The 57,671-nt window shown below is 37.5% G+C and carries 44 protein-coding genes and 2 pseudogenes (1 of these 46 only partly in view); 26 read left to right on the top strand and 20 right to left on the bottom strand.

Going from position 1 to position 57,671, the window contains the following annotated elements:
* The 10 genes from panC to rpoZ all read right to left on the bottom strand — a co-directional run.
* Positions 1–165: the 5' portion of a pantoate--beta-alanine ligase gene (panC, locus tag ACFIK1_RS00495; protein ID WP_375661819.1), read on the bottom strand. The gene continues 696 nt to the left of window position 1, outside the view; only the first 165 of its 861 coding nucleotides appear in the window; it begins with the start codon at positions 163–165; the stop codon falls past the left edge of the window.
* Between the two features lie 23 nt (positions 166–188).
* Complete coding sequence (gene recO, locus ACFIK1_RS00490; protein ID WP_375617640.1) at positions 189–935, bottom strand: DNA repair protein RecO; 747 nt, start codon at positions 933–935, stop codon at positions 189–191.
* Positions 936–960: 25 nt separating this feature from the next.
* On the bottom strand, positions 961–1,866 hold the full coding sequence (gene era / locus ACFIK1_RS00485) for a GTPase Era (protein ID WP_012754937.1): 906 nt from the start codon (positions 1,864–1,866) through the stop codon (positions 961–963).
* Positions 1,859–2,566 carry a ribonuclease III gene (gene rnc, locus ACFIK1_RS00480; RefSeq protein ID WP_375634160.1) on the bottom strand — a complete coding sequence of 236 codons (708 nt, stop codon included), beginning with the start codon at positions 2,564–2,566 and terminating at the stop codon, positions 1,859–1,861. Before rnc ends, era begins: the two co-directional genes overlap by 8 nt.
* Positions 2,547–3,359 (bottom strand): signal peptidase I, encoded by an 813-nt coding sequence (lepB, locus tag ACFIK1_RS00475; RefSeq protein WP_375611213.1) that lies wholly within the window; start codon positions 3,357–3,359, stop codon positions 2,547–2,549. The genes rnc and lepB overlap by 20 nt, the downstream gene beginning before the upstream one ends.
* Positions 3,360–3,438: 79 nt before the next feature.
* Positions 3,439–3,840, bottom strand: a complete 402-nt coding sequence (acpS, locus tag ACFIK1_RS00470; protein ID WP_375634162.1) for a holo-ACP synthase — start codon at positions 3,838–3,840, stop codon at positions 3,439–3,441.
* A 20-nt stretch (positions 3,841–3,860) separates the two neighbouring features.
* Complete coding sequence (locus ACFIK1_RS00465) at positions 3,861–4,451, bottom strand: DUF2062 domain-containing protein (RefSeq protein ID WP_375661818.1); 591 nt, start codon at positions 4,449–4,451, stop codon at positions 3,861–3,863.
* Between the two features lie 93 nt (positions 4,452–4,544).
* The gene (gene pyrE / locus ACFIK1_RS00460; protein WP_375661840.1) at positions 4,545–5,123 is read right to left on the bottom strand and encodes an orotate phosphoribosyltransferase; all 579 of its coding nucleotides are present in this window, start codon (positions 5,121–5,123) and stop codon (positions 4,545–4,547) included.
* Between the two features lie 16 nt (positions 5,124–5,139).
* Positions 5,140–7,365: a RelA/SpoT family protein gene (locus ACFIK1_RS00455; RefSeq protein ID WP_375661817.1), complete on the bottom strand. Its 2,226-nt coding sequence runs from the start codon at positions 7,363–7,365 to the stop codon at positions 5,140–5,142.
* A gap of 128 nt (positions 7,366–7,493) precedes the next feature.
* Positions 7,494–7,892, bottom strand: coding sequence for a DNA-directed RNA polymerase subunit omega (gene rpoZ / locus ACFIK1_RS00450; RefSeq protein ID WP_375617635.1), 399 nt, complete (start codon positions 7,890–7,892; stop codon positions 7,494–7,496).
* Positions 7,893–8,457: 565 nt separating this feature from the next.
* Between rpoZ and ACFIK1_RS00445 the strand changes: the two genes are divergently transcribed.
* Positions 8,458–9,126, top strand: coding sequence for a uracil-DNA glycosylase (locus ACFIK1_RS00445; RefSeq protein ID WP_375654983.1), 669 nt, complete (start codon positions 8,458–8,460; stop codon positions 9,124–9,126).
* Between the two features lie 48 nt (positions 9,127–9,174).
* Here ACFIK1_RS00445 and smpB read toward each other — a convergent pair whose 3' ends face one another.
* Positions 9,175–9,651, bottom strand: a complete 477-nt coding sequence (smpB, locus tag ACFIK1_RS00440; protein WP_012231306.1) for an SsrA-binding protein SmpB — start codon at positions 9,649–9,651, stop codon at positions 9,175–9,177.
* An 18-nt stretch (positions 9,652–9,669) separates the two neighbouring features.
* Positions 9,670–10,554: a 4-hydroxy-tetrahydrodipicolinate synthase gene (gene dapA / locus ACFIK1_RS00435; protein ID WP_375612952.1), complete on the bottom strand. Its 885-nt coding sequence runs from the start codon at positions 10,552–10,554 to the stop codon at positions 9,670–9,672.
* A gap of 251 nt (positions 10,555–10,805) precedes the next feature.
* Between dapA and ACFIK1_RS00430 the strand changes: the two genes are divergently transcribed.
* Positions 10,806–12,896 (top strand): lytic transglycosylase domain-containing protein, encoded by a 2,091-nt coding sequence (locus tag ACFIK1_RS00430; RefSeq protein ID WP_375661816.1) that lies wholly within the window; start codon positions 10,806–10,808, stop codon positions 12,894–12,896.
* Between the two features lie 1,014 nt (positions 12,897–13,910).
* Here ACFIK1_RS00430 and ACFIK1_RS00425 read toward each other — a convergent pair.
* Positions 13,911–14,681 (bottom strand): energy transducer TonB, encoded by a 771-nt coding sequence (locus tag ACFIK1_RS00425; protein WP_375661839.1) that lies wholly within the window; start codon positions 14,679–14,681, stop codon positions 13,911–13,913.
* A gap of 243 nt (positions 14,682–14,924) precedes the next feature.
* Here ACFIK1_RS00425 and ACFIK1_RS00420 point away from each other — a divergent pair, with 243 nt between their 5' ends.
* The 5 genes from ACFIK1_RS00420 (at position 14,925) to ACFIK1_RS00400 (ending at position 21,258) form a co-directional block, all read left to right on the top strand.
* Positions 14,925–17,102, top strand: coding sequence for a TonB-dependent hemoglobin/transferrin/lactoferrin family receptor (locus ACFIK1_RS00420; RefSeq protein WP_375661815.1), 2,178 nt, complete (start codon positions 14,925–14,927; stop codon positions 17,100–17,102).
* A gap of 263 nt (positions 17,103–17,365) precedes the next feature.
* Positions 17,366–18,409: a hemin-degrading factor gene (locus ACFIK1_RS00415; RefSeq protein ID WP_375661814.1), complete on the top strand. Its 1,044-nt coding sequence runs from the start codon at positions 17,366–17,368 to the stop codon at positions 18,407–18,409.
* Positions 18,410–18,422: 13 nt separating this feature from the next.
* Complete coding sequence (locus tag ACFIK1_RS00410) at positions 18,423–19,325, top strand: hemin ABC transporter substrate-binding protein (RefSeq protein WP_375634174.1); 903 nt, start codon at positions 18,423–18,425, stop codon at positions 19,323–19,325.
* A 5-nt stretch (positions 19,326–19,330) separates the two neighbouring features.
* Positions 19,331–20,428: a FecCD family ABC transporter permease gene (locus tag ACFIK1_RS00405; RefSeq protein WP_375661813.1), complete on the top strand. Its 1,098-nt coding sequence runs from the start codon at positions 19,331–19,333 to the stop codon at positions 20,426–20,428.
* Entirely contained in the window at positions 20,425–21,258 is an 834-nt protein-coding gene (locus ACFIK1_RS00400; RefSeq protein ID WP_375661812.1) for a heme ABC transporter ATP-binding protein, read from the top strand. Before ACFIK1_RS00405 ends, ACFIK1_RS00400 begins: the two co-directional genes overlap by 4 nt.
* Positions 21,259–22,382: 1,124 nt before the next feature.
* On the opposite strand, the gene ACFIK1_RS00395 is transcribed toward ACFIK1_RS00400, so the two are convergent.
* A complete protein-coding gene (locus tag ACFIK1_RS00395; protein WP_375612960.1) occupies positions 22,383–23,357 on the bottom strand; it encodes a tail fiber protein in 975 nt (324 codons plus the stop codon).
* A gap of 1,846 nt (positions 23,358–25,203) precedes the next feature.
* Between ACFIK1_RS00395 and thiC the strand changes: the two genes are divergently transcribed.
* The 9 genes from thiC to ACFIK1_RS00350 all read left to right on the top strand — a co-directional run bounded on the left by thiC (position 25,204) and on the right by ACFIK1_RS00350 (position 36,919).
* Positions 25,204–27,039 carry a phosphomethylpyrimidine synthase ThiC gene (gene thiC / locus ACFIK1_RS00390; RefSeq protein ID WP_375661811.1) on the top strand — a complete coding sequence of 612 codons (1,836 nt, stop codon included), beginning with the start codon at positions 25,204–25,206 and terminating at the stop codon, positions 27,037–27,039.
* On the top strand, positions 27,036–27,986 hold the full coding sequence (locus tag ACFIK1_RS00385) for an FAD-dependent oxidoreductase (RefSeq protein WP_375642831.1): 951 nt from the start codon (positions 27,036–27,038) through the stop codon (positions 27,984–27,986). Before thiC ends, ACFIK1_RS00385 begins: the two co-directional genes overlap by 4 nt.
* 3 nt (positions 27,987–27,989) lie before the next feature.
* On the top strand, positions 27,990–28,187 hold the full coding sequence (thiS, locus tag ACFIK1_RS00380) for a sulfur carrier protein ThiS (RefSeq protein ID WP_273791115.1): 198 nt from the start codon (positions 27,990–27,992) through the stop codon (positions 28,185–28,187).
* Positions 28,188–28,191: 4 nt separating this feature from the next.
* On the top strand, positions 28,192–28,965 hold the full coding sequence (locus ACFIK1_RS00375; protein ID WP_375617625.1) for a thiazole synthase: 774 nt from the start codon (positions 28,192–28,194) through the stop codon (positions 28,963–28,965).
* Positions 28,962–29,567, top strand: a complete 606-nt coding sequence (locus tag ACFIK1_RS00370; protein ID WP_375634178.1) for a thiamine phosphate synthase — start codon at positions 28,962–28,964, stop codon at positions 29,565–29,567. The genes ACFIK1_RS00375 and ACFIK1_RS00370 overlap by 4 nt, the downstream gene beginning before the upstream one ends.
* Entirely contained in the window at positions 29,558–30,316 is a 759-nt protein-coding gene (locus tag ACFIK1_RS00365) for a hydroxymethylpyrimidine/phosphomethylpyrimidine kinase (protein ID WP_375661810.1), read from the top strand. The genes ACFIK1_RS00370 and ACFIK1_RS00365 overlap by 10 nt, the downstream gene beginning before the upstream one ends.
* 454 nt (positions 30,317–30,770) lie before the next feature.
* Positions 30,771–31,610, top strand: a complete 840-nt coding sequence (locus tag ACFIK1_RS00360) for a uracil-DNA glycosylase family protein (RefSeq protein WP_375661809.1) — start codon at positions 30,771–30,773, stop codon at positions 31,608–31,610.
* Between the two features lie 73 nt (positions 31,611–31,683).
* Positions 31,684–34,311, top strand: coding sequence for an aminopeptidase N (gene pepN, locus ACFIK1_RS00355; RefSeq protein ID WP_375661808.1), 2,628 nt, complete (start codon positions 31,684–31,686; stop codon positions 34,309–34,311).
* Positions 34,312–34,597: 286 nt separating this feature from the next.
* Positions 34,598–36,919: an ATP-binding protein gene (locus ACFIK1_RS00350; protein WP_375661807.1), complete on the top strand. Its 2,322-nt coding sequence runs from the start codon at positions 34,598–34,600 to the stop codon at positions 36,917–36,919.
* On the opposite strand, the gene ACFIK1_RS00345 is transcribed toward ACFIK1_RS00350, so the two are convergent.
* Positions 36,916–37,437 (bottom strand): methylated-DNA--[protein]-cysteine S-methyltransferase, encoded by a 522-nt coding sequence (locus tag ACFIK1_RS00345; protein ID WP_375661806.1) that lies wholly within the window; start codon positions 37,435–37,437, stop codon positions 36,916–36,918. The two genes, ACFIK1_RS00350 and ACFIK1_RS00345, sit on opposite strands and share 4 nt — an antisense overlap.
* A 447-nt stretch (positions 37,438–37,884) precedes the next feature.
* On the opposite strand from ACFIK1_RS00345, the gene ACFIK1_RS00340 reads away from it, so the two are divergent.
* The 4 genes from ACFIK1_RS00340 to ACFIK1_RS00325 all read left to right on the top strand — a co-directional run bounded on the left by ACFIK1_RS00340 (position 37,885) and on the right by ACFIK1_RS00325 (position 43,719).
* Positions 37,885–38,085 carry a hypothetical protein gene (locus tag ACFIK1_RS00340; protein ID WP_375654985.1) on the top strand — a complete coding sequence of 67 codons (201 nt, stop codon included), beginning with the start codon at positions 37,885–37,887 and terminating at the stop codon, positions 38,083–38,085.
* A gap of 167 nt (positions 38,086–38,252) precedes the next feature.
* Complete coding sequence (gene carB, locus ACFIK1_RS00335) at positions 38,253–41,738, top strand: carbamoyl-phosphate synthase large subunit (RefSeq protein WP_375636246.1); 3,486 nt, start codon at positions 38,253–38,255, stop codon at positions 41,736–41,738.
* Between the two features lie 247 nt (positions 41,739–41,985).
* Positions 41,986–42,195 carry a cold-shock protein gene (locus ACFIK1_RS00330; protein ID WP_012754908.1) on the top strand — a complete coding sequence of 70 codons (210 nt, stop codon included), beginning with the start codon at positions 41,986–41,988 and terminating at the stop codon, positions 42,193–42,195.
* A gap of 321 nt (positions 42,196–42,516) precedes the next feature.
* Positions 42,517–43,719 (top strand): pyridoxal phosphate-dependent aminotransferase, encoded by a 1,203-nt coding sequence (locus ACFIK1_RS00325; RefSeq protein ID WP_375661805.1) that lies wholly within the window; start codon positions 42,517–42,519, stop codon positions 43,717–43,719.
* A gap of 1,060 nt (positions 43,720–44,779) precedes the next feature.
* On the opposite strand, the gene ACFIK1_RS00320 is transcribed toward ACFIK1_RS00325, so the two are convergent.
* A complete protein-coding gene (locus ACFIK1_RS00320) occupies positions 44,780–45,685 on the bottom strand; it encodes a LysR family transcriptional regulator (protein WP_273791217.1) in 906 nt (301 codons plus the stop codon).
* Between the two features lie 42 nt (positions 45,686–45,727).
* On the bottom strand, positions 45,728–46,684 hold the full coding sequence (gene trxB / locus ACFIK1_RS00315; RefSeq protein ID WP_375636244.1) for a thioredoxin-disulfide reductase: 957 nt from the start codon (positions 46,682–46,684) through the stop codon (positions 45,728–45,730).
* Between the two features lie 310 nt (positions 46,685–46,994).
* Between trxB and ACFIK1_RS00310 the strand changes: the two genes are divergently transcribed.
* Entirely contained in the window at positions 46,995–48,389 is a 1,395-nt protein-coding gene (locus tag ACFIK1_RS00310; RefSeq protein ID WP_375634194.1) for a TrkH family potassium uptake protein, read from the top strand.
* Between the two features lie 1,208 nt (positions 48,390–49,597).
* Here ACFIK1_RS00310 and ACFIK1_RS00305 read toward each other — a convergent pair.
* Together ACFIK1_RS00305 and greA are read right to left on the bottom strand one after the other, a co-directional pair.
* Positions 49,598–50,656, bottom strand: a complete 1,059-nt coding sequence (locus ACFIK1_RS00305; protein WP_375661804.1) for a glycosyltransferase family 4 protein — start codon at positions 50,654–50,656, stop codon at positions 49,598–49,600.
* 17 nt (positions 50,657–50,673) lie between these two features.
* Positions 50,674–51,147: a transcription elongation factor GreA gene (greA, locus tag ACFIK1_RS00300; protein ID WP_375661803.1), complete on the bottom strand. Its 474-nt coding sequence runs from the start codon at positions 51,145–51,147 to the stop codon at positions 50,674–50,676.
* Positions 51,148–51,485: 338 nt separating this feature from the next.
* Here greA and ACFIK1_RS00295 point away from each other — a divergent pair, with 338 nt between their 5' ends.
* The 3 genes from ACFIK1_RS00295 (at position 51,486) to ACFIK1_RS00285 (ending at position 55,785) form a co-directional block, all read left to right on the top strand.
* Positions 51,486–51,800, top strand: coding sequence for an SH3 domain-containing protein (locus tag ACFIK1_RS00295; protein ID WP_375612971.1), 315 nt, complete (start codon positions 51,486–51,488; stop codon positions 51,798–51,800).
* A gap of 260 nt (positions 51,801–52,060) precedes the next feature.
* Positions 52,061–54,370 carry an excinuclease ABC subunit UvrB gene (gene uvrB, locus ACFIK1_RS00290; protein ID WP_375661802.1) on the top strand — a complete coding sequence of 770 codons (2,310 nt, stop codon included), beginning with the start codon at positions 52,061–52,063 and terminating at the stop codon, positions 54,368–54,370.
* Positions 54,371–54,999: 629 nt separating this feature from the next.
* Positions 55,000–55,785 (top strand): BA14K family protein, encoded by a 786-nt coding sequence (locus ACFIK1_RS00285; protein ID WP_375640187.1) that lies wholly within the window; start codon positions 55,000–55,002, stop codon positions 55,783–55,785.
* Positions 55,786–55,854: 69 nt separating this feature from the next.
* Here the strand turns inward: ACFIK1_RS00285 and ACFIK1_RS00280 are convergent.
* A pseudogene (locus ACFIK1_RS00280) lies at positions 55,855–56,166 on the bottom strand (MBL fold metallo-hydrolase); the annotation flags it as partial.
* 4 nt (positions 56,167–56,170) lie between these two features.
* Here ACFIK1_RS00280 and ACFIK1_RS00275 point away from each other — a divergent pair.
* Positions 56,171–56,569: pseudogene (locus tag ACFIK1_RS00275) on the top strand (sensor histidine kinase); the annotation flags it as partial.
* Between the two features lie 472 nt (positions 56,570–57,041).
* Positions 57,042–57,665 (top strand): BA14K family protein, encoded by a 624-nt coding sequence (locus ACFIK1_RS00270; RefSeq protein ID WP_375634202.1) that lies wholly within the window; start codon positions 57,042–57,044, stop codon positions 57,663–57,665.
* The last annotated feature ends 6 nt before the right edge of the window (positions 57,666–57,671 follow it).

Below are 57,671 nucleotides of genomic sequence, written 5' to 3'. Positions count from 1 at the left end.
AATAGAAACCACTACGCGATCACACATTGCTCTTGCATACTGTACTAATGCAAGATGACCATCATGCAATGCCCCCATTGTTGGAACAAAACCAATCGAAAAACCTAAACGTCGTTCCTCTGAAGTATATTGGCGAACTTCAGCAATTGTCTTTAAAATTCTCATTTTCCCATTCAATTATCATCAGATCAACAAATTAATGCCTGTACACCAAATTGGCGCTCAAACAATTGTATCAAATTCATGCGCACTGACGGCTGCTTTATATCTCGTGGCTCCCAGACATGACGCATAAGAAAAAAACCCGTCAGTATAAAACCATTTATTATATCACTAAAATCAGCAGGACGAGTCATTCTTTGTACAAGAAACTGTGGTAGAATAAGAAGCTTTTTTTTCCAAGGTTCTCCTGCTTCTTCACAGACAGCCCGACCAGATTTTGGTGATACGTAATGAAGCCTTTCCTGACGACCTGTTGCAGCACAACAAGATAAATCAAGACCAAAACCAAGTTCTTCAAGAAGCCGCATTTCAAAACGTACAAGCAATTCTGCATTTACAAATGGTTCATCAAAATTCTGCATAAAAAGGTGTAAAATATCATATAAAATGGGGTGCGGATCACGTTCGGGAAGAAGCCGCAAATGAAAAGCTATCAATTGCAAAGCATAAAGTGCTTCTGGTAGACAGATTAATCGTGCCGCATGTAAATCAAGAGCTTCAAGCCGAAAAAGTCCCAAATGTTCGTCTAAACGAGCCCACCATTCAGCCTCCACAAAATTTCCAGGTTGAAGAAGAGCTGCCATGCGACGCGAGCGCCCCCCTTTTACCACTCCCATATAACGACCATGTTCACGTGTCATAATCTCAAGAATAACACTTGTTTCACCATATTGGCGCGTACCAAGTATAACGGCTTGTTCTTTCCACTTCATTTTACTTTAATTATTTTTAAAAATCTTATTTTAAAAAATCCAATCCCATTTCACGATAACGTTCTGGATCGGTATCCCAATTATCGCGCACTTTCACAAAGAGAAAAAGATGAACCTTTTGATCCATAATTTCCATGAGTTCTTTACGTGCTGCTTGACCAATCGCTTTAATTGTATCGCCTTTTGCTCCTAAGACAATTTTTTTCTGACTCTCACGCTCGACATAAATAACTTGATTAATTTTAACGGAACCATCTGAACGCTCTTCCCAGTTTTCTGTTTCAACCGTTGAGGAATAAGGAAGTTCATCATGAAGACGAAGAAAAAGTTTTTCACGCGTAATTTCAGCAGCAAGATGACGCATAGGCATATCAGAAATTTGATCTTCCGGATAATACCATGGCCCTTCCTGCATCATGTTACTCAACGCATGAAGTAAATCCTTGCAACCAGAACCGTTTAGAGCAGAAATCATAAATGTTTGCGCAAACTTTACACGTTCATTTATTTTAGTGGTTAACGCTAGAAGAGATGATTTAACAACTGTATCAACCTTATTAAGAACAAGAACTTTTTCTTGTTTCATATTGTTTACAATATCTAACATCATATCAACTTCATCCGAAAGACCACTTTGAGCGTCAATTAAAACAAGCAGAACATCAGCGCTCTTAGCCCCTCCCCAAGCAGCAGAGACCATGGCTCGTTCTAAGCGCTTATGGGGACGAAAAACACCCGGTGTATCGACCAACACAATTTGCACATCATCATGAATGACAATACCGCGGATTAAAGTTCGTGTTGTTTGTACCTTATGTGTTACAATTGAAACCTTTGTTCCAACCAATTGATTAACCAATGTCGATTTACCGGCATTAGGCATCCCAATAAGCACAACAAACCCAGAACGCGTTTTCATAACGTCACTCATGATTATTTTTTCCCACTGTTTTCCATACACCCTCTCGTCGCAAAATTTTTTCAGCTGCCATTCTTTCAGCATATCTTTTGGAGCTTCCCTGCCCAATCTCTGAAGCAAACCCAGAAATACTGACCTCTACCATAAAAACAGGATCGTGATCTGGACCTGAACGTTTTATAACCTGATAATGTGGTTGTGCATTGCCTTGGATATGCGCCCATTCCTGTAATTCTGTCTTGGCATCACGTCGACCAGCATCCATTTTCTTTGCCCTACTTTGCCAATATTTTTGAATAAAAGGGCGAACACTTTCCAATCCTCCATCGAGATATATTACGGCAATCAAAGCTTCCACGACATCTGCATGCATATTGATAAGTCGACGCCCCTCAAAATTTTTCATCTCAAAACCAACACGGATCATATCAGGAAGTCTCATTTCACGCGCAATATCAGCACATGTCTGTGCATTGACCAGATGATTTAAACGGACTGATAATTCACCTTCACTTGCCTGAGGAAAAAGTTGATACAGCATCTCTGCAATCAAAAGCCCTAAAACCCGATCCCCTAGAAACTCTAGTCGTTCATAATTCCCCTGTTCCGAATCTTGTACACTCGAGTGTGTTAATGCCTTCTTTAACCTCTCTTCATCTTTAAAACGATGCCCCGTCAGCTTGAAAAGCTGATCAATCATGAGACGTTTCATCGTTGTTTCCTTGCTTGATAAGCGGCAAATCATGAACCGTATTTATGAAAGAAAACAAACGTTTCCAACGCACATCAAATGGCCAACGCCAAATCTGCCAAGCACTTGAACCATTACTGATAGAAAAGAAAATCACGCTCGCGCGACCAATAAGATTTTCTTCTGGAACATAGCCTACATCTAAACGACTATCATCTGAATTGTCGCGGTTATCCCCCATCATAAAGTAATGTCCCTGAGGAACTTCAAAGACTTCTGTATCATCAACTTTCGGGATGAAAGCTAAATCAAGTGTATCATAACTGACACCGTTAGGCATTGTCTCGCGATAAACCTCAACAGGATAGTTCACTTCCGTTATATCAGAATTATCAATCTCCCCCATAAAGTGACGTGAAACAGCCTCATCATTAATATAAAGGACACTTTGACGGACTTGTATACGATCACCTGGTAGCCCAACAACGCGTTTTATATAATCAATCTTCGGATTACTTGGTAAGCGAAAAACGACCACATCTCCACGTTGAGGTTGAGATGCCCAAATCCGTCCAGAAAAAAGAGGAGGAGAAAAGGGGATGGAAAAACGAGAATACCCATATGCATACTTAGAAACAAACAGATAATCTCCCACCAACAAAGTAGGACGCATTGAACCGGAAGGAATACTAAACGGCTGGAAAAAAAGTGTCCGAATAAACGCTGCTAAAAGCAAAGCCTGTATTAAAACAGAAATAAATTCACGAAGCCCACCTTTTTTTTCTTTTTTATGCACTTTATCTTTTTGGATCATCACCAACTGCCTTCTCATCACAGATATAATTTTTTTCATCATAATATTCAAATAACAAAAGCACAATCTCTCACGCCATCTATCCACGTGGAAGTGCTTCGATAATAATAAATGCCTGTGCCCAAGGAAAATCATCTGTTATACTAAGATGAATAACTGCATCATGATGAGGAGGTAATAACTTTTGAAGTTGTATTTGCGCACGATTTGTTAATTGCATTATTGGTTTACCAGATGGCAAATTAACGACCCCCATGTCTTTCCAATTGATACCACAAGCGATTCCCGTTCCTAAGGCTTTAGCACATGCTTCTTTAGCAGCAAATCTTTTTGCATAAGAAGAGGAGCTTTTTTTGAGATTTTCAGATCTATTCCTTTCAATATCCGTAAAAATACGTTGGATAAAACGCTCACCATAACGAACCAACATTTTCTCAATACGTCGTATATCAACCAGATCATTTCCAAGACCAATAATCATAAGATATTACCCGATCTTTCTTACGATGAGCGCTTCTTTAAACGCCTTTTTTTTATAATCTTTTGATATCGCTTTTGTTTAAAACGAACCGTTGCTCTGTAAACACCTATATAAGATAAACCACCAAAAACAATACCTAAAAGAGTTCCCCCTAAAATCATAGGACTCATAATTGTGTCCCATGCGCCTTTAAAGAGGAGAGAGAGATTTGACAATGTCAAACCATTAAATAGAGCACGAATTTGCGAAAGAGAAATCTCTTTGACATCGCTAAAAAGTGATAAACAAAAATACCCTACTTTATAATCAGCCATGACAATCAATAAAAATGTGAGTGGATTAGAAAAAATTGTCCCAATGATTGCGGCAGCAAAGTTTGCACGCAAAAGCCAAGAAAAAAATATTGCCAAAATAATATGCAGCCCAAAGAAAGGGGAACAAGCTAAAAAAACGCCAACAGCAACCCCTAATGCTACTTCATGCGGTGTTGCTGATATACGCAAAATACGTTTATGTATGTAGCAAAATGAGCGAGAAAATGAACGACGTGGCCATAACCAAAGTCGAATACGCGTTACAAAATCTATTGGTTTTCGACGACGAAAAAGCATATCACTCTCAATATACATCTTTTGATGATGAAATAATCTATATCATCCAAATTAATCTTTTTAAGCTTTTGCACAAAAAAAATAGAACGACAATTAAATATTTCGACTGCCTGGTTTAATCGCGGGAAGAACAGAAAGCTCTGCAGGAAGTGCATCACTAGCATAAGAGGTTATCTCGTATTCAGCAAGCGCAATCAATGGAACTCCAACATTGACCTTACCACCAGAACGATCAAGGATACATGCACTGGCCAATACCTCTGCTCCTGCTGCAACAAGCGCTTCAACAGTCTCACGAATGGAAAGACCCGTTGTTACAATATCTTCAACAATAACAACCCGTGCACCCTTCTTGATTTCAAAACGACGCAATTCAAAGATGCCATTTACACGCTCTACCCAAAGAGAAGGAACACCAAGGTGACGTGAAGTTTCATAGGAAGGAATAAGACCGCCAATTGCGGGACCAACAACATAGTCAATTTTTCCCTCGATAGATTTTCTGATTTTTTCAGCCAATCCACGACATAACTTTTCCGTCAAGTCAGCATGCATGAATACTTTCGCTTTTTGCATATAAGTCGCACTATGGCGCCCCGATGTTAAAATAAAATGCCCTTCTAGAATAGCATCTGCTTGTTTAAAAATATCAATGACATCTTGTGTATTCATTGCAAAATCTTTCTTTTTATCCATGAACCCGCCGTACTGTACTTACTGAACCTGCCTTTTTTAACTGAGAAAAAATACGATTCAAATGTTTTAAATCCCACACTTCCAAATCAATCATAATTTCTGTAAAATCTGGTGCTGTACGGATAAAAGATAAATTTTGGATATTGGCATCGTTAGCAGAAATTATTTGTGTAATTTCAGCCAAAGAACCAGGACTATTTACAACTAAAATATTCATCCGTGCAGGAAAACGTTCATTCATTTGGGCATCAATATCCCAGCGGACATCAATCCATCGTTCTGGTTGATCATCATACGCCATCAAAGCTGAAGACTGGATTGGATAAATAACGATCCCAGCTCCTGGCTGCATAATACCAACAATCCGATCTCCAGGTACTGCTCCTTCCGGTGAAAAACGTACGGGTATATCTCCACGGGTTCCTCTAATAGGCAAGGCTTTAGATTGATGATTCTCGACCATTCCATTCTTTTCATTTTCTGGAACTTTAAAAATCATACCTTGAGCATTTTCAATATTAAACCAACCTTCTTCCCCAGGCTTAAAAGATGACTTTTGTACCACACGGTGATCTTGATAATCAGGATAAACCGCTTTAATCACATCAGCGGAAAACAGCTCTCCACGCCCAACAGCAGCCAATACATCCTCTACATCTTTACGTGCTAAACGTGGCAAAACTTTCTTCAAAAGGTCTTTTGAAAATTGCTTTCCCATATATTCAAATGAACGCTCTAGAATACGATATCCTAAACCCGAATATTGTTTACGTACCGCTGCACGACTTGCTCGTCGAATAGCTGAACGTGCTTTACCCGTGACAACAAGAAATTCCCATGCTGCTGGCGGAATTTGAGCGTGTGAGCGAATAATATCAACCTCATCACCATTTTTTAATTTGGTCATTAAAGGCATAATACGACCATTGATTTTTACACCAACACAAGAATCACCGATATCTGTATGGACGGCATAAGCAAAATCAATAGGCGTAGCTCCTTTAGGAAAAGCAATTAATCGACCTTTCGGCGTAAAACAAAAAACTTGGTCTTGAAAAAGCTCAAGTTTTGTATGTTCTAAAAACTCTTCTGGATTATCTCCATCAGACAAAGATTGTATCGTTTGACGCAACCATGCATACGCATTTGTTTCATTTGATAACCTCGAAGCCGAATAATTAGAACCTTTCTCTTTATAAATAGAATGTGCCGCAACGCCATATTCAGCAATTTCATCCATAGCAGCAGTTCTAATCTGCAATTCAACACGTTGTCGCGATGGTCCCACAATCGTTGTATGAATGGAACGATAATCATTCTGCTTTGGTATAGAAATATAATCTTTAAAACGACCTGGAACCATTGGCCAAGTCGTATGAATAACACCAAGAGCGCGATAACAATCATCCACTGTTTCAACAATCACACGAAATCCAAAAATATCGGATAATTGTTCAAAAGAGAGCGCCTTGCTTTCCATTTTGCGAAAGACGGAATACGACTTTTTCTGACGGCTTTTAACATTCGCTTTAATGCCATGCTCGAAAAAAAGTTTTGTCAACTCGTTTTCAATTGTGGAAAGCAAATCACGATTGCGTTTTGATAACTCAGAAAGACGATTGGTAATCGTACGATAACCTTCTGGATTTAAATAAAAGAAAGAGAGATCTTCTAATTCCTCGCGCATATCCTGCATACCCATACGACCAGCAAGCGGCGCATAAATATCCATCGTCTCCTCAGCAATTCGCCGGCGCTTCTCATCACGCATAACACCAAGGGTGCGCATATTATGAAGACGATCAGCAAGTTTGACTAAAAGAACACGAACATCATCAGAAATGGCAATAAGGAGTTTACGAAGATTTTCTGCCTGTACGGCTTTCTTTGATACAAGATCAAGCTTATTAAGTTTTGTAAGTCCTTCAACCAACTTGCCAATTTCAGAACCAAAAAGCTGATCAATTTCTGCTCGTGTAGCGCTTGTATCTTCAATTGTATCATGCAAAAGAGCAACAGCAATCGTTGCCTCGTCCAACCGCATATCTGTCAAAATAGCAGCAACTTCTAAAGGATGAGAAAAATAAAGATCGCCCGAAGCACGCTTTTGATGTGCATGCTTTTTCATTGCATAATCATAGGCCCTGTTTAAAAGAACCTCATCTACGTCAGACTTGTAACGTTGAACACGTCCAACAAGCTCACACTGACGCATCATACGAGCATATCCTTTATCTTTTCACACCCCTAATCTTTATTGAACACGTCCTATTAATAAAAGACACGAAAAATAATTGCTCCTCACATGACAAAGTATCTTTACCCCTCTAACATAAATTGCTGCAATTAATAATCGTCACTTTTTTCTGGAACAACCAAACCTTCAATACCCGCTAAAAGCTCTTCTTCTGACATATGATCAAATGAAGTACCTTCTTCTTGCGACGACGTATTAAAAACACTTTCAGCTTCACCTGAATGGGTAATAAATCCACTTGCCATTTCTGGCTCATCTACTTCCACATGCTTTTGCAGCGAATGAATAAGGTCTTCCTTTAAATCAGCAGGCGACAATGTTTCTTCTGCTATTTCACGCAAAGCAACAACTGGATTTTTATCATTATCACGATCAACCGTAATCTGCGCTCCTTGTGAAATCTGACGCGCCCGATGACCTGCTAAAAGTACCAATTCAAAGCGGTTGTCAACTTTATCAATACAATCTTCTACCGTTACGCGGGCCATTTATGCCTCTTTCTCAAATAAAAAAATAATAGCGGATAAAGGAGTATATACAATAATCAAAATAAAACACAAGAAAAACAACACAAACTTTTATATTTTTTGATTAAAGAACTTATTTAAAAAAATTCTTGGAAAATTTATAAAAATGTATAACCTATCCATGCTCGTTATCAAAATTTCTTTTAAAAGCATTCCAATAGATTGACTTCAAACAAAGGGAGGTCTTTCTTGACAAAATACTTGTCTGGAGTCCTTATCCTTTTAAAAGGAATACCTGCTGTTTAAACCCTTTGCAATAACAGCAGCCTTATACATACTTTTTATGATAATATCTTCATCTAAAGAGAGAACTTTTTTCTTTGAACGTCATGTGTATCGCACTCTTATTCATCGAATAAATTACTGAAAAATGACCTCTCTTTACACAATAATGAGCAATAAGTTTATATTAAACTTTCTTCTAAAAAAGTTTATTTATATTCATTATAGATTGTTTATCAAAACATAACCCGTCATATACGCTATAAAGACTCAAAAAATAGAAAAACGATTGATGCCTAACACCATGAATAGCCAATTAACATCACTGTGCCCAGAACCACCCAAAAATTGCAATTTATGTCCGAGGCTTCATCAATTTATCGCTGGCTGGCGTGCAAAAGAACCAAGTTGGTATAACGCACCGGTGCGCCCATTCTTTCCTTATAAAGGGCCAGATACAACACGCCTTCTTATTGTTGGGCTTGCTCCTGGATTACGCGGAGCAAATCGAACTGGACGTCCATTTACTGGTGATTATGCTGGGCACTTACTTTATTCAACTTTAAAAAAGTTTGGTTTTGCCCAAGGAACCTTTGAAGAAAGAGCAGACGATACTCTTGAACTTATTGATGCAGCAATTGTTAACTCTGTTCGTTGTGTTCCACCAGAAAATAAACCCACCGGTGCAGAAATTAACACGTGCCGCTATTTCTTCTCACCTCTTTTAACAAATCTTCCCAAACTTAAAGCCGTTATTACCTTAGGCACCATTGCGCACCATTCAACGATACGTGCCCTTAATGCAAAAGTTTTAGCTCACCCTTTTGGACACGGCGAAATCAATAACATCGGCAGATTACGCATCTTTTCGAGCTATCACTGTTCTCGTTATAATACAAATACTGGACGTTTGACAGACGCCATGTTTCATCAAATCTTTCAAGCAGCAAAAACATACTTAGATCAATGCTAAAACTGTTTTAAACAGCGCTATGAATAAAGAATATCTAGATCGCATCCATTAGCCATACCTTTTTAAAAGTCTTGCTTTTTCACGTCCCCAATCGCGTTTTTTTTCCGTTTCGCGCTTATCATGAAGCTTTTTCCCTCGCGCTAGAGCGATCTCCAACTTAACGCGCCCTCGTTCATTAAAATAAAGTTTGAGAGGAACAAGTGTCATTCCTTCACGAGACGTTGCATTAAAAAAACGTGCCATCTCACGTTTTGAAAGTAATAATTTGCGCAAACGTCGTGGTTCATGATTAAAACGATTAGCCTGCGTATATTCAGGAATATAGCTGTTTACTAACCATAATTCCCCATTCTCAAAACTCGCATAGCTTTCAGCAATATTGGCATGATTAGAACGTAAGGACTTCACTTCCGCTCCCTGAAGGACAAGACCAGCCTCGAGATTATTAAGGATTTCAAAATTAAAACGTGCTTTACGATTGTCAGCAATTATTTTCCGTACGGGCGCGTTCTTTTTTTTATTCATGGCTTTGTCAATATCATTTTATGCTTTTAAAAGACCAGCATGACTGAGGGCTGCATCAATAATCTTCTTTGTTCTTTCTGTTAATGGAACAATAGGAGAACGCACAGTATCACCACAAAATCCTAATTTTGCAGCAGCATATTTAATACCTGCTGGACTAGGTTCAATAAATACAGCACGATTAAGAGGCATCAAGCGATCATTTAATTCTCGTGCTGTTTTATAATCACCACGAAAACAAGCGGCTTGAAGCTCTGCACAAAGCTTTGGAGCAACATTAGAGGAAACTGAAATACACCCCATACCTCCATGTGCATTAAAACCTAACGCCGTACAATCATCACCGGAAAGCTGCACAAAATCTTTTCCACACTTTTCACCTTGTTCACTAACGCGCTCAATTCTGCTCGTTGCATCCTTAACACCAATGATATTGTTAAAATCTTGATAAAGGTCTTTCATCGTTTCTACAGCCATATCGATAATAGAACGACCAGGAATATTATAAATTATAATTGGAATAGAAACAGCTTTGGCAATGGAAGAAAAGTGCTTGTATAAACCAGATTGATTTGGTCTATTATAATAGGGAGTGACAACCAAAACTGCATCTGCACCAGCTTTTTGCGCGTATTGTGCAAGCTCTACGGCCTCACTTGTGCTATTTGATCCCGCTCCAGCAACAACAGGAACACGCTTTGCAACCTGCTCAACACACAATTCTATAATCCGCTTATGTTCTTCATGACTTAACGTTGCTGATTCACCTGTTGTCCCAACAGGGCTTACACCGTTAATCCCTTGTGTGATCTGCCATTCAACAAAATCACAAAACGCCTTCTCATCAATCGCGCCCTTGTTATCAAACGGTGTGATAAGCGCAGTTATAGCTCCCTTGAGCATGATAAACTCCCTATAATGTTTGCTTTTATTTTTTTTATAATCGCCTTTTATAAATTTTAAATAGAGCATAATCTTGCTCTATCATTGAAGCAAGATGAATTTCAAAAAAAGCCCCCATAAGATGAAAATGTCCCTCCTTAAATGTTGAACATTTCTTTAAAATAAGCCGTCTATATTAACGCGTTTTTCATGCTTGTGTTCTATAAATCCTTAAGTTTTTACAAAAAGCAAGGTCTCAAGGTCTTTTCTCTATGCGTGTATTTTCCACCTCTCTTTTCGTATCAACCTTTACTGCACTTATACTGGCAATAAGAATTTTATTTTCAAGTGCATACGCGCAAACACCCCTTTTGCAAGGAAACGTACCAATCCCTTTGGTTCGCCCTACTCCCTTTACCGCAAAAGAAGCTCAAGAATCTCTTCAACAGATACACACGACATCACACAATACTGCTACACTTCAGCAACTGAAAACTGGGCTAGATGCACTAGCAAACAACAATATTGCAAAAACAATAAATCTTCGTAATTCAATGGAAAAACATAGCCTTGATCGTCATATTTTGACATGGGCGCTGGGGGTGTCAAACCAAGCTAATATACCCAGTTCTGAAATATTTAATGCAATCAACATGCTAAAAGGATGGCCAGGTATAGAAACGATGCAACGCAATGCTGAACGTGCTTTTCTTAACGAAACCAACGTCACACGCGCAATCATCCAAAAATTTTCTCATCACCCGCCCCAAACAGCACAAGGGATGGCTCTCTTCGCTAAAGCACTTATCGCAACGGGACAAACCACTCGTGCTCAACACGTTATTGCGCCATGGTGGCATAAAACACAGCTTAATGCAAAAGAAGAAGTATTTGTTCTTAAAAATGCAAACGCTATATTAAAACCTATTGATCATTTGAAACGCATGCAGTTTATGCTGTATGCACATCGTTTTGATTCAGCAGCACGCGTTGCAAAATTAGCCCATGCTCAATCTCTTTTTAATGCTTTTGTAGCCGTTGAAAAAAATGATCCTAGAGCTACACAAAAATTAAAAGCTGTAGAGAGATCATGGCAAAAAGATCCTCTTTTTCAGTTTGCTCGAATACGCCATCTTCGACGAACAGAGCAATATGATGCAGCAGCAGCACTCATGATGAAAACATCTAAAGATGCATTCCGCCTTATGAACCCTCATTCATTGTGGAAAGAACAACGCGCCCTTTCTCGTGAAATGCTCGATTTAAACAAACCAAAAATTGCTTATCAACTTGTTGCAATGCACACTGGTATAACATCTGCATTAGCCGTCGATGCTGAGTTTCATGCAGGATGGTATGCACTACGGTTTCTTCATAACCCTAAATTGGCAATGCAGCATTTTTCACGTATTCCTCAACTCTCTTCTTTACCTTTTTATGCATCACGTGGATATTACTGGATGGGACGAACAGCAGAAACGCTAGAAGAACATCAAAATGCCCAGCAATACTTTCATCGCGCAGCTCATTTTGGTGCAACTTACTATGGTCAATTAGCCGCTGCACGACTCAACCAAAAAAAGCTTAAAGTTTTCTTTCCCAAACCAACAACCGCTGAGCGACAACATTTTAGTGCACGAAAAGCGATCAAAGCAATTCAACGTCTTGAAACAGCCGGCTATGCTGATTTTGCTAAAATTTTTTATAGAGAGCTCGGAAAAAAAATAGAAAGCCCCGGTGAATTAGCTCTTCTGGCTGTTATGGCAGAAAAAAATGGAGACTATTATACCAGCCTCAAAATTGGAAAAATGGCTGTTTTTCAGGGGAAAAATGTCGGTGCACTCTCTCATCCTCTGGGAGCTATACCAGCTTCTGCTAATATTTCTGTAGAAGAAAAATCGCTTATCTATGCCATTGCACGCCAAGAAAGCGAATTTAATCCAACAGCCATATCAAAAGCAGGTGCACAAGGTATACTTCAATTGCTTCCTACAACAGCAAAAGCACTGGCAAAAAAATACTCAATCGCATGGTCTCCTAAAAAATTTAGCAGTGATGCTCATTATAATGCAACATTAGGTGCCCATTTTCTCAATGAACAATTAGAACGTTTTAATGGATCCTATATACTAACTCTTATTGGCTATAATGCGGGTCCCCGTCGAGTCAATGAATGGATAAAACGTTATGGCGATCCTCGAGGACAATCTCTCGATAACGTCATTGATTGGATTGAACGTATTCCTTATACAGAAACACGTAATTACGTGATGCGTGTCATGGAAAATTATGGTGTCTACAAAGCAAGACTCACTGGGAAAATAGATATAAAAACCGACTTGCTTTCTGGTCGACGGAAATAATATGCCTTAACTTCCCAAATAGCATTTGAAAGCGTTGATAAGAAGTGTTTTTATTCCTTTTTAAATAGTACCATACCCACTTTCTTAGGACGTATAAGAAAGTAATTTTAATTGATTCAGTATTAATAAATTCGAAATGAGAAAACCCTCCGCTATTTGGGTCTTTTATTTTAAATACAAAATGATGAATTATCATTATAAATCAACAGGTAGTACAAATAATTCATTTCTTCTCAACATAGACGACAATATCATAGAGATTACAAATATAAGAGAAGAGTGAAACAAATAGCTCATCCTTTTACTGTTGCTTATTAGTCAATATTCAAATCTTGTGAAACAGCATCTTTTAAGACTATTTTTTCCTGCTTATAACATTTCTATACCAAATAAGAGCACGTTATTATATATATCGTTTGGATTATTTCTGATAATAGAAAGACAGACACATTGAGTTAGAAATCCTTAAAGCAAACAATTCTCTTCTGCCCCTTCCCTTTTCATTCGGTTTTACGACTTTTAAATATGTCAATATCTTTTAATGATGAAGATGAAGCTTTGCTTTTTTTTCTCATTTTTACATATAAGCTCACATCCTTCACACAAAACAGAGTATCCCCAAATAGTATGTTTTTCTTATTTATATTATTGTTTTATTTTAATGTTTCTAAGTCCATTTCACAACGGTGTATCTGAAAAGTACTTACGAAAATCCTCTCACGAATGGTATAAAAATCGATTAGACCTTTAATTAATAAAAGCTATAGCTCTATCACCCCTTAACTCCCAATATTGCAAAAACCCTTTCATTTAGAGCACTCATAAGAAGTATATTCACTGCTTTTTAGAAGTTTTTTATTCATGCTCCTCCTCAACTTGTATCATAAGTAAGCAGATGGTTTTGATTGATTCAACATCAAAAAAATTCGAATAAATTATATTTGAACTTTCATTAAAATTATAAACAATCATTATAAATCAATATATTATAAGAAAAGCGCCCCGCATAAAAAATCAGCTAAATATTAGGGATACTCTAATTGTTTTATTCACTTTTGATGGTGGTGGTGGTGGAAAAGAACCAACGCGTTGAAGGGCTGCCATCGCTAATCGATCAAGTTCCGGATCACCAGCAGAGACTGCTACACGACTAGAAAAAATACTCCCCTGCTCATGCACCATAAATTCTAACTTCACCGTTCCTTTTGTACGATTGGTGCGCTGTCCCACAATATAATTTTTTTGCCTTTCTAATTGTGACTGTACCTTTGCTAACCACTCCATTAACAACATATCTTCAAGCCCTGCTGTACCGCCGCCCTTGTTGATGGAAGAAGAACGTACCGCCTTTGCATTGGAGCGCTTTACTACAGCCTTTGGCATCGGTATTGTTTTTTTGATAAACGCTTTATGCTCCACTTTTTGAGGTAGGGGTTCTTCCAAAGGCTTTAAGTCATCTTGTTCTACTATATGCTGAGGTTCTTCCGATTGAACTTCATCCACGGATTCCAATCCTTCTGACTCCTGCTCTAAGAGATCAGACTGTAATACTTCTTGCTCTGTATTAATATCCGACTCTCTATGAATATCTGGCAAATCTGTATCAACATCCGGATATACAGTTTCTTGCACAAAATTCAGCATAATCTCCGACGAGAGCAAACCATTACTTATACCAGTACTTTGAAAATAAAACTGTGCTGCTAATAATACATGCAAAAAGAAAGCCCCAATAAATGCACCAATCCAAAGAGTTAATAATTGTTTCGTATTTGCAAAATTCATCGTTTCTTCTGCCACTATTTTAAGCTTAATATTGGTGTTCAATCTCATTAAAACAGGCTATTTTGAAATTGCAACTTTTTTCTTGACTGATTTTATCATGTTTAATATGGTCTTCTAATGATTTTGTGCCGTTGTCAAAATCATTCCTACTTGGCTGGCAAGTTTTAATCAGTGAGTCCAGCCTTTTTGTATTAAAAAAATTTCAAAACAGAGAGGGGATGGTTAAAAGGGTTATGATGTGTTATGCAAATAAGACGAAAAAATATCTATAAAAGCTGTGTAATTTTAAGTGCATTATCGGTCTGTATACCTTCATTTGTTTTTGCACAAAATAAAGATGGAAGTGCTGTCACTGAACTTAAACCAATCCTTATTAAAGGAAAAAAAATAGAAGATGCTTCAAATTCAATAACCATTCTGACTGATCGTAAGACCAACAAGAATATTGATGAAAGACAAATAACTGATGTTTATGATGTGAGTCGTCTTAATCCTTCCGTATCCTATAACTCAGAAAATAACAGTTTCGTTATTCGGGGTTTAGATGCAAACCGTGTTCTTACGACAATGGATGGTATTTCTCTTCCATGGTTTAATGATATATTCCGTGGTGGAGGTGGAAACACAACTTTTGATTTCAATGCTCTTTCTACGTTTGATACTATTCAAGGATCAGATTCTAGTCTTTATGGTTCTGGCGCCTTAGGGGGAATCATTGCGTTGCGTACTCTTGATCCTGAAGACCTGATCGTGGAAGAAAAGAATTGGGGAAGCCTTATAAAAGGTGGTTATAATTCTGTTGATAACAGCTGGCGCATCGATCAAACTTTTGCTGTGCGTAATTACCGGACATTTTTACTTTTTCAAGGATCTTATGTAGAAGGTCATGAGCGCAAAAATATGGGAACAGTAGAAGGGTATGAGGAACGCACGCGCAAAAACCCTTCTCACTTTGATAAAAATAACTTGCTTTTTAAAATTCATCAATATTTGAGTGATAATCACCGCCTTGGTTTTACCGCAGAGCGTTTTGGTCATAATAGTAACACACATGAATTAAATTCGTCTAAAAGATACGCTCCAGGTTCGGTTTATGAGCAGGATAATAAACTTCGTGAGCGCTTTTCTCTTTCTTATAATTATAATGGTAATGGTGATGCAGTTCTTGATGCGTTTAATGGGCAGCTTTATTGGCAAAAGCAATCAAGTCGTTACGTTATGACAGGCGTTCGTGTTTCAGCCCCCAAAGGGGATTATTTGAGAGATAATTTCTTGCGTAATACCAATTATGGTTTCAATGCTGATGCTCTCAAGAAAGTTCATATTGGCACTGTAGATCATACGTTAAAGCTTGCCGCTAATGTCTTGTCATCTAAGTTTCATCATTATTTGTTCGGGAAAGATAATTGTCACTTGCCGGAAAATGCGTGGGGGTGCCTCTTTGTACCCGCTAATCGGTCAGATTCACCAGATACAAATGGCTATAATTTGGGTTTTGTTTTCGAAGATGAAATTGGCTTTGCTGATAACCATTTCCGTATCACACCTGGAATTCGTTATGATTGGTATAAGTATGTCCCTCAGAAAACGTCTTCTTATGAGAAAGCTCTGCTTTCTGACAAATTTCCTCCAGAAAGAAATGGTTCACGTTTTTCTCCCAAATTACGTGTGGAGTGGGATGTTCGTAATCAAGTAACGCTTTATGCTCAATGGGCACAGGCTTTTCGTGCACCACGTATTTCAGAACTTTACGTCTCTTATATCAAACCTTCTGCTTATTATGTGAAAGGGAATCCTGATCTTCAACCAGAAACAAGCAATGGGTATGATGTTGGTCTACGGTATGGAAATGTAAATTTCGGCGGTTCCTTCAATGCCTTTTTCAATCAATATAAGAATTTCATAGATACTGAGAATAGAGGGCCATCAGAGGAATTTAGATTTGCGCGTCGGCATTACATGAATCGTTTTCACGTGCAAATTTTTGGTGTTGAGACAAAAGCCCATTTAGTTCTTAAAAATGGTTTTCATAGCAATGTTGCTCTTGCTTATTCACAAGGAAAAGATCTTGATAAAAAGGAGTATCTTAACTCAATTCCTCCTTTGAAAGCAGTTATCGGATTAGGATATGCAAAAGAGGTTTGGGGAAGCGATATTATCCTTACTTTGGCGGCTAAACGTGACAAAGTAGCCGGAGAATCTGATTACCAAAAAAATCCAGGATATCATGTCGTTGATATGACAGGGTGGTGGAAACCATTCGGTGATACGGGACCTATTCTAAGAGCCGGTGTTTATAATCTTTTCAATACAAAATATTGGAATGTATCTGAACTTCCTTCAGGTAAAAGTTCAACACCAAAAGATTATTATAGCCAGCCTGGTCGTAACTTTAAGGTGTCGTTTGTACAAAAGTTTTAGTCACTTCTGTTAATTATTCGGTCAATAAAATCATATTGATAAAAGGATTAATTATTGTGTTTCTATTTTCAACATCTTTAAAATTACAAAGATTTAGTAGAAAAGTTTTAATTCTTTCTGTTTTATCGTTTTTTGATTGCTCAGCTGTTGGCGATAGAGTGTTATTTTGTGATAGATTGAACTCTTAAAAGAATTTAATTTATTGCCTTGGAATTGTAAAATTTGAAAGTTAGTTTTTGAGTTAAGTAACATAAGGTAAATTCATGGCACATACAGCTGAAATGATTCTTCGTTTGCGTGAAGAAAAAAAAGAAATGCGAAACCGCGATTTTGCGGTTTCGATTGGTATATCTGAAGCGGAACTTATTGCGGCTTATTGTACCATTGGAAAAGCAAAAAGGCTACAAACTGATGTTGCTACTCTCTTGAAAAATGCACCTCGACTTGGAACCGTCATGGTCTTAACTCGCAATGAATATGCTGTTCACGAAATAACGGGACGCTTTGAAAAAATTGTTCAAAACGAACATATTCCTATCACACTTGGTGAAATTGATTTGCGTATTTTTACAAAACAATGGAAGTTCGGTTTTGAATATGATGTCGTTATTCTTGGAAAACCTACAAAAAGTCTGCAATTCTTTGATCAACATGGCGTTGCTATTTTAAAGGTCTATTCTAAAGATATGACAAATATGGAAGAGTGGAATAAACTTGTTGAAAAGCTCCTTCTTGAAGATCAGTCTCCTGTTCTTAACATTCTTCCCGTTTCTCTCCCAGCCCAATGTGACATAACAGAATTGGATATTGAGAGTTTTCGGGATCGTTGGCGGAAAATGACAGATGTACACCAACTTCACAAAATTATTTCCGAATTTAAAATTAATCGACATCATGCTGTAAAATATGTTGGTAATGAATTTGCCGATGAATTACAGGTAAATGCTGTTGAAATAATGCTTAACCAAGTCGCACAACAAGAACTGCCAATCATGTGTTTTGTTGGGAATAAAGGGTGTATTCAAATTTTTAGTGGGACTGTAAAAAATATTAAGCAAATGGGACCTTGGCTTAATGTTCTTGATCCAAGATTTGACCTTCATTTACTCACGTCCGGAATTGCTAGAGTATGGCATGTTCGCAAACCTACCCGTGATGGTTATGTCAGTTCACTTGAAGTTTTCGATAAAGATGATGAGATGGTTATTCAATTCTTTGGCGTACGCAAGGAGGGTCAAAAAGAACGTGAAGATTGGCGTTCTTTATTGAATAGTTTGCCATCATGCCAAGAAAACAGCAGTAACTAAGATAAGGTTAGACATGTTCATATCTCTTTTACATAGGTTATCAAACCTTTTTCTTATGTGTTTACTGCTCTCTCTTACTTGTTTTTCTAAACAAGTAATTGCTGAACCTGCAACGCGTTTTCCTGAAAATGCTCGAATTGTTTCTATCGGCGGAGCACTTACAGAAATTGTCTATGCATTGGGAGCCCAAGATCAACTTGTCGCCCGTGATAGTACAAGCGTCTACCCACAAGAAGCGCTCAAGCTTCCTGTGCTTGGATATATGCGTGCTCTTTCACCTGAGGGGGTTTTATCACTTGCTCCAGAGGGTATATTGCTTGTTGAAGGAAGTGGTCCCGCTTCAACAATTGATATTCTCAAAAAAACATCGATACCTCTGGTGATCATACCAGAAGACTACTCCCGTGAAAATGTGATAGAAAAGATTCGCCTCGTTGGTCAAGCCATTCATCGGGAAGTGCAAGCCGCGGCGTTAATTGAGAAATTGAAGCGTAATTTTTTAGACAACGATGCGCTTTTGGCGAAAGTAACAACACCAAAGCGTGTTCTTTTTGTTTTCTCTGTGCAAAATGGACGCGTCATGGCATCTGGAACAGGTACTGCAGCTGATAGTATGATCAAACTTTCAGGCGCTATCAATGCTATCACCGATTATAAAGGATATAAACTTCTCAACGGCGAAGCATTATTGAAATCAGATCCTGATGTTATTTTGCTTGTAAAACATGGTGCAAGATCAACCAGCATTGATAAGATTTTAGCCATACCGGCAGTTCAAGCAACAACTGCAGCGAAAAATCATGCCATAAAACAGATGGATGCTATGTATTTTTTGGGATTTGGTCCACGTACTGCAGACGCATCAAGAGAACTTATTGAGATACTTTATGGTGCACATCAAAACGGTAAGAGCTGATAAAAATGGTAGACGGTACATCCAGGATGCATTTACCTAAAGAAAAAGAAGGTAAAAAAATAAACCGTTCAAAACAGGGGAAGATTTTATTATTAAGCTTAATAATATTCCTTATTTTCAGTATTTTTGGTGGGCTCTTGAATGGTGCAGCAAAGGTTTCTTTCGTTGATCTCCTCCATGTGATGCTTACACAAGATTTTTCGGTAAGTAGTAAAACGCGTGATTACCTCGTGCTCATCGACATAAGGCTTACCCGTGTTATCTTGGGATTATTGATTGGAGCAGCTTTAGCTGTCTCCGGTGTTCTTATGCAAGGGCTTTTTCGTAATCCTCTTGCAGATCCTGGAATTGTAGGTGTATCAGCAGGTGCTGGACTTGGAGCAGTCTTAGCAATTGTTGTCGGCATTGCTTTTCCTGTTTCTTTTGCACCTTTTCTAGAGCCTTATAAAGTTATCATAGGTGCTTTTTTTGGTGGACTTTTATCAACGATTATTCTCTACATAATAGCAACGCATAACAGCTTTACCTCTATTGCAACCATGCTGCTTGCTGGTATTGCTCTTGGTGCATTAAGCAGTGCTGTTGTCGGAACATTGATTTTTGTCGCAAATGACCAACAACTGCGTGATATCACTTTTTGGAGTCTGGGCTCTCTTGCGGGCGCTACATGGTTGAAAGTATGGCTCGTTCTCCCTTTTATCGTTATTGGTCTTCTTTTCTCTCCCTTTTTATCACGAGCACTTAATGCCCTTGCTCTTGGAGAAGCTGTTGCTGGCCATATTGGTTTCCATATTCAACGCGTCAAAAATATTGCTATTCCCCTTGTTGCTCTTATGTGCGGTAGTGCTGTTGCTGTCAGTGGTGGTATTGGTTTTATTGGTATTATTGTTCCTCATATTTTACGTCAGCTCATAGGTCCTGATCATCGCTATCTCATTCCTTGCTCTGCTCTCTTGGGAGCAGCATTACTTATTTTTGCTGATATGTTTGCACGCTTAATTGTTGCCCCCGCAGAATTGCCGATTGGGATTGTAACAGCACTTTTTGGTGCACCTTTCTTTCTATGGATCCTTATATGCAAACGAGGAACAGACTTTTCATGATTGAAGCGACAAATATTTGTGTTCAGCGCGGAAAGAAGCAGATTCTTAAACACATTAATCTTCAAGCTAAAAGTGGTGCTTTTACCATTATTATTGGTCCTAATGGATCAGGAAAAAGTACTTTTATCAAAGCTCTGAGTGGTGAAATTCCTTACAGTGGAAAAATAACCTTAAATGGTTATAATGTATGCCAAACAAAAACTCATGTAATGGCAAAAATGCGCGCTGTACTACCACAATCAACAACGCTCGTATTTCCATTCTTAGTCCATGAAGTTGTAGGGCTTGGCCTTTCTGTAAACCAATTTAGCATTGCCAAAGCCGAATTGCAAAATCTTATCCAGAAAGCTTTAGAGTGCGTTGACCTTTCTGATTATGGCAACCTGTATTATCACCAATTATCAGGCGGAGAACAAGCTAGAGTACAACTTGCCCGTGTACTTTGCCAAGTCTGGAAACCTGTTCATAATGGGATTCCTCGCTGGATGATATTAGATGAACCTATTGCTAGCCTCGATATTCAACATCAAATCATCGTTATGGATATTGCTAAACAATTTGCTCATTCTGGTGGCGGCCTTCTTGCTGTTCTTCATGACCTCAATCTCGCAGCACATTATGCAGATAACATGATCTTGCTCAAGGAAGGTGAGATTTATTGCGAAGGAAATGCAACTAATGTGTTGACAACACAAAATCTCCGCAATGTTTATCATTGTTCTTTAAACGTTTCTGAATTACCTAAAGAAGATATCCCTTTTATACTCCCTCAAACGGCATCCTCCTATGAAATTAGATCTCTAAGCTATCGGCTTCAATCTAAAAACTAAAGTCCATAGCAAAATAAAACACGCAAATATTCAAGAATCTTTTTTATTTTTATATGAACTCCTTTTTGTCATCTATCATTAAAAAAGAAGACCAAGCACCCTAAAGATATTTTTTGAAAAAACTACCAGTTTAAAATCTTTCAAGATTTTACGTAACTAAAAACATGTGAAGTTTTGTTTTGCTATCAAACTGTTAGATAATACGAATTTATCCAACATAAATATGCGTTTTCCCACTCTTTCTATCACTTTTATCTTTATAAAAATGATTCAAGAAATGCGTACAAATGCCTTTGTTATAATAACGGGTGTATTATTTATATCTTCTAAGAACCATACAGAAATCAAGTACTTTTCTCCCCTCCACAAAATATTTGTTTATAGCTCTAATAGTAATGTCTTCTTTATAACACATATACTTTAGCTTTTTTTATAAATAAATATTAATTTATACTAATATTTTTTACTTTTCTCTCTCTATTAAAAAATTGTTTATTGGCATATCACAAAGAATTAAACTATTGAATAAAAACTTTAAAATAAACTCAATAACGCTTTTTGTAAGCCCCCTAATGCAAAAACAATGCGGAATATAGGGATGAGGAGAGAGTATAGAAATAGCGTTTGTCTTCTGCTTCACAAGCATAATGATGATTCCACTCAAGGAGTACTATCATTTACAGATAAAGCCTCCACCATGGCAATGCAAAGAAATGAAATCGACAACAAGGTGAGAGATATCTTTATAAGATGAATTAACTCATACGGAGGTATGCTGTTTTTGCACAAAAAAACGTTAAAATATTGTACTTTATTTATGCCTCAGGTTGAATAATTTTATCACCTTACCCCCTATCAAAACACCTTATGAAAAAATGTATCTCTAGATCACTTCACGGTACAGTTTAAATGATTTTTACATATTTTCCCTATGTTATCATATAATTATAAAATAAATTATATCCTTAACTCTTTCTTTCAATCATTTTTAAATTGTTTTTTGACTCTCTCAAGTATCCTATTAACAATATAGATTTCCTTTTCATATGCATAAAAAATAACGCGGAATTGCTCCGCGTTAACAAAATTATCAAGGTGTATAGACTATTATTACTTAAACATACTCATGATTTTATAGCATAGACAACGGTTGTATTAACAGGGCGCGTTTCTGCCTCACCCGTATGGGAAAGAGTTACCTTGTGTGTATGTGCACCAGCAGAAGCTGTTCTCCCTTTCAGGGTTGTATTATAAGTATAATGATTCGGGAGTCTCCCAATATCACCAACAGGCCATCCTACCCCTTGATACTCAAAATTATGCGCATGCTCGCCTGCGTTTTCAATACTCCCAATATGCGTATGTGATTTTATGCTATCTTGTTGTTCATCTGCAAACTTTCTACCACCATCTAAACCCCGACCATTATCAAAGCCGCGTAAAAACATGCCTCTAAAATCAGGAACTTTAAAAGTTTTATTGCTGTCTTTTCCCCATTTATCACCTATTGCCTCGAATAACTGCGGATAATCTTCACGCTTATAGGCCTTACCATCACATAAAAGCCAACCATTTGGCACATTTTGCATAGCAAATGTTGCAATGAATCCAGAGGGGAAACTTTCTATCTTTGGTGGTGTAGGGTTTAATAAATACCAACCCTCATGCTCTTTTATTAAAACACCATTATTGTATACCATTTCATAAATGCCATCTGTTTGAAATTCTCCACCTTCTAATGGTATAATCCCCGCATCAGTGGCTTTATAGATAAGCTTTTCTCCTATATTATTAACAGTTATTGTTGTCACGCCAATATTTACACCACAAGCTTTAAAACGTATGACGATATCATTGTTGTATTTCTTTATAGGCGAAACTGTCTTTAAGGTAATTAATGTTGTTTTATCTTCCAAATTTACTATAAAGCTTGAATTAATAGATCCACCATTATCTGCAAGATATTCGCGCACGCGCTGCATCATCGCCCGTGCACTATCATTAACAGAACTAGGCGGCTGTCCTTCTGCCCAATTAATGATACTATCTGAATAAGCATTTTCATCAGCCTTTAGAGACCAATCGTAAATATTAGACATTTTAAATCCCCCATTATTTTCATAGTTTTTCTAACAACTTCTCGTTCTGTGCACTAAAATGTGCTGCCGCTGTTTATTGGTACATCATAACCACTGCACCATCCTTATTTACGCATTTTATCTCTCTTCACTCCTTCCAATTTTATAACCTAAATTCACCAGACGCTTTTCATAACATTAGTATTAATGCTTTCTCTTCTAATGTATAATGTAACCACCTCATCTGATGTTACTTAATATCTTGTTTTGTTGCTTTGCTGTTGTTATATAATTATTTTTCAAATCTTGCATCTTGTTGCAAAATTTATAAATACTATTCAAATTTTTCCTTATTATGGATTTCATATAACCATTACTGAATGTAATAACTTATCATCCACATAGAAAGTTTCTGACTTAAACATTATCTTTTTTTATTTTTTTCAATAGTTTAAATCTATCTCGTCGATATTTTATACCATATATTTTAAACAAAGAAATTCTATCTTTTGGCTATCATTTGTATTAAAACTTTAAAAATTAGCTTCAAATTTTTTGCATGCTTCATTATGTTTTTATTCACATGCAGATAGTTTGTTCTATTTTATTCAATTGATTTCTGAAATTGTGTCACAAGATTAGCACCAATGTTTTTTTGAATAAGCTTTTGTTCAATCTAAATGTATCACAGAGAATATATTCAATATGGACATTTGCTCCACATTTTCATTAAACTGGAAATAAAATACCTTGAAATATTAAATATCACACACCTTCACAAAATTTGAAGGTTGTATCCGATCCGGAAAAAATTAAAAAGCATAACCTAGCCTCTCCCCCAATTTTTATGAACAATATCCTTGTTTTTTAAACGCCCCATAACCAGCTTTTCCCCTCCCACAGTTAACACATCTCGCTCTATATATTATTATATGTATATTTTTTTTGCAAGAACAATAAATCATTCTAAACAACATCTTGCAATTATTGGTGTTCTTCTTAATTCAAGGCAATATTATTTTTATAATAAAGATTAGGTATTGTTTCACGCTTTTGTTTATCGCATTCTTAATGGGAACATCCCCCTCATAAAGAATAAAGTACCCCAAACAAAATATAATGATATTGCATATTACGCACTTTTTAAGAAATATTGCTCAAAATATACTCCTTTCATTTTATGACAGCGCACGTCAATGATACAATAGCAAGCCATTATAGATCATCAGCTTTAAGCTTTTGAAGATACAAGTGGAATCCATCATACATTTTGTTGTCCCCCACGTTTTGACAGCCTCACATCTTAGAATGTTCATTAAATATCATTTGGCTTCCTTTCTTCAAGTGTTTTGCCCCATACGCTCCCACTTATGACGTGCAAGGAAGTGTTTTTATATGAAAAGATATATGATGAGAGGATCTTATGGTATTCTGAGTTATTATTTTAATATGAAAAAAATCTCAATCAGAGCCATAAACTATCTACTTTTCCCTGATAATCCGTTTTTAACTTTATTCTGGTTTATAAAAGCTTCAATATCATAGTTTATCACTTCATAATATCTATTTTCACTCTTAAAAACACACCAAAATCGTTTAAAATATATTTTTATGATTGACAATATAGATATTTAAGCCAACCATATTCGTATTAAAAAAAATACTTCAAGTGGGAGGAGGCATGCAAATATTAGAATAGATATTGTATCAGTTTTTCAAAATAACTTTTCTTGAGCTGTATTGGGTTTTCTTTGCTACAAAGCAATACTATCCCTATTCATCTGAATGCTCGTGATTGATAATTTGAATACATCTCCATTAACATCGTAACCTATTTTTGAACTCCGTGTCTATAAGGAAAAAGTTTGTGCAGAAAAATACTCCATCAATCAGTTGTAGCCCCTTTCCCGCTTCACGCAAAATTTATCAACAGAGCCTTCTCTTTTCTGATGTGCGCGTACCATTGCGTGAAATTTCACTGGCTGATGGCAGTGGTGAAAAACCTTTAAACGTCTACGATACTTCTGGCCCCTACACAGATAAAGATATGATCATTGATATTACAAAAGGCCTGCCAGCAATTAGCTTGCCTTGGCTCTCTAAGCGGGATGATACTGAAACTTATCCTGCACGATTAGTTAAACCTGAAGATAATGGATTGACTTCTGATAAAAACCTTACACCAGCCTTTAAGCAAAAACGTTCTATTTTACGAGCAAAAAATGGCAAAGCAATTACACAAATAGCTTACGCACGCGCAGGCATTATTACCGAAGAAATGGAATATGTAGCTATACGAGAAAATGAAGGATTAGTAGTAAAAGAACGGCAGAATGTACCATCAAATGAAACATTTGCTGGAGCAATACCAGAAATTTATACTGCGGAATTTGTTCGCAATGAAATTGCTTGTGGACGCGCCATTATTCCACAAAACATTAATCATCCAGAGTGCGAACCCATGATTATTGGGCGTAATTTCCGTGTTAAAATTAATGCCAATATTGGCAATTCAGCAGTAACGTCATCTATGGAAGAAGAAGTTGATAAAATGGTTTGGGCCATTCGCTGGGGAGCAGATACAGTTATGGATCTTTCTACAGGACGAAATATTCACAATATTCGTGAATGGATTATCCGAAATTCTCCTGTGCCCATCGGAACAGTTCCTCTTTATCAAGCACTCGAAAAAGTACAGGGTATTGCCGAAAATTTAACATGGGATATTTTCCGTGATACCCTTATTGAGCAAGCAGAGCAAGGTGTTGATTATTTTACCATTCATGCAGGATTAAGATTATCATTTATTCCTATGACCATTGATCGTGTAACAGGTATTGTTTCACGAGGCGGTTCTATTATGGCAAAATGGTGTCTCCATCATCACAAAGAAAGCTTTCTCTATGAACATTTTGATGAAATTTGTGATATTGCAAAAACATATGATATCTCTCTTTCATTAGGAGATGGATTACGCCCTGGCTCTATTGCCGATGCCAATGATGAAGCCCAATTTGCAGAGCTTAAAACTTTGGGAGAATTGACAAAAATTGCTTGGAAAAAAGATGTACAGGTTATGATTGAAGGTCCTGGGCATGTCCCAATGCATAAAATTAAAGAAAATATGGAGCAACAATTAGATCTTTGTCATGAGGCGCCTTTTTATACTTTGGGGCCTCTTACAACGGACATTGCTCCTGGTTATGACCATATTACATCAGCAATTGGTGCCGCTATGATTGGATGGTTTGGAACTGCTATGTTGTGTTATGTAACACCTAAAGAACACCTAGGACTCCCCGATAGGAATGACGTAAAAACTGGTGTGATCACTTATAAAATTGCTGCTCATGCCGCTGACCTCGCTAAAGGTTTACCTAGAGCACAATTGCGCGATAATGCTCTTTCGCGTGCACGATTTGATTTTAGATGGCATGATCAATTTAACCTTTCTCTTGATCCAGAAACAGCCTGTGCCTTTCATGATGAGACAATGCCTAAAGAAGCCCATAAATTGGTGCATTTTTGTTCCATGTGTGGACCAAAATTCTGTTCTATGCGTATTTCCCATGATATTCGTGAGGCAGCAGCAATAAGAAAAACAAAAGGGGAAGGTATGATCGCCATGGCCGAAAAATATCAGAAAAATGGTGACCTTTATATGGAAATTGTTCCTCCTCAAAAAAAGAAAGTAAATAGTTGAAGAACATTCTTATCAAAGGTGCAGGTGTAGGCGGCTTAACAGCTGCCTTTATGTTAAAGCAAAAAGGTGCTTCTGTTACTGTATCAGCCCCCCCTCATTCACCTATAGGAAGTGCTAGTTGGTATGCAGGAGGAATGCTCGCACCTTACTGTGAAAGAGAAAGTGCAGAACAAATTGTTGAAGATCTTGGTGTACAAGCTATACAATGGTGGCGTAAAACGCTCCCCAACCTTGTCATACAAAAAGGCACTTTAGTGGTTGCACCTACACGAGATAGAGGAGAGCTTGAACGATTTTCTGTGCGTACGCATAATCACAAAACCATAGATAATACAGAAATAGCTCATCTTGAACCAGATCTTGCTGAACGTTTTAACTGTGCACTCTTTTATGAAAATGAAGCCCATATTGACCCTCGCAAAGCACTTATGGCTTTAAAAGAAAAGCTTCTCAACAATGGAGCCTGTTTTGTTGATGTAGAGAAGGCTGAAAAAAATTTTGATATTGTTATTGATGCGACAGGAATAGCACGTTTAGGAAAAGATAAAAATATACGGGGCGTACGCGGTGAAATGCTTCTCGTGCGCTGCACCGATATTAAAATTTCGCGTCCAATTCGTCTTCTTCACCCACGGTTTCCTCTTTACATTGTACCTCGACAAGATAATATTTTTATGATTGGTGCAACGATGATTGAAAGTGACTTTGATGGTGCAATCTCTGTAAGATCAATGATGGAACTGCTCAACGCGGCTTATACTTTACATCCTGCTTTTGCTGAAGCAGAAATTATTGAATCTGGCGTTGGTGTTCGTCCATGTTATCCTAATAACTTCCCTTCTGTGCATAAAGATGGTAACTTTATTTCTATTAATGGATTTTATAGACATGGTTTTCTGTTGTCTCCAGAAATGGCAAAACGAGCAATGAAATTGGCATTGGAATAAAGCATGCAAATATTTGTTAATGGTGAAACAGTCCAAACAGAAGTTATGACTCTCGGTCTCTTGCTTGAAGAATTGGGGTATGAAGGGAATTGGCTTGCAACTGCTGTTAACGCTGAAGTTGTTCCTATAGATGCACGAAGCCAATTTGTCTTGCATGAAGGAGATAAAATTGAAATTTTAAGCCCAATGCAAGGAGGCTAAAATTATGCTGAATCTTTATGGACGACAATTCTCTTCCCGTCTTCTATTAGGTACAGCGCAATATCCTTCACCAGCAATCCTTCGTGATGCTATTCATAAATCGAATACGGAAATTGTAACTGTTTCCTTGCGCCGTGAAACTGCAGGAGGAAAACAAGGCGGACAATTTTGGCAATTTCTTCAAGATCTTGGGGTAACAGTGCTTCCTAATACTGCTGGTTGTTATACTGTTAAAGAAGCCGTAACCACAGCGCAATTAGCAAGAGATCTTTTTAAAACAGCTTGGATTAAACTCGAAATTATCGGTAATTCAGACACCTTACAGCCAAATATTTTTTCCTTAATCGAAGCTGCTCAAATTTTAAACAATGAAGGTTTCAAAATTTTTGCCTATACAACGGATGATCTCATTGTTGCTGAAAAACTTTTCGACATTGGTTGCCGTGTTATTATGCCTTGGTGTGCTCCTATTGGTTCTGCCAAAGGACCTCATAATACTGATGGATTGCGTTCTATCCGTGCTTACCTTCCTGATGCTACTCTTGTTATTGATGCCGGCATTGGACGCCCATCACATGCCGCCATTGCGATGGAACTAGGTTATGATGCAGTACTGCTTAATACCGCAGTTGCTAAAGCAGCTGATCCTGTCTTAATGGCTGAAGCATTTTCTAAAGCTGTTCAAGCAGGACGTATGGGATATAAAGCTGGCATGATCGAAGCACGCAATGTAGCAGTCCCTTCAACACCAATCATTGGAAAAGCGGTATTTTCATGAAACTGGATCCATTTTACCTCATCGTTGATAACGCTGATTGGATTGAACGTTTGCTTCCTCTTGGTATCAAGCTCGTACAATTGCGTATGAAACATGAAAATCAACAAATAATCCGTCAACATATTAAGCGTGCAAAAAACATATGCAATAAATTGGGAGCACAATTAATTATTAATGATCATTGGGAAATAGCAATTGATGAAAAGTGTAATTTTATTCATCTGGGACAAGAAGACCTGAGCAATGCTGATCTTCACGCAATTCGTAAAAGTGGTATAAAAGTTGGTCTTAGTACACATGATGAATATGAATTGGATACCGCACTCTCTGCTAATCCTGAGTATATTGCACTTGGTCCTATTTATCCGACAATCTTAAAAAAAATGAAATGGATGCCGCAAGGACTAGAGAAAATCAAACAATGGAGAAAGCGGATTGGTGCTTTACCTTTGGTGGGTATTGGTGGTTTAACACCAGAACGCGCAGTTGGTGTTTTAAAAGCAGGAGCAAATAGTGCTGCTGTTGTGACTGATATTATCCTCCATAAAAAACCTGAAGAACGTGTACAGCAGTGGATAAAAGTGACACAAACATGGCGTTGATACCTTCCATTCTTATTGTTGCGGGCACTGATCCAACAGGAGGTGCTGGTATTGTTCGTGATATAGAAACCACTGCGCATTTTCAAATAAAAGCAAATTTAGCAATTACTTGTGTTAACGTACAAGATGATAATCGCGTTGTCGAAATCATTCCAATGCGTGGAGACATCGTCGCTGCGCAAATGCGTGCTGCCCTAGAAGCAAATCCAATAAGCGCAATAAAAATCGGTATGACGGGGACAAAAGCAATTATAGCAGCAATCTGTAACGTACTCAAAGACTATCCCCATGTTCCAGTTATTTTGGACCCTGTACTTGTCGCTTCATCAGGAGGAAAACTAATAACGGAAACAATCATCGACACTATGATCGATAAACTGCTTCCTCATGTTGATCTTTTAACACCGAATAGAGAAGAACTCGCTCTTCTTAGCCAAAGTCCATTGGCATCTCATGATAAGCAAGCAATACAACAAGCAAAAAAACTTTTGTCATTGGGAGCTCGCTCTATTTTAGTAAAAGGGGGACATGCAGAAGGTCCTCTTGCAATTGATAGCTTCATTGACAAAACTGAAGTCATAAATATCTCTACTCCACGTTTAAAAGGAACAATGCGAGGAACAGGTTGCATTCTCTCAAGCGCTATTGCAGCGCATTTAGCATTAAATGAACCTCTCATTTCAGCTGTAAAAAAAGCAAAAGCATATATCCACACATTGCTTTTAACCCATTATAAAAATAGTTTATAACGTCTTAGTATTTTCTTATATAAAAGTAATATTTATATATTTCAATTAATATATTTAATATTTTTAATAAAAGTTATTAAAAAAATATAATAATATAAAATTTATACTTAATTTTATAAATAAAATACTAAAAAATTCACTTTCATTAAGTATTAAATATAGAATATAATGATAAAAAATATTATCACACCACTTGCATTCAGTAAAAAATTCTTTTATTATGAGTGCGTTTAGTCTGTTTAAAAAGTTGAAGTTGAAATAGCGCAATTTAAACAAATTATACATTTAAAGATGCATATAATCGCGAACACTCGCATTTTACGATTTGCCTTTTTTGTGAAAAGAGAGAATCCTATCAGCGTTCTTATACATTAATGGCTAGCGAATACATTTAATAAAACTTGAAGGATAATTTTGTTTGATCTATAATCGCTAGATCATTAGAAAAAGTAAAATGTTAAATCAAACGCCTTGCTCAATTTCCTATGAAGAACTCTTAAACTTTTATAAAGAAAGTGGTGCGGATGTCGTTCTGACAGATTTTCCTATTGATCGTTTTAAGCAGTCTGCTTGTTCAGAGAGAAAATTAACGCCTGTTGTTAACATTTCTCATAATCAACAAGCATCTCCCAAAACATCTCCAACCGTAAAATTAGATCATCATCAGCTGCATAACTCTAGGACTATACAAAATGAATCCACAGCTATAGAGAGTGCAAAAAGTGCAAAGACACTTGATGAATTAAAATCTGCTCTCCTTGCATTTAATGGCTGTTCATTAAAATTGACAGCAAAAAATACCTGTTTTTCAGATGGAACAGCAGGAAGCCCCCTGATGCTTATAGGCGAAGCACCAGGACGAGACGAGGATATACAAGGAATTCCTTTTGTGGGAAAAGCTGGGATGTTGCTTAATAAAATCCTCGCATCAATTGGCTTAACAAGAAATAATGTTTACATTGCCAACACTATTCCTTGGCGTCCACCAGGAAATCGTACACCAACACCAAGAGAAGTTGCCTTGTGCCGCCCTTTTATTGAACGGCACATTTATTTAGCGCGTCCTCGTGTTCTTATAGCACTGGGAGGCGTTGCTGCACAGTTTCTTACTGGATCTCAAAATGGGATTATCCGAACAAGAGGGAAATGGCATATCTATGAAAGCGAGGATAATATAAAAATACCTGTTATGCCAACTTTCCACCCAGCTTACCTTCTTAGAACCCCTAGTCAAAAGAAGCTTACATGGATAGACTTCTTAGAAGTAAAAAATCGCCTCGACAGCCTTTTGTAATTCTTTAATCCTATCTTGCTTCTAAAATTAAAACACCCTTCTTTAACCCTTAAAATAAAAATGGGAAAAAACTATGAAACAGCCAATAACATCTATTTATCGTTTGGAAGACTACCAACCAACCCCTTACGTTATCCCTAAAACACAACTTTCTTTCCAATTGGCACCGACAAAAACCTATGTTACAGTCATATTGTCTATTGAATCCCGTCACGATACAAAAGAATTAACACCTCTTGTTCTTTCTGGTGATGATCTTACTTTAATTTCCGTTTCTATTAATGATGAGATATTAGCCCCAAACACTTATAAAGTGACGCCTTCACGTTTAGAAATTACAACGCCACCACCGGCTCCTTTTACATTGAAATTGGTTACGGAACTGAATCCTGAAAGCAACCGCCAACTTATGGGGCTTTATCTTTCAAATGGTGTTTATTGCTCACAATGCGAATCGGAAGGTTTTCGTCGTATTACTTATTTTTACGACCGCCCAGATGTTCTTTCTACCTATAGAGTGAAAATTGAAGCAGATACCCAAACAATCCCAATCTTGCTTTCAAATGGTAATCTGGTGGAAACAGGAACTTTAGAGAATAATCGCCATTTTGCCATTTGGGAAGATCCTTATCCCAAACCATCTTATCTCTTTGCTTTAGTAGGTGGAGATCTTGATAAGTTAGAAGACCATTTTACAACTGTATCTGGACGACGTATTGAGCTTGGTATCTATGTAGAAAAAGGAAAAACCAAACGCGCAACCTATGCAATGGATGCTCTTAAACGTTCCATGCGTTGGGATGAACAATGTTTTGGGCGCGAATATGATCTTGATGTTTTCAATATTGTTGCTGTGTCCGACTTTAACATGGGAGCAATGGAAAACAAAGGCCTTAACGTTTTTAATGATAAATATGTTCTTGTCGATCCTGAAACAGCAACCGATCAGGATTATAGAAATGTTGAACGTGTCATTGCACATGAATATTTCCATAATTGGAGCGGTAATCGTGTTACCTGTCGCGATTGGTTTCAACTCTGTTTAAAAGAAGGATTCACTGTTTATCGTGATCAGGAATTTTCATCAGATCAAAATGTACGCAGCCTACAGCGAATTGAAAATGTAAAAGCATTAAAAGCGACGCAATTTGCAGAAGACGCAGGACCTCTTGCGCATCCTGTACGTCCTCGTCAATATAGCCAAATTAATAATTTTTACACCACAACTGTTTATGAAAAAGGTGCTGAAGTTGTTCGCATGATACGAACTATTTTAGGTCCTACTCTGTTTCGTAAAGGCACTGATCTTTATTTTCAACGTCATGATGGACAAGCTTGTACAATTGAAGATTTTATTACCTGTTTTGCTGAAGTGTCTGGTCAAGACTTCTCCCAATTCATGCTATGGTATGAACAAGCAGGAACACCCAATGTAGAAATCGATAGTCATTATAGCGATGGTGTTTTAACAATTCATACAAAGCAACATATTCCCGCAACCCCACAACAAAATACAAAAAAGCCTATGCTTATCCCTATCGTATTTGGCTTGTTAGGATCTAACGGAGAAAACCTCACCTATGAAGCAGATACAGATATTCAATCAAATGTTATGCTTTTATCCAAGGAAAGCCAAACGTTTACATTAAAGGGACTGCGTGAAAAACCCGTTTTATCACTGCTGCGAGACTTTTCAGCACCAATCATTCTACACACTCCATTCAATGAAAGAGAACTTATTTTTCTTGCACAACATGATGACAATCACATCAATCGCTGGCAATCTCTTAATCATTTAATGACGCAAGCTTTGATTCACAGCATTCAAGATAAAACACAAGAAAAAGCAACACTCCCTTCTGCTTTGCTAAAGCTGATTGAAACGATCATAACAGATGAAACCTTAGAGCCTGAATTTCGTGCCTTCTGTTTAAATTTACCTAGTGAAGTTGAGCTTGCTCATACAATCGGTAAAAATATTGATCCAGATCGTATTCATTATGTCCGCCATCAGTTTTTAGCTTCACTTGCACAAACTCATCAAGAGCTCTTAACAAAATTCTATGGACAAATGCAAACCCAAGAGCCCTATTCACCAAACACTGCACAAGCTGGAAAGCGAGCATTAAAGAATATCATACTGGATTACCTTTCCATTGCTGAAGCCAATCCAAATCGAGCTGCTATACAGTATGCAACAGCTGATAATATGACTGACCGTATGGCGAGTATCGCTGTTCTCGTGAAGCGTTTTAATGAAAGTGAGCAGGCACAAAATTCCTTAAATGATTTTGAAAACCGCTATCGGCATGACCCTTTGGTCATGGATAAATGGTTTTCTATTCAAGCAATGGTTGCTAGCACATCAACACTCGAGAATGTTCAAAAGCTTATGCAACATCCGCTGTTTTCACAAGATAATCCTAATCGTGTACGTTCCCTAATCGGTGTTTTTGCCTCTAACAATCTCACGGGCTTTAATAGGATGGATGGAGCATCTTATCATTTTCTTTGCCAAGTCATTTTGGAAATTGACAAAAAAAATCCACAGCTTGCTTCACGATTATTAACAATGATGCGCTCTTGGCGACAATTAGAACCTATTCGACAACAAAAACTTGAAACTGAATTAAAAATGATTGCTGCTGCGCCAAAATTATCAAGCGATGTTGCTGATATCATCAACCGTCTGCTCACTTGAAACAAAAAAATATTTTAAATCAATATGCTATAATATTTTTTAAAATAAATTCTATAAACTATTCGATCATCATTAAATCTATAAACAGGCAATCTAAGCCTGTTTATAGATCACGTTTAAAGTACTTTTTTCTTTTCATATTCCAAAATCATAAAAGTAAAATTATTTTTTTTAAAAAAAAGACTGGACAGAAGACTCCTGTTTTGATTCATTGCACTCGATGGGGTTACTATGAATATCGAAGCAGTTTTTAAATCACATTATTCCAGAATTAAAGGAACGCGAGATGGCTAAATTGGACGCATATAATGCGCCAAGGGAGGTGTATGCTGATTCAAAATCAAGCGCTCAAAGTCGCAAGGAGCGGACAGAGCGTACCAATCTATTTTCTGGTTCTGCCTATAAAAAACTTCTTTTTATTGAACCTTGGCTGCGACGTTCACTCCCATTTGTAATTCTTGCATTTCTTGTTATACTAGCAGCAATCCGTTTCCTATCAATCTATGATTGGCGCAACACAATTGATAAAAACACGCATTCTACCATCACTCTCTTAGCTTCTCATATTACCAATACAATCGACCGTGACTTACTTGCCGCCACTCGACAAGGAAAAGCTGCTGCTCTTTCTCATAATCATTTACAAAATATCCTAACCAATTTTCGTAACAAAGGTTTTATAAAAACCAGCGCTGTTATTGCTATTGTCGATCAAAAAGGCAATGTCCTAGCTTCATCAAGTTCCGAGATTGTCTTAGGAAAACCCTTACAGGATTTTACCTCTGAAAGCATTACTTTACAAGCTCTAGGAAAACATGCTGGAATCATGAAAATTACAATAGGAAAAGATATTCCTGCTCTTGCTTCCTTTCAGCAAACAGAAAATGGACAATATGGGGTATTCATCAGTGAAAAAATGCAACATATTTACATGGAATGGCGGAAAGCTCTCTCGTTAAATATAACCATGTTCATTGGAACTAGTGGCGTTATCCTCGCTCTTCTTTATGCTTATTATAACCAAATTGTACGAGCACGCAAAACAGATCTTGTTTCAGAAAAAATTCAAAACCGTATTGATATGGCAATGATGCGTGGACGCTGTGGACTATGGGATTGGAATATGGCAAGTGGACGCGTCTACTGGTCACAAGCAATGTACGAAATGCTCGGCTATGTCCCTCAAGATGCATTGCTCTCAATTTCCCAAATTAGCGCCATTATCAATCCAAATGATGCGAATTTTTTTGACCTTGCTCAGGAATTAATGAGCGGTAAAAAAAAGCATATCGATATTAACGTTCCTATGCGTCATGCTGATGGTCATTATGTATGGATGCGCATTCGTGCCGAAGTGACTGAAGAAGAAGAACCCCATTTGGTTGGTATTTCCTTCGATATTAGTGAACAGCAACAATTGGCTGAACAAACGGCGCAAGCCGACCTTCGTATCCGTGATGCGATTGAAAACATTTCAGAATCTTTCGTCTTGTGGGATGCTGAAGGACGTTTAGTCATGTCCAACAGCAAATTTTGCGAATATGCCGCTATTCCTAAACAAATTCTACAATCAGGTATCCAACGTGCAACCGTCGAAGCCATGGCACGCCCTGCACTCAGTGAATATCCCCTTAAAGATGATGGTACTGGTAACTTAACCAGTATTCGCCAAACGGCAGATGGTTGTTGGCTCAAAATTAACGAACGACGAACCCAAGATGGAGGATTGGTTTGTATTGGTACTGACATTTCTGAGCTTAAACAACAACAGGAAAAATTTGAAGACAGTGAAAGGCGTCTTTTTTCTTTCATTCAAGAACTCAAGCGCGCGCGAGGGAGTGCTCAACAACGCGCGACAGAAGTTGAAAAACTTAATAAAAGTTTGAAAGCAGAAAAAGAACGCGCCGAAAGTGCTAATAAGGCTAAATCAGAATTTTTAGCCAATATGTCTCATGAATTGCGCACGCCTCTGAATGCTATTCTTGGTTTTTCAGACATCATGTTGCAATCAACTTTTGGTCCTCTTGGTTCACAACGCTATAAGGAATATATGCATGATATTTACAATTCAGGAACCCATCTTCTAACCCTTATCAATGACATCCTTGATATGTCAAAAATCGAAGCAGGAAGATTTACGCTTGATTGTAAAAATACCGATCTTGAGCCCATCATTAGTGAAGCAGTACGAACATTAACGCCTCAAGCTCAAGAAAAAAATATTGTTGTTACAACAAACATTACCCCAGAACTTCATGCTGAAGTTGATGGTCGTGCAATGAAACAGATTTTCCTTAATCTCATCTCTAATGCCGTTAAATTTACGCCTTCTGGTGGAAATATTGATGTCTGCGCTTTCAAGAAAAAAAATAATCTTATTTTTAAAATTACAGATACAGGTGTTGGTATTCCCCAATCAGCAATTAAAAAACTTGGGCAACCTTTTGAACAAGTTGAAAATCAGCTTACTAAATCTCATACGGGCTCAGGTCTTGGCTTAGCCATTTCACGCTCCTTGCTAGAACTCCACAAAGGAAAACTTGAAATTACTTCAAAAGAAATGAAAGGAACAACTGTAACGATTATAATGCCCATCACACAAAGTTAAATTTCTCCATTTTGTTCTCGTTGTAGTAAAATCTGTTTCCGTTTGTCCCCCCAACGATACCCTGAAATAAAACCATTTTTACGCACAACACGATGACAAGGAATGATAACAGCCAATTCGTTACGTGCACAGGCATTAGCAACGGCACGAAAAGCTTTCGGCATACCAATACGGCACGCTAAGATCTCATAGGAAATTGTTTCACCACATGGTATATCACATAATACTGCCCATACTTGTCGTTGAAAAACTGTACCATTTATATCTAAGGGAAAATTATATTTTCTTACCAGCTTAGGTGTTTCTATCATGGCTATAATATGGGCAACTTCTCTCTTAAATGTATTGTCACCTACAACTTGTTGTGCATCACCAAAGCGTATCGTAAACTCCTGTAATAATTGCTCTATAGTGTCTCCTAACGCTATATGACAAATCCCTTTTTGAGACCTAGCCACCAAAAGCTTTCCTATTGATACATCTTTCAAACAGAATCTCGTTTGGGAAATGTTCAGCATTTTAGCCTTCTTTATATTTTAAATAAGTCTTGAACATCATCAATAAAGTAAAAGGAGAGTATTCACTATCTTTTAAAAACAAACAAAATCATTCTGAAATTATATCCTTAGCCATTGTATTAAAATACACTCTCACCCTTTTATGAAATGGAAAGATACATAGATTGACTGTCTTCCTACCCTAAAACGGAAACTTCGACCAGAGCCGATCTATCAACAATCTTGCTTTTTATATAACAGATTCCAACTGAAACCATTTTATATGGTTTATTTCATAAGCTCTCTACAGACAAATCCTGTCCTGAATTCTATCATACACTCTAACAAAAAACACCTTAATGTGGTAAATTTTCATACCTTATATCACAGCTCTAAACGGCAGTATTTTACGGAACAACACGATAAGCTTTCTATTTCATTTTACGAAATCCCATTGAACCATAAATAATGGCTTATGTCTTACAAGCAACAGAAAAAGCGCGTGCTCTCTTAGGCAAAAAACGTCATAAAACACAAAATATGCAGGCAATGGATTGGAAAGATGTTCTGGCTTTTTATGCTCCACGTATGCTTGAATATTCTAATTTGTTGGAGCACTGTTATTATTTTTTTATCAAAGGTCATACTTTTGATAGACTGATGAGATGACTCAACTCAAAAAAGAAATTTATCTTCAATTTTATGAAAAAAAGCATGGAAAAGGTATTTTAATGCTTACTTTCTTTGTCACTTAACTTATAAAATGATTGTAGCCTCAGAACTGAAATATTTTGCCCGCAACAATCGCACATAGATATTTGTCATAGGAAAAAGTCATGCCCAAACGCACAGATATAAAATCTATTCTTATCATTGGAGCAGGACCTATTATCATTGGTCAGGCATGTGAATTTGATTATTCAGGCACTCAAGCCTGTAAAGCATTAAAAGAAGAAGGTTACCGAATTATTTTGGTAAATTCTAATCCTGCCACGATTATGACAGATCCAGATCTAGCTGATGCAACTTATATAGAGCCCATTACTCCTGAAATAGTTGCCAAAATTATTGCCCACGAGCGTCCCGATGCCCTTTTACCCACTATGGGAGGACAAACAGCCCTCAATACTGCTTTATCATTAAAGCGTATGGGTATTTTAGACCGCTATCATGTTGAAATGATAGGAGCCAATGCTGATGCTATTGATAAAGCTGAAGATCGTGCTTTATTCCGCCAAGCGATGGCAAAAATCGGTTTGGAAACGCCACGCTCTATGTTAGCCAATGCAACAGAACTGAAAGAAGAAAATCGCCAACAACACGCAAAAACGTGTGCTGAACTTAAAGCAAAGCTTTCTGGTGCTGCGCTTGACAAAGCACTCGAAGAACTTGAGCGCAACTGGCGACATACCGAAGCTGATCGCAAACAACATTATATCGCCCATGCAACAGCAAAAGCAGTTCAAGCTCTTGATGTTGTCGGGCTTCCAGCTATTATTCGTCCTTCATTTACCCTTGGTGGAACTGGTGGTGGAATCGCTTATAACCGCTCTGAATTCTATGAAATTATTGAACGTGGGCTTGAAGCTTCACCAACAACAGAAGTATTAATTGAAGAAAGTGTTTTAGGGTGGAAAGAATATGAGATGGAAGTTGTTCGTGATAAGAACGACAATTGTATCATCGTTTGTTCTATTGAAAACATTGATCCGATGGGGATTCATACCGGTGATTCGATCACTGTAGCACCTGCTCTCACCTTAACCGATAAAGAATATCAATGTATGCGTAATGCTTCGATTGCTGTTTTGCGTGAAATTGGTGTTGAAACGGGGGGATCCAATGTACAGTTTGCTGTCAATCCTGAAAATGGGCGCCTCATTGTTATTGAAATGAATCCGCGTGTTTCTCGCTCTTCAGCGCTTGCCTCAAAAGCAACGGGGTTTCCCATTGCTAAAGTAGCGGCTAAACTGGCTGTTGGTTATACACTTGATGAATTAAAAAATGATATCACGGGTGGTGCAACACCAGCATCATTTGAGCCTTCTATTGACTATATTGTGACAAAAATTCCTCGTTTTGCGTTCGAAAAATTTCCCGGTTCATCACCTGTCCTCACAACTGCGATGAAATCTGTAGGAGAAGTCATGGCAATTGGACGCACTTTTCAAGAATCGTTACAAAAAGCACTCCGTGGACTTGAAACAGGGCTTACGGGTCTTGATGAAATTGTGATTCCAGAGCATGCTGAAGGTGATGAAAAAAGTTCTATACGCTCCGCCATTGCCATACCAAGCCCTGATCGTCTACGCTATATTGCTCAAGCCATGCGCACAGGCTTACCCTTAAATGAGATTCACCAAATTAGCAAAATTGATCCGTGGTTTTTAGAACAAATAGCCTCCATCATTGAAATGGAGCAGCGTATCCGCATTCATGGATTACCCCAAGACGCAGATAACTTACGTATGTTAAAAGCTATGGGCTTTTCAGATGCGCGATTAGCCTCCCTTACAGGGAAAGAACCCGATTATATCGCAGCTTTACGCAAATCACTGAATGTTAAACACGTCTTCAAACGGATTGATACTTGTGCCGCTGAATTTTCTTCTCCTACAGCCTATATGTATTCAACATATGAAGTTCCCTTTGCAGGTGTAGAGCACTCGGAAGCACACGTTTCTGAACGCAAAAAAATTGCTATTTTAGGCGGTGGACCAAACCGCATTGGGCAAGGTATTGAATTTGATTACTGTTGCTGCCACGCTGCTTTTGCACTGCGTGATGCAGGATTTGAGGCGATTATGATTAACTGTAATCCTGAAACAGTTTCAACCGACTATGATACCTCTGATCGCCTTTACTTTGAATCTTTAACAACAGAAGACGTTATCGCTATTTTAGAAGCAGAACAGGAAAAAGGAGATTTGGTTGGAGTCATCGTCCAATTTGGCGGACAAACACCCTTGAAATTGGCAAGCGCTCTAGAAAAACACAACATCCCCATCCTAGGTACTTCACCTGACGCTATCGACTTAGCAGAAGATAGAGATCGCTTTCAAAAACTGTTATTTAAACTTAATTTAACACAACCTAAAAATGGTATTGCCCACTCCATTGAACAGGCACGCCTCATTGCCCACGAACTAGGCTTCCCCTTGGTTGTACGTCCCTCTTATGTTTTAGGAGGACGTGCTATGCAAATTATCCGTGATGAACGTAGCTTACAAAATTATTTACTTGAGAGTGTCCCCGAATTAATTTCAGAAGATATCAAAGTCCGTTATCCTAACGACACAACAGGACAAATCAATATATTGCTTGGTAAAAATCCGCTTCTCTTTGATACCTATTTAACAGAAGCAATTGAAGTAGACGTCGATTGTCTATGTGATGGCAAAGAAACACTAATCGTTGGTATTATGGAACACATTGAAGAAGCTGGTATCCACTCTGGTGATTCAGCATGTTCTTTACCAGTCCATACGCTCTCAAATAAAATAGTTACTGAATTAGAGCGCCAAACCAAAGCATTAGCACAAGCACTTCATGTTCGCGGCTTAATGAATGTACAATATGCTATAAAAGATGACACCATTTATGTCTTAGAAGTCAATCCCCGTGCTTCACGTACTGTCCCATTTGTTGCAAAAACGATTGGTCGCCCTATTGCTAAAATGGCTGCACGTATTATGGCAGGAGAAACGCTTCATGATGCTCTTCAAGCTTATGGTGGATTACCTTCTTTGCAGAAAAAACAACATATTGCTGTCAAGGAAGCAGTGTTTCCTTTTGCTCGTTTTTCAGGTGTTGATACACTTCTTGGTCCAGAAATGCGCTCAACCGGTGAAGTTATGGGTCTTGACTATGAATTTTCGCTTGCTTTTGCTAAAGCCCAACTTGGAGCTGGTGTAAAACTCCCTAAAGAGGGAACTTTGTTCGTTTCTGTAAGGGATGAAGATAAAAAACGCATCTTAAATCCTGTAAAACGTTTAACTGAGCTTGGCTTTTCTGTTGTCGCCACAAGTGGAACACAAAAATTTCTCACCGAACACCACGTTGAAGCAAAAAAAATCAACAAAGTTCTAGAGGGACACCCCCATATTGAAGATGCTATTCGTAATCGCCAAATTCAATTGATTTTTAATACAACTAGCACTGCCAGTGCCATCTCAGACTCAAAATCATTACGTTATGCAGCACTCATGCAAAATGTTCCCTATTATACAACAATATCTGGAGCCGAAGCCGTCGTAGAAGCGATCAAAGCACTCAAAAAAAGGCACCTTGAGGTACGTTCACTACAAAGTTATTTTAGTTGAATTTTTTTCTACTTAGCAAAATGTACACTGTTTTCTTATTTTTTCTTTATATAAAAATTGATTAAGACTTGCTTTTTGTTCTAAAAACTTTTATAGAGGTTTCATCGAATTTTCGGTTACGTGACTTTCTTTCCTGTGCAATCTGCACTTTCGACGAAACTTCTCCCACCTAATTTCGATCTACAACCGTATTGAAGGAATAAAAGCTTCAATGCTCAATATAATTATATATTCTAAGGAGTTTCCTATGTCTACAGGAACAGTTAAGTGGTTTAATACAACAAAAGGTTTCGGATTCATTCAGCCTAGTGATGGTAGTGCAGATGTATTTGTACACATTTCTGCCGTCGAGCGTTCAGGTCTAAACAGTCTTAATGAAGGGCAAAAAATCTCTTATGATGTTCTTCAAGATCGTCGTTCAGGAAAATTTGCCGCTGGTAACCTTGCAGCACTTTAAAGTTTAAATTCTGCAATATTTTATTTAGAAATCTTCGTCTGTAACGACGAAGATTTTTTATTTTGTATAAAGCATTATTTTACCTTGTTAAAATAAAAGACTGTTTATCTCCTTTGCACAATTCATCAAACCTCTTTTATACTTCCTCAAAAACTTTCATAAAATCTACGAAGAGATTATCTTGTAAAATATCTCAAAAAAGAAGAATATAAAGCCCGTGTAAGAGTATTTTGGAAGTTTTTTATTGCATACAATATAATCTCTTATAGAATATCCTTAAAGCAATAACCATTTGTTGATATAATATAAGGATTTAAAATTATGGCTTTTATTGCCGACAAACTGTCTCGTATCAAACCTTCTGCAACAATTGCTGCTTCTCAAAAGGCCCGTCATTTAAAAGCATTAGGGTGCAATGTTATTGCTTTAAGTGCTGGAGAGCCAGACTTTGATACCCCAGACAACATCAAAAACGCGGCTATTGAAGCTATTCGAAGGGGAGAAACAAAATACCCTCCCATATCTGGAATTCCAGAATTGCGCCAAGCAATTTCTGCAAAGTTTAAAAGAGAAAATAACCTTCTTTATCAACCAGAACAAATTATTGTTGGTACTGGTGGAAAACAAATTCTCTTTAATGCATTCATGGCAACTTTGAATAAAGGAGATGAGGTCATCATTCCATCCCCTTATTGGGTTAGTTATCCAGAAATGGTCGCACTCAACGATGGTACGCCTGTCTTTTTAGAAACAAAAGCCGAATTTTCTTATAAACTCCAACCACAAGAGCTAGAAGCTGCCATTACCCCCAAAACCAAATGGTTCATCTTTAACTCTCCTTCAAATCCATCAGGTGCCGCTTATACACATAATGAATTGAAAAAACTCACAGATGTTTTAGTAAAATATCCTCATGTTTATATCCTTTCCGATGATATATATGAACATCTCACATATGAGGGTTTTACCTTTGTGACTCCAGCTCAAGTAGAACCAGCGCTTTATGAGCGTACACTCACAATGAATGGTGTTTCTAAAGCCTATGCGATGACGGGATGGAGAATCGGTTATGCAGGCGGACCACAAGAATTAATTAAAGCCATGGATACCATTCAAGGACAGCAAACATCTGGAACAAGTGTCATTTCACAATGGGCTGCGGTTGAAGCACTCAACGGGCCACAAGACTTTATTGCTAAAAATAAAAATATTTTTCAAGCACGCCGTGATCTCGTTGTCTCCATGCTAAATCAAGCTCCTGGCATTCACTGTCCAACGCCTGAGGGTGCTTTTTATGTTTATCCTTCTTGCACCGGACTTATTGGAAAGAAAACACCCAATGGTCAACGTATTACGAATGATGAAGACTTTGCCATAGCGCTTCTAGAAACAGAAGCTGTTGCTGTCGTCCAAGGATCTGCTTTTGGACTTGGATCAGCTTTTCGTATTTCTTATGCAACATCAGAAGAATTACTTGAAAAAGCTTGTATACGTATACAGCGTTTTTGCAACAGTTTAATTTAAAATTTTTAATATCATCTCTTGTGATTGTTTTTTGCCGAATGTTAGTATATCCGAGAAAATATCTGAAACTGTGTCATGGTCTAAATCTATCGATTCAGCAAAAATATCTATGAATAAACACAAAAATAGATGCTGTAGATAAAGATCAAAAAAATTTAGCTATCAAATAAATGAATCGGTCTATTATCATAAGAGATGACAAGCCTATTCTACTTTCTCCATTCAATTTATAACTCTAAAAAAGACCGAGCACTTTTAAACACAATTGCCCTTATAATCAAAGGCCCTTACAATAAAATCTCTTCTATTTCTCAGCTTCTTCTTCGTCCTAAAACGAAGAAGAAGCCACCTCCCATCGTTGTGTAAACAATCCAGTTTCCTTTAAGTTCTATTTAATAACTACTTGATTTACTTCATAGGCTTTATGAACAAGACCTGCCTTAAATATTCACCTCACATTCTAATAAAAAGCACTTCATGTATAAGGTTTTAAATATTTTATATCACGCCCCTAAAAGACAGACTTTTACAGTACAATAGAATACCCCCTCTCAAACTCCTCATTGAATTTTAGTATTCTTAAAAAATTGTTGGATATCCACCAGTTTCGAAATTTTTTCTTTATCATCTTCCCATATATTGCAATTTCTAGGGACTCTTTCAAAAATTAAAAAAAAGCCGGACATATGTCCGGCAAATTTGGAAAATCCTCAGAGATAAAATCAATCTGATAGATCTTCGTAAGGGAACACTCAAGAAAACGAAACTGGGAGGCAACATAATCAAGAGATAGTATTCTATGTCATTTTATAAGGAAAAGCACAACAAAGACTTAAGCGTATCTGCTATGCAATAAACACATAGCTTTAAATTTGTCTCCATCATGTACCACTCTCTTTAATTAAATAGTAAAAATGTTAACTACACCATCACACGATTGTCCATTTTTCAATATATAATAACCCTCATGGTTGCTAGTATTCAGAAAAAACATTTATCCCTCTTTTCAAAAATATTTACCCACACAGCTAATTATTCCTTATAAATTAAGATATTAATATTAAAAAGACCACTGGCGAGCTTTTAAAAAAATATAATCTCGAAAAGCATTTAACCTTGCCAAATTCTTTAAATTATAAGGATAACAAAAAAAAGTATCAAAAGAAGGAATATCAACCATATCAGGAAAAAGACGCACTAAATGCTCATCATTATTGACGATATAATCAGGAAGCACAGCAATCCCAAGATCACGCATAAGCGCATTCTTTATTGAGATGATATTGTTGATTTGTAGAACTGAAACGCGCAATGATCCATCACTTCTACCAGCCTTTTCCAACCAATTTAAACCAGATAAATAAGGTGGAACAGGTTCACCGAACGAAATAATACGATGCTCATCGAGATCAGACAATTTTTCCGGCTTTCCATAATTTGCAATATACTTTTCCGAAGCATAAACATGCATATGAATTGTAAAGAGTTTTCTTTGTATAAGATCAGGTTGTTTGGGTTGATGCAAGCGAACAGCACAATCCGCATGACACATTGTCAAATCAAGCTCTTCATCGGAAAGCAAAAGCTGAACCTGCATATCAGGATAAAGACTAAGAAATTCTGGCATACGCTCTGCAATCCACCCTGCCCCCATTCCAAAGGTCGAGGTCACACGCAAGTGCCCCGTTGGTTTTGCATAGCTTTCACTTAATTGCAAACGCACACTTTCAAGCTTCATCAAAACATCATGAGCTGTACGATAAAGAGTTTCTCCCTGTTCTGTAAGAATCAAACCACGCGCATGACGTTGAAATAAGGATACCCCAACCTCTTGTTCTAAAGCCGAAACCTGTCGTGAAACGGCTGATTGAGATAAATGAAGTTTTTGAGCAGCATGCGTAAAAGATCCCGCTTCTGCTGCAGCGTGAAAAACCCTTAACTTATCCCAATCCAACGGTGGCGCCACAATTAATTCTACCTCTATATTCTCTATGTTCTCAATGAGTGACTAACGCTTGGGTATATCCAAAAACCGTTCTGCTTCCAACGCTGCCATACATCCTCTTCCCGCAGCTGTTACAGCTTGGCGGAATGTTTCATCTGTCACATCCCCAGCAGCAAAAACACCAGCAATGCTTGTTGCTGTTGAGTCCGGTGCTGTCCATAAATAGCCGCCTCGTTTTTGTTTCAGCTGTCCTTCAAACAGAGAAACAGCAGGATCATGCCCAATGGCAATAAATATGCCCTCTGCATTCACTTTCATCTCGTGACCTGTCTTAACATTTTTCAGACGTGCCCCTGTTACAACAGCGCCCATTGAATCTTGAGCTGGCAGCCCCACAATTTCTTCAACCACATGATCCCAAAGAACACGTACATTATTACAAGCCAGCAACCTATCTTGCAAAATTTTTTCTGCCCGAAACTGCCCCCGCCTGTGAACCACGCTTACACTTTTAGCCAAATGCGATAAATAAAGTGCTTCTTCAACAGCCGTATTTCCTCCTCCCACGACAATAACGTCCTTATCACGATAAAAAAAGCCATCACATGTAGCACAAGCAGAAACACCTCCGCCCATAAAGGTCTGTTCACTTTCTAAACCAAGCCAGCGCGCTTGAGCTCCTGTTGCAATAATCAGTGCATCACAAGAATATTGTGTTCCTGAATCCCCATATAAGACAAAAGGATACTTCAACAAATCAGCCTTTATAATTGTATCATAGACAATTTTTGTCCCCATATTCTCAGCTTGTTTCGCCATTTGTTCCATCAACCATGGTCCTTGAATGGGATCTGCAAAACCTGGATAATTCTCAACATCAGTTGTAATTGTCAATTGCCCCCCCTGCTGCAAGCCCGTCACCAAAACAGGCTTAAGCATTGCTCTTGCTGCATAGATCGCCGCTGTATAACCAGCCGGACCTGAGCCAATAATCAGCAGACGAATATGCGATTGTACCATTAAATCCCCTTCACTTTATTATAACTTAATTATTCTATAAATGATAACGGAATTCAGCCTTTTAAAAAAATATTTTTCAAGAGCCCTAATTATGTTATGTATACTTCTTTTCAAGTTTTATGAAAAGGTCTGATTACTAATTCATCAAGGCACGCTAATGTTAAGAATTAATCCTTATCCTATAAAGAGAAAAATGTAACTTCTTATGAGCACAAAACCATAATAAAAAGAGATACAAAGATAGGGAACGATCATTTTTCAATTTATTATCAATGTCTGTGCACGTTTTGCCTTAATCATGGGAGGAGCAATGCTTTTGCCAATTTTTGTGGATTTGCACGACAACAATCGTAATTGGATAAGCTTTCTCTATTCTTGTGCCATAACCACCATGTTAGCAACGCTGATTCTTCTAGCAACTAAGGGAGCTACTTGTCGTTTTTCAGCACGGCTTGGCTTTATGCTCACTGTTTGTCTTTGGCTTACAGGAAGCATCGTAGGTGCCTTACCTCTTTATCTTTCTCCTCTTCCCATTTCTCTAGCAGGAGCCATTTTTGAATCTGTTTCTGGAATTACAACAACAGGCTCCACAGTCCTTTCTGATCTTGATAATTTATCGCGAAGTATTTTATTATGGCGTTCTCTTATATGCTGGATTGGGGGCATTGGTTTTATCGGTTTAGCCCTCTTAATTTTGCCTTCACTGCGTGTGGGTGGCGTGCGGCTTTTTCATATGGAATCATCTGATAAATCTGAAAAAATATTGCCTCGCATCAACCAAATTGCTAACGGAATTATCATCGCTTATGTTGGGTTAACATTGGCTTGTATGCTTTCTTATTTTGCTGCAGGCATGAATTTATTTGATGCCATTAACCATGCAATGAGTACAGTAGCAACAGCTGGTTTTTCAACGCATGATGCTTCTTTTGGCTATTTTTCTGATACACCAGCCATCTTAATTATTTCAACAATCTTCATGTTGCTTTCTGCTTTACCCTTCGTACTTTATGTTAAATTAGTCCTTCCTGGACACTCCAAACGCTTCCTTGACCCACAAGTGATTGTTTTTCTCCATATCGTTCTCCTTTTCAGCTTTGCTTTAGCGGCATGGCTACGGTTTTATGATCATCGCGCGTTCTACTTGATTTTTCTTGATGTCATTTTTCACCTTTCATCCATTATTAGCACCACCGGTTACAGCGCTGAAGATTATCAACTTTGGGGAGCGTTTGCGCTTGGAATTTTCTTTATTGTTTCTTTTACAGGCGGATGTGCTGGTTCTACTTCTGGTGGCATGAAAATCAATCGCCTCATTATTCTTTGGCGTATTACACAAACAAATATAGAAAAACTTCTTTCTCCTAATGTCGTTGTAAAAGCGCGCTACGATCACTCAAATATATCAAATGATGTTGCTCAAGCCGTTTTGTTTTTTGTCTGTCTTTATATGTTTTGCCTTGTTATCGGCACTGCACTTTTGCTTACAACCGGTCTTGACTTTACCTCTGCCTTTACGGGGGTCTTAACCGCACTTTCAAATGTTGGTCCAGGCTTTGGAGATATTATTGGCCCTACTGGTAATTTCTCTACAATCAACGATCATGCTTTATGGATTTTAAGTTTTCTAATGTTAGCTGGACGCCTTGAAATCATAACAATATTCGTCCTTTTTATTCCCGCTTTCTGGCGTGAACAATTCTAATGTATAGAGTATTTTATGCTACCATGATAAAAAATTGACAAGATAAAAAGGCGAGAACAGTATGCGTCATAATATTCACTCCTCACCCAATCTACTGAAGATTTCCTAAAATTTCATACAAAACATCATATCAATGATATAAAAATAATTCAACAAAAACAATCAAATACCGATATTCTCAAAGCCATAACATATAAAACTTCACTTTATTGATCTTCTTTATCAAATAAAGTGGACGCATAGAACATTCTTTTTTACGAATAATCTCTCATGCAAAAATATGAACATTTGCTGATAAAAGTGTTTTTCTTTTTAATAGAGTTACACCCTTATAGAAAATAAAATGCTATTATATTACGAACTCACAAGCTTGTAAAAAACATCTCACAATACTCATCACCCCCATTTCACGACAGCCCTTATGAAAGATATAAAATGGGCACCATCATTTTTACTTAAATAATAATAAGGTGCAAGTCGCTACTACAAAATAAGATATAAATTAGTACCACCATATTATTTTCTTTCTGCTAATATCGTAACAGCCTACATTTCAGACAATTTATAAGAAATCTCTTTACACCCTGTCTTCAATAGTTTTTATCCACCACATGCCTTCTTCCAATTGTGATGTGCAAGAAGATAGCTCTCATTAATTTAATATCAACAGATTTTACATGAGAAAATCTTACGATACTCAAAGCTCTTATTCAAATTGAAAAGGTAAATTATCTATAAAAATCATATATATATTGATCTTAAATCCATCTTATTATGAATTTATTGAAAATATGTACGACTATTTTATTCATGGAGATACCATCATTATCTTTTTAAGACAAGAAAACGTTTTTTTGCTATCTATTTAAGTCTTACAAAACGAACAATATCAGTACAACACCGTATAAGATAGTGCATAAATCCCCAGACTTGAGTTAAAGCATTATTTTCTTATTCTAAAATATCAATGAATAAAAGTAGCTTTCCTCTCTCTTATTATGCTTTATCATAAGCTACATATCGCTCTCAAGCGTATACATTTTTAATATTTTATCCAAAATTTTGAGAACTTTTTATAGCGTGCTACTAAAGACAATATAAATTTTGTAAAATAACATTTATATCATTGAGCTGTTTTCTTGATGACTATGAAAAACCTTTAAGGAAAATACTTTTATCATTCCTCAAAAAGATTTTTGATATAATAATCAAAGTGTTTTTTCTGCAAACAGTTCTTTGTAAACACTTTCAATCTTGCTTGCCTCTTTTTCCAAAGGAAAGTGAGTACGAACATGGGTTAAAGCTTTCTTTCCGGCTGCCAATGTTTTTTCTACATCAGCAAAATAAGGTTCAATTGCTGCTGTTAAAGCCGCTCCATCTCCTGCTTGAACAACCGTTCCTGTTCCCTCGACCACCAATTCTTTAAAAATTCCTACATCACTCGCCACTACAGCCGTCTGTGATGCCATTGCCTCCAATGGCGTCAGACCAAAACCTTCCAAACGAGAAGGAGTTACATAAAGTGATAAACGGCGATACCACACAGGTATATCAAGCCTTTCACCAAGAAAAATAATGCGGTCGTTTAAACCAGCTTCAGCAATCTTCTGTCGTAATTTCTTTTCAAAACCATAATGCTGTTCTGTAGTCCGACCAGCGATAAGTGCTGTCCATTCGGGATAGTCAGGCAATAATGCTATCATCGCGTCCACAAACAAATCAGTACCCTTTAAATAGCGCACGCGCCCAAAACATCCTACCGCATATTTTCCTGGCACCCCAGTTGCTGGAAAGTAATCATCAGGAATTTTGGGTGGTGAAAAACGCCTAATATCCACTCCATGCATAATAACCTTATGAGGCACTTCTAGATAGGTTCCCGTACATACACTAGTAGCGATAACTTTATCCATACGACGAAGCAACCATTTGGTAAAAGGCTTGTGTTCGCGTCGAGATGCCGAAGTAAAGATGAGTTTAAGCTTCATTCGCAAAACATCGCGTAAAAACACCCCGCAAAGCATCTCAATATTGCGTCGTGCATGCCAAATACGAAATGGCTTCCCTTTCGGACTTTTCCAAAGTCCGAAAAGGTCCTTAAAGGCAAGTGTCGGTAAAGTTCGTGGTAAACCAAACCCCAAAGTGGATATACGCACACCCTGTTCGCGTTGCAGTGGAATAAGCTGAATAATCGTAGATGTTACTCCCGATAAACGCCTTTTCAAGTGAGGCGCAATAATCTCAGTTTCGTCCAAAGATACACGCATAATAATCCATATGTTATTTAGATGTACTGAACCTTAATGATCTCGTAATTATGCGCACCACCTGGTGCATTCACCTCAATCACATCACCTTCTTGCTTGCCAATAAGTGCACGTGCGATAGGCGAAGAAATAGAGATTTTACCAACCTTTACATCAGCTTCTTGATCTCCTACGATCTGATACACTTTTTTTTCTTCAGTGTCCTCATCCAAGAGTTTAATGGTTGCGCCAAATTTTATTTTGTTACCTGAAAGACGCGAGACATCTATAACTTCTGCTCGTGCGATATAATCTTCAAGCTCATTTATACGCCCCTCATTATGACTTTGCGCTTCTTTAGCTGCATGATACTCAGCATTTTCAGATAAATCACCATGCGCACGCGCCTCAGAAATTGCTTCAATAATTCGCGGACGCTCCTGTTGTTGACGCCAACGCAACTCTTCTTTAAGACTCTCAAAACCAGCTGTAGTCATCGGAACTTTTTCCATAATCCGTCCCTTTCTATTACACGGAAGGTTTAATAAAAATACAAAAAACGGCTTCCAAAATTACTTTTGGAATCCGAAAACTACGATCTTTTTTATTATATAGTACAGTATCGCTGTTTTCCATACAAAAATAAATAAAGGAAACAAAACATGCACAAATAGTGATTAAAACATCTCATTTTGGTGTTTAAAACGTTAAACTTCACTCTTCTCTTTAAAGTATCCTAAAGAAGAAAGAATTGTATTTTTTTCTGTTTTATCATAATCTAGTAAAAGAAATTATATGGAATATGAAGAGAGAAGGATAGAAAATCTCTAAAGAAATTCTTTACAGAAAAATGAAAAAAATCGTCATTTTTTTTATGTTTGGCTCTTTCTTTTTAGCCACAACAATATCAGAGGCAGCAGATGCTTTTGTTACGAGAAATCTTAATTTTAGAACAGGTCCCAGCACTCAGTATGCACTTTGCGGCTTAATCTCTGCTGGAGAATTAGTTTTTGTTAAAAACTGTGAAGGAAATTGGTGCCATATCCGATATAACACTCAAATAGGTTGGGTGTCATCTCGTTATCTTTCATTTAAAGATGGAAATGATCTTTATCACACATATACAATGTCTTTAATGCCCAAACGTACCGATTATTCTCCATAACAGCCATAATAACTTATGCCCTCTTGAATATCATCATGGTAAAAATGCAATAGTGTTCACGAACAACCACAAATATGCTCCCTCCAAAGAAATACTTCGAAGAATTTGTCTCATAGAAAAAACTTGATTAATATCCTAATGAAGGCTTCAATAAACCAAAACAAATCTGTTCAATAACGTTTTGCTGTTGTCGTAATGAAATTGTAAAAATTAGTATTTTCTTTAAAATCACCAGCACTTTTCTATCAAAGGATACAACAATGAAAAATGGTGTTACTGCAACAGTAGAAGCTCTTTCTGCTCTTATTGCTTCAGGTAATCCTCTTTTTAAGAATGGTGCATTATGGACACCTCACCGCCCTATTCGTCCCGAAAAATCTGAAGGTGGTATTCCATTTCAACTCGAAACATCTTTTAAACCAGCGGGGGATCAACCTCAAGCCATTAAAACTCTGGTTGAGGGAATTCAAAAAAATGAACGTACACAAGTGCTTTTGGGTGTTACCGGCTCAGGAAAAACCTATACAATGGCCAATATCATTGAAAAAACACAGCGTCCAGCTTTAATATTAGCTCCCAATAAAACTCTAGCAGCGCAGCTTTATGGGGAGTTTAAAAGTTTTTTTCCCCATAATGCCGTCGAATATTTTGTTTCCTATTATGACTATTATCAGCCAGAAGCCTACGTTGCACGCTCTGATACCTATATTGAAAAAGAATCCTCAATTAATGAACAAATCGACCGTATGCGCCATGCTGCAACACGTGCTGTCTTAGAGCGTGATGACGTCATTATTGTCGCATCTGTATCCTGTATCTACGGGATTGGTTCAGTAGAAACTTATACTGCTATGACCTTCCAAATAGCAAAAGGGGACAAACTCAATCAACGAAAACTCTTGGCTGATTTAGTCTCTCAACAGTATTATCGACAAGATATCAATTTCATTCGTGGTTCCTTTCGTGTTCGAGGGGATACAATCGAAATTTTCCCTGCCCACCTCGAAGATCGTGCTTGGCGTATTTCGCTCTTTGGCGATGAAGTGGAAACAATTACGGAATTTGATCCTCTAACGGGTCAAAAAACAGGTGATCTTCAATCGATTAAAATTTATGCCAACTCACACTACGTAACACCACGCCCAACACTTAACCAAGCGATGAAATCGATCAAAATGGAACTCGTTCAACGCCTCGATGAATTAAATGCGGCTGGACGTCTTTTAGAAGCACAACGTTTAGAACAACGTACAATTTTTGATTTAGAAATGTTGGAAACTACCGGCTCATGCTCTGGAATCGAGAATTATTCACGCTATTTAACGGGACGAAAACCCGGAGAACCACCACCAACCTTGTTCGAATACATTCCAAATAATGCTCTTGTTTTTATCGATGAAAGCCACGTAACCATTCCCCAAATTGGTGGCATGTACCGAGGTGACTTTCGTAGAAAAGCAACCTTAGCAGAATATGGTTTTCGCCTCCCTTCTTGTATGGATAACCGTCCTTTGCGCTTTGAAGAATGGGATGCTATGCGCCCACAAACGATTGCTGTCTCCGCAACACCTGGACGGTGGGAAATAGAACAATCTCACGGCACTTTTGCAGAACAAGTTATTCGCCCCACAGGGCTTGTTGACCCACCAACAGAGGTTCGTCCAGCCAAAAATCAAGTCGATGATGTTGTGAATGAAATTCGTAAAACAATTCAAAAAGGCTACCGTACATTGGTGACAGTTCTCACAAAGCGTATGGCCGAAGACTTAACTGAATATCTCCACGAACAAGACATTCGTGTACGCTATATGCATTCTGACATTGATACATTAGAGCGCATTGAAATTCTACACGATCTTCGGCTTGGCACCTTTGATGTCCTCATCGGTATTAACTTGCTCCGAGAAGGCTTAGATATTCCAGAATGTGGTTTTGTTGCCATTCTAGATGCCGATAAAGAGGGCTTTTTGCGCTCTGAAACTTCCCTCATACAAACAATCGGACGTGCTGCACGTAACGTAGATGGCCGTGTTGTCCTCTATGCAGATACGATCACTGGTTCCATAGAACGAGCCTTACTGGAAACACAAAGACGTCGACAAAAACAAATAGCCTATAATGAAGAACACCATATCACACCGAAAAGTATCAAAAAAAATATCGGAGATATTCTTAATTCAGGCTATGAAAACAACCATATTCATACAAATATCCCTGATGTCATCGAGAAAAAAAATATGGTTGGCAACAATTTAGCATCTCATATTAAACACCTCGAAAAATTAATGCATGAAGCAGCTGCTGATCTTAATTTTGAAGAAGCAGCACGCCTTCGCGATGAAATCAAACAATTACAAAAGATAGAACTAGAACTCGCGGAAAATCCCTTAACACATCATAGCGAACAATCCACCCATGAGCGCGTATTACAACCAAGTCTTTTCTCCAAACCAGACCTTGCACACATGGGACCAACCATGGACACTGGTATTTTGGAAAATCAAAAAGGAAAATCTCGTAAAAACACCCCTAATCAAGCAACAATAAAACGAAAAAAACGCAATCAATGAAGGAGCAAAAAATTTCAAACCGCATAAAATAATCTTCAGCTCTTCTAAAAAAAGACGAAAGCTCAAAAGCAAACAGCGTTATCCGAAAAATAGACAACCTCCAACATCAAGGGTGCTCCAATTTGTCTAAGACAACATGAGAAAGAACATTTTACAAAAAAATCCTAAAATATATTATCTTATACAGTTATACTCTGATATCTAACTCAATATTATTTGTCCTTACAAGAAAATATTCAAATAAGACACTGTTCTATAATACAAATAAAGTAAAACAAGACTTTATCATAGCACCATAAGCCTATGATAAAAAATGATAACTTTTATTCATACATCTATTGTTCAATTCATATTGTACCAAACAATAAAAAATTACCCATAAATAAAGAGTTTATATCCCATAGTAAAAATCGGGTACTATCAATACAAACTTATTATTTAACCTCAAGCAGAGTACATTAATTGAAATCAAAATTCTGTTATGATTTCATTTTACTGTCTCCGCGACAGATTTAACTAAATAAATTTTTATTTTTTTTTGTCACAATAAAGTCCAAAATTGTTCAGGCTCTATTCAGTTTGAAACGTGTAGGATGTGAAAAATACGAATTTACACAAGGAGCATCATTATGAAAAAAGTGATCAGGTTAGCGGTATTATCAGCAATGTCAACTGTGACCGTTTTGATGCCGCTAAATGCAACGCTTGCGGATATGGCATGGAATCGTAGTGACTCTATCTCGAGAGAAATAGATGATATGATGAGGAAGATGCGTAAAGAAACAGATGATGCGATAAGGGAAATGAGGAAGAAAGCTGATATTCTGCCTTGCGGTTTTTCTCGCTCCCATTGTTCTGATAAAAAACGTAGCTTTTTATCTGATGATTTCCAAAAGTTTGTTGATGATTTCCACAAGAGTTCTGATGACGACAAGAGAAGATTTAAAGCCAAACATGAAAGGTCTGTAGCCAAACATAGTAAGACGGAACAACAACAACATCATCATCATCACCACCACCATTATCATCATGTTGAAAACAAAACATATCATTACGTCGAGCGCAAAAAGACAAAACACAGTAATATTCATATAGACAACTCAGGAGATGCTTTAGCGGTGGGTATTCTTGGTCTTGCAACAGGTACGATTCTTGGTACAATTTTAAAAAAACCAGAACAGCCACAAGTGGTTTATCAAATAGTACCACAAAATCAGGTAATTTATCAAAAAGTTCCGCAAAATCAAAGAGTTTATCAAGTGCAGCAAACGGTGGCATATGAGCCACTCCAGCAATCATTAGAATCTGATTGGCTTAACTATTGCAAGAAAAAATACCGTTCCTTTAACCCTAAAACAGGGACCTTTCGAGACCGTAATGGTTTGGAACACATTTGTTATGCCCCAATAAATTAACTTCTGTTCCGTCCTACTAAAAAGTCTTAAATGGCAAAAAAAACGCTTCAAAGCGTTTTTTTTGTTTGCTCATATATTAAAATCTTGAAGAAAAGGATTATTTTGGCGCCCATAGCCTATACTACTTTTGGGATCATGCCCACAGATAAAGCAAACATCATCGCCTAAAGGTAAAACTTTTTCTCGAAGGGATTGCATCTATTTTTCATAAGAACAGAAGGGGAAGTCCGTACGTCCAATAGAACCACGAAAGAGAACATCACCCAAGAGGGCTAAGCGCTCTTTTTCATTGAAATAAATAACATGACCAGGGGAATGCCCCAGTGTATGTAAAACCCTAAACTCATGTCCAGCAAAATACACACACTCACCATCTTCTAACTATATCGAACAACGCCCCATGATGCTTTCGGGTATAAGCCATGATTTAAGAACCATTCTCACCCGTTTTAAACTTCAGCAAGCGTTAGCAAATACTGACTTTGATATCAAGCCGCTTGAACAAGATGTGAGCGACATGCAAAATATGTTAGAAGATTACCTTGCTTTTGCCCGTAGTGAAGAAAGTGAGTATGTTAAAACTTTTGATTTAAATGCTCTTATGCAAAAACTCTCTACCGATGCGCATCTTCACAAACGTCAATTTTCCTACACTATTGAAGGTCCTACACAAATACAAGCACGCCCACGTGCCTTCACGCGTCTCATCAGCAATCTTGTATCAAATACATTTTGTCATGCCAATACTGTCAAACTAACAGCCATATCCCAACAAAAATGTTTCCCATATATCAAAAAAAGTTCCCGCAATATATTATATTTATACAGTTATAATATGATATCGAACTCAATATTTAGCCTCACAAGAGAGTAGTCAAACAGGACTGTATTCAATCACACAAATAAGGTTCTATCTTAGCACCATAAGCCTATAATAAAAAACGATAACTTTTGTTCATACACCTATTGTTCAATTCATATTGTATCAAGCAATAAAAAAGTACTCATCAATAAATAATTTATAACCAATAGTAAAAAATCTGGTGCTCTAAATACAAGCTGCTTAATTAACCTTAAGAAGAGTACATTAATTGAAATCAAAATTCTGTCATGATTTTATTTTACTGTATTGATAATAGTTTTAACTAAATGAATTTTTATTTTTTTGTCACAATAAAGTCCAAAATTGTTCAGGCTCTATTCAGTTTGACACGTGTAGGATGTGAAAAATACGAATTTACACAAGGAGCATCATTATGAAAAAAGTGATCAGATTAGCGGTATTATCAGCAATGTCTACTGTAACCGTTTTGATGCCATTAGATCCAACGCTTGCGGATATGGCATGGTATCATAACTATGACATGAGAAGGGAGGCTGGTTTACCGTCTCACAATTTTAGCTCCCATTTTTCTCATAGTGAACATCACTCTTTTGATAATCCCCACAAGCGTCATTATGTTAGCCATAAATGGGGAGCACAACAACACCATCATGTTGAACACAAGACATATCATTATGTCGAGCGCAAAAAGACAAAACACAGTAGTATTAATATAAATAACTCAGGAGAAGCTTTAGCAATGGGCATTCTTGCTCTTGCAGCAGGTGCACTTCTTGGCAAAATTTTTAAAAAATCAGAACAGCCACAAGTTGTTTATCAAACCGCACCACAGCATCAAATTGTATATCAACAGGTTCCACAAGAACAGATAATTTATGAAGCTCCGCAAACGGTGGAATATGAGCCAGTACAACAATCATTAGAATCTGATTGGCTTCAATATTGCAAGAAAAAATACCGTTCCTTTAACCCTAAAACAGGGACCTTTCGAGACCGTAATGGTTTGGAACACATTTGTTATGCCCCAATAAATTAACTTCTG

Source organism: Bartonella sp. OC16QHHD (genome assembly GCF_042194035.1).
Taxonomy (GTDB): Bacteria; Pseudomonadota; Alphaproteobacteria; order Rhizobiales; family Rhizobiaceae; genus Bartonella.
The sequence above is the reverse complement of the archived record's forward strand: the minus strand, read 5'-3'. Positions and strand labels throughout refer to the sequence as shown.

What these genes read in the sequence shown, in the direction of transcription:
- recO (WP_375617640.1), bottom strand. Translation starts at nt 935, where the DNA reads ATGAAGTGGAAAGAACAAGCCGTTATACTTGGTACGCGCCAATATGGT.
- era (WP_012754937.1), bottom strand. Translation starts at nt 1,866, where the DNA reads ATGAGTGACGTTATGAAAACGCGTTCTGGGTTTGTTGTGCTTATTGGG.
- rnc (WP_375634160.1), bottom strand. Translation starts at nt 2,566, where the DNA reads ATGAAACGTCTCATGATTGATCAGCTTTTCAAGCTGACGGGGCATCGT.
- lepB (WP_375611213.1), bottom strand. Translation starts at nt 3,359, where the DNA reads ATGATCCAAAAAGATAAAGTGCATAAAAAAGAAAAAAAAGGTGGGCTT.
- acpS (WP_375634162.1), bottom strand. Translation starts at nt 3,840, where the DNA reads ATGATTATTGGTCTTGGAAATGATCTGGTTGATATACGACGTATTGAG.
- ACFIK1_RS00465 (WP_375661818.1), bottom strand. Translation starts at nt 4,451, where the DNA reads ATGCTTTTTCGTCGTCGAAAACCAATAGATTTTGTAACGCGTATTCGA.
- pyrE (WP_375661840.1), bottom strand. Translation starts at nt 5,123, where the DNA reads ATGAATACACAAGATGTCATTGATATTTTTAAACAAGCAGATGCTATT.
- ACFIK1_RS00455 (WP_375661817.1), bottom strand. Translation starts at nt 7,365, where the DNA reads ATGATGCGTCAGTGTGAGCTTGTTGGACGTGTTCAACGTTACAAGTCT.
- rpoZ (WP_375617635.1), bottom strand. Translation starts at nt 7,892, where the DNA reads ATGGCCCGCGTAACGGTAGAAGATTGTATTGATAAAGTTGACAACCGC.
- ACFIK1_RS00445 (WP_375654983.1), top strand. Translation starts at nt 8,458, where the DNA reads ATGAATAGCCAATTAACATCACTGTGCCCAGAACCACCCAAAAATTGC.
- smpB (WP_012231306.1), bottom strand. Translation starts at nt 9,651, where the DNA reads ATGAATAAAAAAAAGAACGCGCCCGTACGGAAAATAATTGCTGACAAT.
- dapA (WP_375612952.1), bottom strand. Translation starts at nt 10,554, where the DNA reads ATGCTCAAGGGAGCTATAACTGCGCTTATCACACCGTTTGATAACAAG.
- ACFIK1_RS00430 (WP_375661816.1), top strand. Translation starts at nt 10,806, where the DNA reads ATGCGTGTATTTTCCACCTCTCTTTTCGTATCAACCTTTACTGCACTT.
- ACFIK1_RS00425 (WP_375661839.1), bottom strand. Translation starts at nt 14,681, where the DNA reads ATGAATTTTGCAAATACGAAACAATTATTAACTCTTTGGATTGGTGCA.
- ACFIK1_RS00420 (WP_375661815.1), top strand. Translation starts at nt 14,925, where the DNA reads ATGCAAATAAGACGAAAAAATATCTATAAAAGCTGTGTAATTTTAAGT.
- ACFIK1_RS00415 (WP_375661814.1), top strand. Translation starts at nt 17,366, where the DNA reads ATGGCACATACAGCTGAAATGATTCTTCGTTTGCGTGAAGAAAAAAAA.
- ACFIK1_RS00410 (WP_375634174.1), top strand. Translation starts at nt 18,423, where the DNA reads ATGTTCATATCTCTTTTACATAGGTTATCAAACCTTTTTCTTATGTGT.
- ACFIK1_RS00405 (WP_375661813.1), top strand. Translation starts at nt 19,331, where the DNA reads ATGGTAGACGGTACATCCAGGATGCATTTACCTAAAGAAAAAGAAGGT.
- ACFIK1_RS00400 (WP_375661812.1), top strand. Translation starts at nt 20,425, where the DNA reads ATGATTGAAGCGACAAATATTTGTGTTCAGCGCGGAAAGAAGCAGATT.
- ACFIK1_RS00395 (WP_375612960.1), bottom strand. Translation starts at nt 23,357, where the DNA reads ATGTCTAATATTTACGATTGGTCTCTAAAGGCTGATGAAAATGCTTAT.
- thiS (WP_273791115.1), top strand. Translation starts at nt 27,990, where the DNA reads ATGCAAATATTTGTTAATGGTGAAACAGTCCAAACAGAAGTTATGACT.
- ACFIK1_RS00375 (WP_375617625.1), top strand. Translation starts at nt 28,192, where the DNA reads ATGCTGAATCTTTATGGACGACAATTCTCTTCCCGTCTTCTATTAGGT.
- ACFIK1_RS00370 (WP_375634178.1), top strand. Translation starts at nt 28,962, where the DNA reads ATGAAACTGGATCCATTTTACCTCATCGTTGATAACGCTGATTGGATT.
- ACFIK1_RS00365 (WP_375661810.1), top strand. Translation starts at nt 29,558, where the DNA reads ATGGCGTTGATACCTTCCATTCTTATTGTTGCGGGCACTGATCCAACA.
- ACFIK1_RS00360 (WP_375661809.1), top strand. Translation starts at nt 30,771, where the DNA reads ATGTTAAATCAAACGCCTTGCTCAATTTCCTATGAAGAACTCTTAAAC.
- pepN (WP_375661808.1), top strand. Translation starts at nt 31,684, where the DNA reads ATGAAACAGCCAATAACATCTATTTATCGTTTGGAAGACTACCAACCA.
- ACFIK1_RS00350 (WP_375661807.1), top strand. Translation starts at nt 34,598, where the DNA reads ATGGCTAAATTGGACGCATATAATGCGCCAAGGGAGGTGTATGCTGAT.
- ACFIK1_RS00345 (WP_375661806.1), bottom strand. Translation starts at nt 37,437, where the DNA reads ATGCTGAACATTTCCCAAACGAGATTCTGTTTGAAAGATGTATCAATA.
- ACFIK1_RS00340 (WP_375654985.1), top strand. Translation starts at nt 37,885, where the DNA reads ATGGCTTATGTCTTACAAGCAACAGAAAAAGCGCGTGCTCTCTTAGGC.
- carB (WP_375636246.1), top strand. Translation starts at nt 38,253, where the DNA reads ATGCCCAAACGCACAGATATAAAATCTATTCTTATCATTGGAGCAGGA.
- ACFIK1_RS00330 (WP_012754908.1), top strand. Translation starts at nt 41,986, where the DNA reads ATGTCTACAGGAACAGTTAAGTGGTTTAATACAACAAAAGGTTTCGGA.
- ACFIK1_RS00325 (WP_375661805.1), top strand. Translation starts at nt 42,517, where the DNA reads ATGGCTTTTATTGCCGACAAACTGTCTCGTATCAAACCTTCTGCAACA.
- trxB (WP_375636244.1), bottom strand. Translation starts at nt 46,684, where the DNA reads ATGGTACAATCGCATATTCGTCTGCTGATTATTGGCTCAGGTCCGGCT.
- ACFIK1_RS00310 (WP_375634194.1), top strand. Translation starts at nt 46,995, where the DNA reads ATGCTTTTGCCAATTTTTGTGGATTTGCACGACAACAATCGTAATTGG.
- ACFIK1_RS00305 (WP_375661804.1), bottom strand. Translation starts at nt 50,656, where the DNA reads ATGCGTGTATCTTTGGACGAAACTGAGATTATTGCGCCTCACTTGAAA.
- greA (WP_375661803.1), bottom strand. Translation starts at nt 51,147, where the DNA reads ATGGAAAAAGTTCCGATGACTACAGCTGGTTTTGAGAGTCTTAAAGAA.
- ACFIK1_RS00295 (WP_375612971.1), top strand. Translation starts at nt 51,486, where the DNA reads ATGAAAAAAATCGTCATTTTTTTTATGTTTGGCTCTTTCTTTTTAGCC.
- uvrB (WP_375661802.1), top strand. Translation starts at nt 52,061, where the DNA reads ATGAAAAATGGTGTTACTGCAACAGTAGAAGCTCTTTCTGCTCTTATT.
- ACFIK1_RS00285 (WP_375640187.1), top strand. Translation starts at nt 55,000, where the DNA reads ATGAAAAAAGTGATCAGGTTAGCGGTATTATCAGCAATGTCAACTGTG.
- ACFIK1_RS00270 (WP_375634202.1), top strand. Translation starts at nt 57,042, where the DNA reads ATGAAAAAAGTGATCAGATTAGCGGTATTATCAGCAATGTCTACTGTA.